Below are 40,400 nucleotides of genomic sequence, written 5' to 3' on the forward strand. Positions count from 1 at the left end.
CCGGGCGCGGCGGAGGCGTCAGCGGAGCCGTCGGCAGGGGTGCCGGCGGAGGCGGCCGGGCTGTCCGCGACCAAGCGCGCCCTGCTCGCCCAGCGCCTGCGGGCCGCCTCGGCCGCCGCCTCCCCGGACGCCTCCGCCGGCACCCCTGCCGACGGCTCCGCTGACGCCTCCGCCGCGCCCGGACCCGCCGCCGCGCCCGCCCGGACCGGGACGGTCCGGCCGCCCGGCACCCTGCCACCGCTCTCCAGCGGCCAGGAACGGCTCTGGTTCATGGACCAGTTCGCGCCCGGCTCCACCGCGTACACCCTCGCGCCGGCCCGCCGGCTGCGCGGGCCGCTGGACCGCCCCGCGCTGGACGCCGCCCTCACCGACCTGGTCGCCCGGCACGAGGCGCTGCGGATGACCTTCCCGGGCACGCCCGAGGGCACCGCGGAGCTCAGGATCGCCGAACCCGCCCCGGTGACGGCCGAGTTCATCGACGCGGGCGCCGAGCCGGACCCGGCCGCCCGGGCCGCCCGCGAACTCGCCGACCTGGTGGCGCGGCCGTTCGACCTCGCCGCCGGACCGCTGCTGCGCGCCCTGTTGGTCCGCACCGCGCCCGACGAGCACGTGCTCGCCCTGGTCATGCACCACATCGTCAGCGACGGCTGGTCGCTGGACATCCTGCACCGCGAACTGGACGCGCTCTACGCCCGGCACGCCCACGACGCACCGGACCGACTCGCCCCGCTCCCGGTCCAGTTCGGCGACTACGCGCACTGGCAGCGCGAGCGGTTGGCCGGCCCGGCGCTGGCCGCCTCGCGGGCGTACTGGCGGGAGGCGCTGCGCGAGGTGCCGGCCCTGGAGCTGCCCACCGACCGTCCGCGCCCCCCGGTGCTGACCTTCGACGGGGCCGCCCTGGAGTTCCACTGGAGCCCCGAACTCGGGCGCGGAGTCAACGAGTTGGCGCGCTCGGCGAACGCCTCCGGGTACATGGTGCTGATGGCCGCGCTGCAGACCCTGCTCGGCCGGCACGCCGGCCGGCGGGACTTCGCGATCGGCTCGGCGGTGGCCGGCCGACTGCACCGCGAACTCGAAGGCGTGGTCGGCCTGTTCGTCAACATGCTGCCGATCCGGGCCCGGCTGGAGGGCGATCCGACCTTCGCCGAACTGCTCGGCCGGGTCCGCGAGACCACGCTCGACGCCTACACCCACCAGGAGGTGCCGTTCGAGCAGATGGTGGCCGATCTGGAGATCGAGCGCGACGTCAGTCGCTCGGCCGTCTTCCAGGTCAGCTTCGCCTTCCAGAACTACGGCGACCGCACCGCCGCCGCCACCGGCTCTCCCGACGCCCCGACCGCCGAGAGCTTCGGCCACGAGGCCGCCACCACCCGCACCGACCTCGCCTTCTACCTGCGGGAGAAGTCCGACGGCGGCCTGTACGGGCTGCTCACCTACCGCACCGACCTGTTCGACGCGGCCACCGTCCGGCGCCTGGTCGAGCGCTTCGAACTGCTCGTCGCGGCCGCGGTGGCCGATCCGGCGCGCCCGGTTGCCCGGCTGCCGCTGCTCACCCCCGGCGAGCGGCGGGACGTCCTGGAGCGGTGGGCCGCCGGGCCGGAACTGCCCGACCCGGCCGGCCGCCCGGACACCCTGACCGCCCTGCTCGCCGACACCGCGCGGGCCCACCCGGACCGCCCGGCCCTGGTGTTCGAGGACCGCACGGTCGACTACCGCGACCTGGAGGAACGGGCCACCGGCCTGGCCCGCCGGCTGCGGGCGCTCGGCGTGCGGCCCGACGACCGGGTGGCGGTCTGCCTGGAGCAGTCGCCCGAACTGGCGACGGCGCTGGTCGGCGTGCTGAAGTCCGGCGGCGCCTACCTGCCGTTGGACCCGGAGCAGCCGCCCGCCCGGCTCGCCCACCTGGTCGCCGACGCCGGGGTGCGGGTGCTGGTCACCGACTCCGCGCTGCGCGAGCGCTTCCCCGGTTACACCGGCACCGAACTCCTGCTGGACCTCGACCCGGTGGAGCGGGACCCCGAGCCGCTGGACGAGGTCTCCGGCCCGGACCACCTGGCGTACGTGATCTACACCTCCGGCTCGACCGGCACCCCCAAGGGCGTCGCCGTCCAGCACCGGCAGATCCTCAACTACCTGGCCGGGGTGCGGGATCGGCTGCGGATCGAGCCGGGCGCCGGCTACGGGCTGCTGCAGTCGCTCTCCTTCGACTTCAGCATCACCATGCTCTACCTCGCACTGAGCACCGGTGGCCGGGCCCACCTGCTGCCGCGCCGCATCGCCGGTGCCGAACTCGCCGACCTGGTCGAGGAGTTGCGGCTCGACTACCTCAAGATGACGCCCTCGCACCTGGCCGCGCTCGGCGCCGACGCCCCGCTGGAGCGGCTGCTGCCGCGCCGGGCGCTGGTGCTCGGCGGCGAGGCCTCGGCCTGGCCGTGGGCCGCCGAACTGGCCGCGCTCGGCCGGTGCGCCGTCTTCAACCACTACGGGCCGACCGAGGCGACCGTCGGCGTGACCGTGCACGAGGTCACCGCGGACTCCTCCGGCCCCGACGGCACCCCGACCGGCAGCACCCCGATCGGCACCCCGCTCGCCGGGGCCCGCTGCCACGTCCTCGACGAGGCGCTCCAGCCGGTGCCGCCGGGGGTGACCGGCGAGCTCTACCTGGGCGGCGACCGGCTGGCCCGCGGCTACCTGGGCCGCCCCGACCTGACCGCCGAGCGCTTCCTCGACGACCCGTTCGGCGCGCCCGGCGACCGGCTCTACCGCACCGGCGACCTGGCCCGCTGGCGCGCCGACGGGACGCTCGACTACCTGGGCCGCGCCGACGACCAGATCAAGGTCCGCGGCTACCGGGTGGAGCCCGGCGAGATCGAGGCCGCCCTGACCGCCCTGCCCGGCGTCACCCAGGCCGTCGTGCTGGCCCGCGGCGAGGGGCTGCGCCAGGCCCTGGTGGCCTACCTGGAGCACCCGGGCGAGGCTCCCGCGCCGACCACCGCCGAGCTGCGCGACGCCCTGGCCGGGGTGCTGCCCGACTACATGGTCCCGGCCCGCTTCGTCGTCCTCGACCGGCTGCCGCTGCTCGCCCACGGCAAGGTCGACCGGCGCTCCCTGCCAGAGCCCGAAGAGCCCACCGCCACCGGCGAGTTCGTCGCGCCCGAGGGCGAGGCGGAGGAGTTCCTGGCCGCCCTGTGGGCCGAACTCCTCGGCGTTCCCCGGGTCGGCGCCCTGGACGACTTCTTCGAACTCGGCGGCCACTCGCTGCTCGCCACCCAGGTGGTCGCCCGGCTGCGCCGCGCCTTCCCCGAACTCCCGACCCCGGTCGGGGTGATGGACCTCTTCAAGTACCCGACCGTGCGCCGGCTGGCCGCCCTGGTCAGCGACCCGCACGCCGACCGCGGACCGCGCCGGCTGCTGCACAAGCTCACCCCGGAGGGCCGCCGCACCACCGCCAGCCTGGTCTGCACCCCGTACGGCGGCGGCAGCGCGCTGATCTACAAGCCGCTCGCCGACGCCCTGCCCGCCGACTGGGCCCTGCACTCGCTCGCCGTCCCCGGCCACGAGCTGGGCGAGGAGGCGATGGACATCGACGAGGTCGCGGCCGGCTGCGCCCAGGAGATCCTGGACACCGTGGAGGGCCGGATCGTCCTGTACGGCCACTGCGGCGTCGGCGTCCGGCTGGCCGTCGAGATCGCCCGGCGGGTCGAGGCGGCCGGGCGGGAGATCGAGGCCGTCCACCTCGGCGGCATCTTCCCGTTCGCCCGGCCGCACGGGCGCGGCGCCGCCGTCGGCGAGTGGTGGGCCCGCACCGCCGACCGGCTGCGCAGCGACCAGGGCATGATCAACGCCCTGGCGGCGGCCGGTCTGGACACCGACGAGGTCGGCGTCGAGCAGCTGCGCCTGATGGTGCGCAACCGGCGGACCGGCACCCGGGAGGCCGAGCAGTACTTCACCCGGCTGTTCGAGAGCGCGGACGGCCGGATCGCCGCACCGGTGTACGCGGTGTGCGGCGACCGCGACCCGGCCACCGAGTTCTACCAGGAGCGGTACCGCGAGTGGCACCGGCTCAGCGACACCACCGGCGTGGTGGTGCTCGACGAGGCCGGCCACTTCTACCTCAAGTACCGGGCCGCCGAGCTGGCCGAGATCCTCACCACCGTGCACCGCTCGGTGGCGGCCGGCGAGGAGGAGCGGCACGAGCGCACCGAGGGCGCCACCTGGTGGCTGGCCGGGCTCTCCCGGGACGGCGATTCCGCCGTCCCCAGTGCCACCTCGTCGGTGCGTCCGACCATGCGCCGCTTCCTCGGTGTCGCGGCCGGCCAGCAGATTTCGATGATCGGCTCGGCGCTCACCGAGTTCGCGCTGCCGGTCTGGATCTACCTGACCACCGGCTCGCTCGCCCAGTTCGGCCTGCTGGCCGCCTGCGGCCTGGTGCCCGGCATCCTCACCGCGCCGGTGGCCGGCGCCCTCGTGGACCGGGGCGACCGGCGCCGGATCATGCTCTACGGCGACCTCGCGGCCGGCCTCACCCAGGCGGTGATGCTGCTGCTGTTCCTGACCGACGGCCTACGGGTCTGGCACGCGTACGTGCTGATCGCCGTGCTCTCCACGGCGCTCACCTTCCAGCGGCTGGCCTGGAACTCGGCCGTCCCGCAGCTCGTCCCGAAACGTTTCCTCGGGCGGGCCAACGGCGTCGTCCAGATGGCGTTCGGACTGGCCCAGTTCCTGGTGCCGCTGTTCGCGGTCGGCCTGCTGGCGGCGCTCGGCCTCGGCGGCATCCTCGCCCTCGACGTCGCGAGCTACGTGGTCGCCACCGCGGTCACCCTGGCCGTGCGCTTCCCGGACGTGATGGCCGCCCGACGGCGGGAGAGCGTCACCGCGGAGATCCGGGCCGGGTTCCGGCGAGCGCTCGGCAGCCGGCACTTCCGGGCCATGCTGCTGTTCTTCGCCGTCCTCAACATCTTCCTCTCCCCGTTGTTCCTGCTCACCACCCCGCTGGTGCTGTCCTTCGCCCCGCTCGCGGCGGCCGGCTGGGTGTCGGTCGCGGCCGGACTCGGCGCCGTCCTGGGCGGTCTGACCCTGCTGGTCTGGGGCGGACCCCGGCGGCTGCGGCTGCGCGGCGTCCTGCTCGCCACCCTCGGCCTGGCCGCCGCCTGCCTGGTGACCGGCCTGCGGCCCGCCGTCCTCCCGGTCGCGCTCGGCGCCTTCGGCATGGCGTACGGACTGGCCCTGGTCAACGGCGTCTACGCGACGATCGTGCAGACCAAGGTGCCGCTGCGCTTCCACGGCCGGGTGATCGCCGTCAACACCATGGTCGCCTGGTCCACCCTGCCGGTGGGTTTCGCCCTCGTGGCACCGCTCGGACCGCGGCTGGTCCAGCCCTGGATCGAGGCGGACGGCCCGCTCGCCGACACCGTCGGACGCCTGATCGGCACCGGCGAGGGGCGCGGCATCGGCCTGCTCTACCTGCTGTTCGGCCTGGCCATGGCGCTGCTGGTGCTGGCCTGCCTGGCCGTCCCGGCGCTGCGCCACTTCGACCGCGACGTCCCCGACGCCGAGCCGGACGACCTGGTCGGGCTCGCCACCCTCTCGGCCCGCGCCGAGGATGCCACCCCGGCCGCCGCCGCCCTTCCGCTCCCCGCCCGTGCCCCTGAGCCCCGCACCGAAACCGAGGCCGCGACCCGATGACCACCACCCAGCACACCGGCGCCGCCCGCCCCACCGAGGCCGTCCACCCGCTCACCGAGGAGCAGCGGCGGCTCTGGTTCCTCCAGCAGCTCCACCCCGCCGACGCGGGCTTCAACATGTACCTCTGCCGGAGGTGGAGCGGCCCGCTGGACCGGTCCGCCCTGCGCACCGCGCTCGACCGGCTGACCGCCCGGCACGAGACCCTGCGCACCCGCTTCGCCCTGCACGGCGAGTCCCCCGTCCAGCTGGTCGAACCGCCCGCCGCCGTCCCGCTCGACCTGGTCGAGCTGCCGCCCGGCGCCGGTGAGCGCGACTTCACCGAGGCCTGCCGCCCGGCCGTCAACGCGCCCTTCGACCTGGCCGACCGCCCGCCGCTGCGCGCCGTCCTGGTCTCGGCCGGGCCGGACGAGCACGCGCTGGCCCTGGTGGTACACCACATCGTCTCGGACGGCTGGTCGTTCCGGATCCTCTGGCGCGAACTGCTCGCCCTCTACCGGGAGGCGCTCGGCGAGGCGCCCGCCGAGCTGGCCCCGCTCGCCGTGCGGTACGGCGAACTCGCCCGCGCCGAACAGGAACGGGCGGCCGCCGGCGGCGCCGAGACGGCGTTCCGCTACTGGGCCGAGAAGCTGGCCGGCACCGGCCGGCTGCGGCTGCCGCTGGACCACCCCCGCCCGGCCGACCCGGCCCACCCGGCGGGCTTCGCCACCACCGTCCTGGACCCGGACCTCACGGCGGCCCTGGACGGCCTGGCCCGCCGCGAGCGCTGCACCCCGTTCATGGTGCTGCTCGCCGCCTACCAGTGCGTGCTGGCCCGGTGGACCGGCACCACCGACTTCCTGGTCGGCACCCCGCTGGCGGGCCGGACCGAGGCCGCGCAGGAGGCGCTGGTCGGCTACTTCGCCCGCACCGGCGTGATCCGCGCCGACCTCACCGGCGAACCCGACTTCCGCGCCGTGCTGCACCGGGTCCGGACCGCCACCCTGGGCGCGCTGAGCCACCAGGACGTCCCGGTGGAGCGGCTCGCCGCCCACCTGGGCCTGCCCGCCGAGGCCGGCGCGGCGCCGCTCTACCAGGCGGTGTTCGTCCACCAGAGCCAGTACGACCTGGCCGGCGAGGACGGCGGCGCACCGCTGCCCGCCGGGGTCCGCACGGCGTCCATGGACTCCGGCTTCGAGCGCGCCAAGACCGATCTGCTGCTGGACAGTTGGCGCACCCCGGACGGCGGGCTGACGCTCTCCTTCTGCTTCGACCGGGAGGTCTTCGAGGAGTCCACGGTGGCCGCGCTCGGCGCCCGCTGCCGGGCGCTGCTCACCCTCGTGGTCGACGACCCGACGCTGCCGCTGCACGGGGACTGGCTGATCGGCCCGGACGAGCGGGCCGCGCTGCTCGCCCTCGGCACCGGACCGGAGCCGGGCGCCGTCCGCCCGCTGCTGTCCCGCTTCGCCGAACGGGTCGCCGCCACGCCCGCGGCGCCGGCCCTGGAGTGTGCCGGACGGACCCTCTCCTACGCCGAACTCGACCGGCGTGCGGATGAGTTGGCCGCCGAGCTCGGCCCGGCGGCCGGCCGGCTGGTGGGCGTACGGGTCGCGCCGTCCTTCGAGCTGGTGGTGGCGCTGCTCGCGGTCTGGAAGGCCGGGGCCGGCTACCTGCCGCTCGACCCCGCCCACCCCGAGGAGCGGCGGCGGCTGATGCTCCGCGAGTCGGGCGCGGCGCTGCTGGTGACGGACGAGGGCGGGGCCGGGCTGCGCGTCGAGCCCCCGGCCGCCCCGTCGGCTCCCGCCGAGGACCACACCGGCCTCGCCTACGCGCTCTACACCTCCGGTTCCACCGGCACCCCCAAGGCGGTGGCCGTCGACCACGCGGCCCTCGCCGCCCGGGTCGACTGGATGGCCGGGCCGGACGGCTACCGGCTCACCCCCGACGACCGGATCGTGCAGTTCGCCTCGATCGGCTTCGACACCCACGCCGAGGAGCTGTGGCCCGCGCTCGTCTCCGGCGCCTGCGTGGTCCTGCTCCCCGACGGCGGCCGCACCCTGCCCGAACTGCTGCGCGGCCCGCACGGCCCGTCCGTCACCGTGCTCGACCTGCCGACCGCCTACTGGGAGGAGCTGGTCTCGCTCGACGAGCAGACGCCGTGGCCGGCCGCGCTGCGGCTGGTGGTGCTCGGCGGCTCCGAGGCGCGCGCCGGCTCCGTCGCCCGCTGGCGGGAGCGGCACGGCGACACCGTCCGGCTGGTCAACACCTACGGGCCGACCGAGGCCACCGTCATCGTCACCGCCGGCGACCTCGGCGCCCCCGACGCCACCCACCGCCCGCCGCTCGGGCGGCCGCTGCCGGGGGTGCGGCTGTACGTGCTGGACGAGCGCGGCGACCTCCTGCCGCGCGGCTCGGAGGGCGAGCTGCACATCGGCGGCGACGGGCTGGCCCGCGGGTACCTGGGCCGGCCGGACCTGACCGAGGCCGCGTTCCGGCCCGACCCGTTCGTGGCTTACCCGTTCGTGGCTGACCCGCTCGCAGCCGATCGGTTCGCGGCCGATCGGTTCGCGGCTGCCGGCGGTGGGCGGCTGTACCGCACCGGCGACCGGGCCCGCTGGCGCTCGGACGGTCTGCTGGAGTACCTCGGCCGCACCGACGAGCAGGTGAAGCTGCGCGGCTACCGGATCGAGCCGGCCGAGATCGAGGCCGCGCTCACCGCCCACCCGGGGGTGGCCCGGGCGGCCGCCGTGGTGCTCGGCGGCCGCCGGCTGGTCGGCTACGCCGTCCCCGCGCCCGGCGCCTCCGCACCCGCTCCGGCCACCCTGCGCGAGCACCTGTCCCAGCGGCTGCCGGCCTACCTGGTCCCCGACGCCGTCGTGCTGCTCGACGCACTCCCGCTCACCGTGAACGGGAAGCTGGACACGGCCGCGCTGCCGGAGCCCGCGCCCGCCGCGTCGAGCGCCTACCTCGCCCCGCGCACCGACGCCGAGCAGCTCGTCACCGAGCTGTGGCAGGAGGTCCTGGGCCTGCCCCGGGTCGGCGCGCTCGACGACTTCTTCGAACTCGGCGGGGACTCGCTGCTGGTGACCCGCGTGGTCGCCCGGATCCGGGCCGGCGTCGGCCTCGACGTCCCGATCCGGGACGCCTTCGAGCTGTCCACCGCCGCCGCCTTGGCCGCCCGGATCGAGGAGTTGCTGATCGCCGAGATCGACGCGCTGAGCGAGGACGAGGCCGCCGACCGCCTCCACGGCTGACCCCCACCCGCCGCCGGGGCGCGGGCGCGTCCAGCGCCTCCGTCCATGCGCCTGCCAGTGCGCCCGTCAGTGCGCCTGCGCCTCGGCGGCGGCCTTGAGGTCGGCCAGCCATCCCTCCAGTCCCGCCCGGAGGATCCCGGTCGCCGTCGGGACGTCGGCGTCCACCTGCGGCCCGGTGTGGGTCTCCTCGGTGCTCACCCGGACGCCGCCCCGGACTTCGGTGAACCTCCACACGTGCACGCCGTCGATGTGGAGCCCCTCGCCGACCGCCGGACCGGTCCAGCGGATGCAGGCGCCGCGTTCCACCTGGCGGACCGTCGAGGTGATGTCCAGTTCGGTGGCCGGGATCCCGGGCACCGGCGGCACCGGGACCGTCCAGCGGAACGCCGAGCCCGCCCGGAAGCGGCCGTGGTCGAGCCGCTCCGCGCTCGTCACGGGGCCCTGCCAGGACGGCCAGCGCTCGACGTCGGTCTGCAGCCTCCACACCACGGGCAGCGGCGCGTCGATCACCGCCTCGGTCCGGTAGCGCACCTTCGCGGCCGGGTCGACGCCCTCCCCTCGGCAGCTGAGCGGCTTGGCGGGCCGGGCGGTGGCGGGCGCGGCGGGCGCGGCGGCGCCGCCCAGCAGGCCGACGACCAGCGGAACCGCGATGACAGCGGCACGGATACCCAACATGGCATTCCCTTCTCTATAGCCAGTAACTCCTGTTAGAGGTTCTAGCGCCTCACCGCACCGATGGTCAATAGCTTCCGTGATACCTTCTAACCAACCCATGACCATGTAACGCGACGACGGACAGCGAAGGCGGCACGCCATGGCCCAGACGGACGACACCCCTCGCGAGCGCTACCGCGCCCAGGTACGCGCCGAGGTCATGGCGCACGCCTGGGAGCAGATCGCCACCGCGGGGGCCTCCGCGCTCTCCCTCAACGCGATCGCCAAGCAGATGGGCATGAGCGGTCCCGCCCTCTACCGCTACTTCGCCAACCGCGACGAGCTGATCACCGAACTCGTCCGCGAGGCCTACCGCAGCCTCGCCGACACCCTCCGCGCGGCCGCCGACGACGGCGCCAACCTGACCGGCCTCGCCCGCGCCCTGCGCACCTGGGCCCTCGCCGACCCCCAGCGCTACCTGCTGATCTACGGCACCCCCGTCCCCGGCTACCAGGCCCCCGAGGACACCACCGCCATCTCCGGCGAGATCATGGCCACCCTGCTGACCGCCTGCACGGCGGCCCTCCCCGCGGACGCCCGGGACACCCCGCCGACCCCGTTCACCGCCCACCTCGCCGACCACCGCAGCTGGGCCGGCGACCACCCCGCCCCGCCCGCGGCCCTCCGACTCGCCCTGGCCTTCTGGACCCGCCTGCACGGCGTCCTGTCCCTCGAACTCGCCGGCCACTTCACCGGCATGGGCTTCTACCCCGCCACCCTCTTCGAAGCCGAACTCACCGACCTGCTCGCCCAGCCCGGGCACGGCTGACGGCTCACCCCGGGCCAGGCCACCGGACCGGCCTCAGCAGGGAACGTCGCCGCGGCAGCGCCACAGGGTCTCGCGCTCCGGGTAGACGTGGGCGTTCGGGGAGAGCGTGTGGCCGACCCAACCCTGGCCGTTCCCGGCGGCGACGAAGGCCTCCGCCTGGTAGGCGAGCGGGGTGCTGCGGCGAGGTGTGACGCACTCCGCCGGGTCGCTGGTGAAGGTGGCCCCCGGGGCCACGGTGGTGTGCACGACGGAGCGTCCGGGGTCGCAGGAGTGCAGGACGCCCGCCCAGAAGCCGGCCACCTTCGCGGTCACCTCGACCGGCGCGTCCGTCGGATTGTCGACGCGCACCGCGAACAGCACCTGCCCGGGCTGCACCATCGCACAGGCGCGCAGCAGGGTGCCGGACGGCCCCTCCTTCGGCGCCGAGCAGCGGCTGTCCCCGCCGAGCGCGCCGACCTCCACCCCGTCGGCGAAGCCCGCGATCGGTCTGGGGGTCACCGGCGCCGACCCGCGCCGCTCCGCGCTCGCCGACGGCGCCGTCACCGACGCGGTGTCAACGGGCCCGCCGTACCCCGCCCACAACACCGCTCCACCGGCCACGGCCGCGAGCGCCAGGCCCCCGAACGCCAGCCCCCCGAACGCCGCGCCCCGCCGGCGCGGCCACCACCACAACGCCCACCACGCCGTCCACCACGCCGCCCGCCGAACAGCCGGCGACTCCTCGGCGGGCGCCGGGCCCACCGGGGCGGCAGCCTCGGGGACCGGGTCGGCGGTAGCGGCGGTAGCGGCGATAGCGGCGGTGGCAGCGGGTGCCTCGGCGGCAGCGGCGGTACGGCGCGCCGCGCGGCGGTCGCGCAGCTCGTGGTCCGCCGCCAGCTTCGCCTGGGCGTGCCAGCGTTGCCAGCGGGCCAGTTCCGCCGGGTCGGCGCGGAAGATCCGGGCGAGTTCGGCGAGCACGGCGAGGTCCGGCAGTTCGGTGCGGCCGGGGTCGAGGTAGCGGCTGATCGAGGAGGTGCTCAACCCCCGGACGTCGGAGCCACCGAGCCGGTCCCGCAGCCGGGCCACCACCCGGTCCAGGGACAGGTGCGACGCCCCGAGTCGGTCGTTCAGTGCCCGGACGAGCAGCGTCCTGGGGTGGTCCGGCTCCTCCTTCGCGGCGTCCGTGCTGCCGTCCGACGGTCCGTCATGCATGCGCTGTTGTCCCACTCGCTGTCCCAGTGTCCATCGTTTCCGCAGGTCGGAGCGGTGGGATGGGACGTGGGAGAGCGCCGGGACGCCGCACCGGCCGGAGGGCCTGGTGCCGGCCCGCGGACGTCCGCAGGATGGGTCCCACGACGTCACACCGACTCGCAGATCTCGCGGATCCCGCAGATCCGCCGACTCGCCCACTCCCGCCGTGCCACCGCCTCCCGGTCCCCGCATGCCCCCGGGCATGTTCGCCCGACTGTAGGCGGCGATCGGGAGGCAGGCAGGGCCGGTTCACCCCAATGGAGGAGCTCTCATGAAGCTGTCCCGGCGCACCCCGACCGCCGCCGCGCTGGCCGTCCTCACCGTCCTGCCCGCGCTCGGCGTGGCGGCCACCGCCCCGGCCGCGTCCGCCGCCACCGTCCGCGACCGCGTCGTCTCGGTGGCCCGGGCGGAGATCACCCCCGAGGGCGGGTCGCCCGAGGAGTCCGGTTCCTGCGACAAGTACTTCGCCTACCACAAGAACGGCGGATCCTGCGCGCAGACGCCGTGGTGCGCGGCCTTCGCCGAGTGGACGTGGCACCGGGCCGGGATCGAGGAGACCCCGGACGTCCTCGCCGCGCGCGGCATCGGCAAGTGGGGCAAGCAGCACGGGCTGTTCCACCAGCGCGGCGGCTACACCCCGAAGCCGGGCGACCTGGTCATCTACGGCGAGCCGGACGGCGGCACGCCCGGCCACGTCGGCGTGGTCGTCGCCGTCCGCCCCGACGGAACCCTCGACACCGTCGACGGCAACCTCGGCGACGCGGTCGCCCACCGCACCCGGCTCGACCCGTCGAGCGTGCGCACCAACCACCAGCCCGTCTCCGGCTACGTCAGCCCGCCCGGCGCCTGAACCCCCGCACGACTCCCACACCCCTCACTCGGAAGGACCGATCACCATGGAACGCACCCGTCGACGCCTGGGCCTCGTCGCCGCGCTCGCCGCGGCCGGCGCCGCCCTGATCACCGCCCAGCAGCCCGCCCACGCCGCCCTCGACCCGTGGTCCTGCGTGGACGGACGGGTCTGCGCCTACAGCGGCCCCAACGGGACGGGCCAGGTGTGCGCCTGGCCCTACGACGACCCGGACTGGCAGGCCGGCGACACCTGCAGCTGGTCCGCCACGACCAAGGTCCGCTCGGTGTTCAACAACGGCAAGTCCGGCCGACCCGTCGCCTTCTTCACCGGCGCGAACTACACCGGTCAGCGCGTGGTGTGCACGGCGGCCGGCGCGAGGGGCAACTTCTCCCAGAACGGCGGCACCGGCGTCCACCTCCGCTCCCACCGCTGGGAGTGCTAGACCCCGCGGAGCACAGCGCCGCCCCCGCACCGAGTCGAACGGTGCGGGGGCGGCGCCCGTCCGCGTGCCCGGTCGTTCAGGTGAAATTCCCGCGCGGCGACCGGCGGCACCGGACGCCCCGGGAAGCCTCCTGCGTGACGGCCGCTCGGTCGGAGCGGCCGCACCGGATCCCGGAGACCTCCCCCATGCGCCTCCTCCCCCGCTCCGCCGCGCTCGTCGGAGCCGCCGCGGCCGTCGCCGCCCTGGTCGGCCCGGTCCCGGCCGCCACCGCCATCACCGTTCCCCCGCGCCCCCCGGCCGGCCGGTACCTGAACCTGCACCAGTGCGTCTTCGACTCCTTCCGCCCGGCGAGCTTCGACCTGATGACCACCGTGGTCCCGAGCGGCGACGGGCGCTTCACGGCCGGCACCAACGTCTCCGACACCGTGGACCCCGACCCCGTCTGCGGCGCCGGGGACGGCACCTACGTGCCCAACGTCTACCGCGCCTCCCAGGCCTACGACCTCACCGCCGGGCGCTATCTGAACCTGCACCAGTGCGTGTTCTTCAGCCCCTACAGCCAGACCCACCTCACCACGGTGGTGGCGACCACCGACCGCAAGTTCGTCGCCGGCACCAACGTCTCCGACACCCGTGACACCGCCCCGTGGTGCAGCGACGGCGGCCTCGTCGACCCCCCGATCCCGTTGCTGTCCAGCGCCTTGCCCCTGGACCTGACCGCCGGGCGGTACCTGAACCTGCACCAGTGCATGTACTACTTCCTCGGCCGCCAGGACCACTTCACGACCGTCGCGCCGAGCGGCGACGGGCGCTTCCGGGCCGGGACGAACGTCTCCGACACCCCCGACACCAAGCCCGCCTGCGCCCCCGGGGACGGGCAGTACAACCTCATCCCCCTGCTGTCGGGCGTCAAGGCCCTGCCCATCCGCTAGGAGTCCAGGGGTCGTCGACGGCCGGCTCGCCGGGCGCGTCAGCCGACCGGGGCCGGCTCGGACACCACGTGCGGGGCGAGCGCGCGCAGGAAGTCCGGCGCGTCGAACAGTTCCCCGGCCGCGACGACGCCGAGCGCCCCGGTCCGCCCGGCGAGGATCCGTTCCACGGCCTCGACCACCAGCGGCGCCGTCACCGCGTAGATGTCCCGGCCGCTCGCCGCGGCCCGCCGCTCCTCACCGCCCCGGCGGACCACGACGTCGACCAGGAAGGTCTGCGCCGACCGTCCGCTCTCGTCGACCGCCGCCGGGGCCCGGGTGTCCGGGTCCGCGACGTCCCGGGCCGCCTCCACCGTCATGTAGGTGCGGACCTCGGGGACGGCCAGGTGGCTGCCGACGGTGACCACGTCCACCATGGTGAACTCCCCGATCACCGCCCGCGCGCCCAGCGGCTCGGGGAACCGCCACTCCAGCACGGGCAGTTCGTCCTCGTGATGTTCCAGCCGGCCGTTCGCGTACCGGACCCGCCGCTCGCCGCGCCGCTCCCGGGAGACCGCGCCCGCCACCCGCGTCCCCGCCGTCGGGTGCCAGCTGCTGAGGCCGTAGGCGATGTGCACCTCGTCGGCCGCCGTCCAGTCCCCCATCGCCGCGGTGGCCAGCAGGTCGCCGAGCCCGCCGAAGAACGCCATCGAGGGGACGACCACCGTCCCGGCGGCCTCCGCCCGCTCGCGGTAGCGGGCGAACGCGTCCGCGCTCGCCTCGATCTCCCCCGCCACGTCGAGGTACGGGATCCCGGCCCGCAGCGCCGCCTCGATCAGCGGCCCCGCCGTCACGGCGAACGGCCCGGCGCAGTTGACCACGGCCACCGTCCCGGCGAGCGCCCGGTCCAGCGCGGCCGGATCGTCCGCCGCGGCCGGACGCGCCTCCAGCCCGGTCTCCTCGGCCAGCGCCTCCAGCTTCCCTCCGTCCCGCCCCGACAGCACCGGGACGAACCCGCGCTCCCGCAGTTCCGCCACCACGAACCGCCCGGTGTGCCCGTTCGCCCCGTACACCGCGACCGCCTGCCCGGCTCCCATGCCGCTCCCCTTCCATCCCGTCCGACCTCTCCGGTCCGACACGACCATCCTCAGCTCCCAGGCCACCCCGCCACGAGTGTCCGGAACGACAGCACCCATACAATTCCGGACATGGACACCGCCGGCACCATCGCCCTGGCCGTCACCGACGGCATGCTGCCCTTCGAACTGTCCCTGGCCTGCGAGGTCTTCGGCTCCGCCCCGGCCACCCTGCCCGGCCCCTGGTACGACCTCACCCTCTGCGGCCCCGGCCCCGTCCGGGCCGGCCGGTTCCTGCTCCACCCCGACCACGGCCTCGACCGCCTCGCCCGGGCCGCCACCGTGATCGTCCCCGGCTGGGCCGACGTCGACGTGGACCCGCCCGCCGAACTGGTCGACGCCGTCCGCGCGGCCCACGCCGCGGGCGCCCGGGTGGCCTCGCTCTGCACCGGCGCCTTCGTCCTGGCCGCCGCCGGCCTGCTCGACGGCCGCCGCGCCACCACCCACTGGGCCCACACCGACGCCCTGGCCGCCCGCCACCCCCGCGTCCGCGTCGACCCGGACGTCCTCTACGTCGACGGCGGCAGCGTCCTCACCTCGGCCGGGAAGGCCGCCGCCCTGGACCTCTGCCTGCACCTCGTCCGGCTCGACCGGGGCTCCGCGGTCGCCAACACCGTCGCCCGCCGCCTGGTCGTCCCGCCCCACCGCGACGGCGGCCAGGCCCAGTTCGTCACCACCCCGGTCCCCGCCCCCGACCACCACCCGCTCGCCGACGTCCTCCCCTGGGCCCTGGCCCGCCTCGACCAACCCCTCACCGTCGAGGACCTCGCCCGCCGCGCCCGGATGAGCTCCCGCCACCTCGGCCGCCACTTCCGCGCCGCCACCGGCACCACCCCGCTCCAGTGGCTGCTCACCCAACGCATCCGCCGCGCCCAGGAGTTGCTGGAGACCACCGGCGGCACCATCGACACCATCGCCACCGCCACCGGCCTGGGCACCGCGACCACCCTCCGCCGCCACTTCACCCGCTCCGTCGGCGTCCCCCCGGACACCTACCGCCGCACCTTCCGCTCCCGCCCCACGCGCTGACCCCACCGGCCACCCGGCGCCTCAGTCCCCGATGAACCAGAGGCAGCTCCCGGGCGTGCTCGCGCAGGCCTTCAGCAACGCCGCGAGGTCGTTCACGGCAGCCGTCTCCGATGCGTCGGCGCACCGCCGCAACAGACCCGGAATCTCGCCGAGCGCGACTTCCGCCTCCTGCTCGTCGAACTGTGTATCGCCATAGGGATCCACCCACGAGAGCCTGCCGGAACCGTTCGCCTCAAGCTTCTCCAGCACCTGCGCCAACGCTTCGCCATGCTCGTACGAGCCCCGCAGAAGTGAGGCCCTGGATTTGGCCGAGTTGTTTCGTCCGTCATCCGGGCCATGGGGCGGTCGGCGCCTCATACCTGAGAGCCAGGCCGAGAACGGCTCCGCAGCGGGAGGCTGGGCGGTGGGTCGGCTCCGTAACGTGGTGACCGGATGTGCCCCGGCCGGGGCGGGACGGTGAACGAGTCGGACGATCGGGCTGGAGAATACTGACGGTATGAACGGGTATGGGAGGCGGTCGGTGCGCGGAGTGCTGCACACCGTGCGGAAGGATCTGTTCACCACGGCCCCGCAGCCCATGCCGCCCATGGGCGCGCCGGGACCGCTGAGGTGGCTGCCGCACGGTGCGGTCGGCGCGGTGGCGGTCTTCGCGGCCGTCTCCGCCACCGAGGACATCCCGCTGCGCCCCGTCGGGATGTTCCACGCCGCGCTCCTGGTAGCGGCCCTGCGCCGCCCGCTGCCGGCCTGGTGGCTGTCGCTGGTGATGCTGCCGGTGTTCTCGCTGTACCCGCCCTTCGCCCCGTACACGGGCTGGGCTTGGGCCGTGCAGGCCGGGCTGTCGTTCCTGGTCGCGCTGCGCAACCCGCCGCGGGTGACGGCCGAGACGGTGGCACTGGGCACCGGGCTGCTGCTGGGGCTGCAAGTGGTCGGCGGACGGATCGGGCCCTGGTACTTCACCGCGATCGTGCTCGCGCTGTTCGCCCTCGTCGTGGCCGCCGCGACCGCGGTGCGCCGGACGCGGGAGGTCCGCGCCCGGCTGGCGGAGCAGGAGCGGGCCCTCTCCCAGGAGCGGGCGCAGCGCACCGTCCTGGAGGAACGTGCCCGCATTGCGCGCGAGTTGCACGACGTGGTCGCCCACCACATGTCGGTGATCTCGATCCAGGCCGAGGCCGCCCCGTACCGGGTCGCGGACCCGCCCCCGGAACTGGTCGCGGCGCTCGCCGACATCCGCGCGGGCGCCCTGGAGGGACTGACCGAGCTGCGCCGCCTCCTCGGCGTGCTGCGCTCCGAGGACCGTCCCGGCGGGCGTGGTCCCGAGGCTCCGCAGCCCACCCTGGAACGGCTCGACGACCTGCTCGCCGGGGTGCGCGCGGCCGGGCTCGACGTGCGGGCGGCGGTCTCCGGGCCGCGCCGTCCGCTCCCCGAGGGCGTGGAGCTGTCGGCCTACCGCATCGTGCAGGAGTCGCTCAGCAACACGCTGCGCCACGCCCCGGGTGCCGCGGCCCGCGTCGAGCTGACGTACACCGACGCCACCCTCCGGCTGCGGATCCGCAACGGGCCCGGCGCCGCGGCCGCCGCGCCCTCGCCGGGAGCCGGGCACGGCCTCCTGGGCATGCGCGAACGTACCGCGATGCTCGGCGGGGAGTTCTCCGCCGGCACCACCCCCGACGGTGGCTACGAGGTCACCGCGCTACTGCCGGTGCCCGCCGCCCCGGCCGTCCGAACAGGCAGGGAACAGACCGCATGACGATCCGAGTGATGATCGCCGACGACCAGGCGATGGTCCGCGAGGCCTTCTCGGTGCTGCTCGGCGCCCAGCCCGGCATCGAGGTGATCGCGACCGCCGTGGACGGCTTGGACGCGGTGGCGAAGGCCGAGGAGCTCCGCCCCGACGTGATCGTGATGGACATCCGGATGCCCGGGTTGAACGGCATCGAGGCCACCCGCCGGATCACCGACCAGGCCGACCTGCCGACCAGGGTCCTCGTCCTGACCACCTTCGACCTCGACGAGTACGTGTACGAGGCGCTGCGGGCCGGCGCCGGCGGATTCCTCCTCAAGGACGCCTCCGGGGTCCAACTGGCCGAGGCGGTGCGCGTCGTGGCCGCCGGGGACGCGCTGCTGTCGCCCGGGCTCACCAAGCGGCTGATCGCGGAGTTCGCCCGGCTGGGCGGCTCAGCGAAGCCGCCGGCCCGGGTGCGGATCGACGTCCTCACCAACCGCGAGACCGAGGTGCTCGTGCTGGTCGCCCGGGGGCTTTCCAACGCGGAGATCGCCGCCGAACTCGTCGTCGCCGAGCAGACCGTCAAGACGCACATGGGCGGCATCCTGCAGAAGCTGCACCTGCGGGACCGCACCCAGGCCGCCGTCCTGGCCTACGAGACGGGACTGGTCGTTCCCGGCCGCACCGGTCTGTGATCCCGCGCCGGTGCGGCGGCACGGGCCGGGGCCGCTCCCGCCGACCCCCTACCCGAGAGCTGCTCCGGAGAACGGCTCCGCGGAGTGAGGACCGCGCGGGCGCCGGCTTCCTAGCGTTGATGTCCGAGCCGGTCCTCGCCGCCGCCGTGTGCGATCGCGAGGACCTCGCGGCTCCCGACACGTTCCGCGGGCGGCGGCGACCGCCCCGCGCACCATCGCAGGAGTAGAGCCATGACCGCCGTGACCACCCCCCGAAGCTCCGCCGCGTCACCCGTCCAGCCCGTCGAGCCCGTCCAGCCCGGACGTCCCGTCCGGATCCTGCGGGCCGCCTCCGCCGTCCTGGCGTCGTTCCTCGCGTTCCTCGCCGTCGCCATCGTGCTCGGCGCGTACGTCCCCGCGATACCCAAGGCGGGCGTGATCGGCCCGGTCCTGGGCGGGCAGTACCCCTTCCACCTGGCCCTGCTGGCCCTCGTCGCCGCCGGCCTCGCCCTGTCGGCCCGGCGGGCCGGCCTGGTGCGCTGGGGAGGTGTGGTCGCCGTCGTCTCGACGCTGTGCGCCATGGGCGCGCTGATCATCGGCGGCGTCCAGTTCCAGGCCGCCCGGGAGGCCGGCGTCCACCTCTCGGCGGGCCAGGTGTTCACCGAACTCGGCTACCCGGCGGCGGAGCCGGACACGACCGAGACCTTCGCGAGCCCCGAGGGCGAGCCCCTGCGGGTGGACGCGTACCTGCCCGCGAAGGCGCCGGACCGGCGGGTTCCGGCCGTCGTGCTCGCCCACGCCGGCGGCTTCCACACCTTCGACAAGAGCGACCTGCGCGGCACCGGCCGCTGGCTCGCCGACCACGGCGTCGCCGTCTTCGCCGTCGACTACCGCCTCGCCGGCCCCGACCGCCCCACCTGGGACAAGGCCCCGCAGGACCTCCTCTCCGCCCTGGGCTGGGTGCAGCGCAACGCCGACGCCTACGGCATCGACCGGGCACGGATCTCGCTCGGCGGCATGTCGGCGGGCGGCACCCTGGCGATGAACACCGGCTACCGCCTCCAGAACGGCACCATCCGGGCCGCCGAGGGCGCCACCCCCGCACCCCCGGCCTCCGTGATCGGCTTCTACCCCGGGACCGACGTCGCGCAGATGTGGCGGGACGACGTGGCCGGGACCCGCGAGGCGGCGCAGATGTACACCGGCGGCACCCCGCAGCAGTACCCGGACCGCTACCGCGAGGTGTCCCCGGTGTCCGACGTCCGCCCCGGCCTGCCCCGCACCCTGCTCGTCGTCGGGGACCGCGACCGCAGCGCCCGACCGGCGACCGTCACCGGCCTCGGCGACGCGCTGCGGAGGCAGGGCGTCCCCGTCGAGGTGAGGGAACTGCCCTTCGCCGACCACGCGTTCGACGACGTGTACGGCAGCCTCACCTCCCAGACGAGCCGGCAGATCCTGCTCGACTTCCTCCTCGCCGACGCACGCTGACGGCACCGACGCGCACAGACGCGCACACGCCCTCTACTGCGTCAGGTGCCCCCAGGTCTGCGGCCCGACGACGCCGTCGACCGCGATGGCGACGCGCTGCTGGAACTCGCGCACGCGGCCGTCCGTGACCGGGCCGAAGCGGCCGTCGACGGCGAGTTGCAGGTCGGGCAGGTGGTCGTTCAGCAGCCGCTGCAGCTTCCGCACCGCCGGGCCGTGGGCGCCCTGTTGCAGGGTGGGGGTGCCGGCGGAGGCCTCCTGTGCCAGCTCGCCGTCCGTCAGCATGCCCCAGGTCTGGGGGCCGACGACGCCGTCGACGATGATCTCGACGCGCCGCTGGTACTCGCGGACCCGGGCGTCCGTCGCGGGGCCGAAGTCTCCGTCGACGGCCAGCGAGGGCAGATCGGGCACGTGCTCGTTCAGCAGTCGCTGGAGCGCGCGTACCACCTCGCCCTGGGAGCCCTGGCTCACCGTGGGCGGGGTGACGCCGCCCGGCGTGCCCGAGCCGGGCGCCACGGGCCGGACGTCCAGGTAGAAGACGTACTTCCCGATGTCGCCGGCGTCGTCCACGCCGGTGAGGACGATGGTGTCGGTGAACTCCAGCGTCCGCGGGTCGTCGGGTCGGGTGCGGGTCTGGCGGCGGGAGTCCGCGGACAGGAGCTGCGCCTGGGTCAGGGCGATCGCCCCGGGGTTGTACGGGTCGTCCTTGACGCCGAACACGTCGGCGACGAGATTGACGAAGGCCTCGGACAGCAGCCCGATCAAGGGGAGGGCGATGGCGGCCACTCCGCCGCCGGCGAACGCGGCGACGGCGGCGGCCGCCGCCTTGGAGACGGCCTCCGCGATGGCCTTCTTCTCCTCGGTCACGTCGCCGGAGTCGAACTCCACCAAGGTCGCGGACACCGTGAGGTCCTGCGCGGGGCCGGAGTAGAGCGGCTGTTGGACGGCGACCATCCGCTGGCCCGGGGGCCCGAGGAGGTACGTCCCGCCGCCGCCGTCCGGGAACTTGATCACGGGCTGCGGACTCGTGCCCGCGATCAGCTGGATCGTGCCGAAGACCTCGTCCTTTTTCTCCTGACGGATCTGGCACTCCAACCCGGTCCACATGACCTTGACGTCCGACATGATGCCTCGATCCCTGGAGCCGGGGCCGGGCAACGAGACGCCTCCCCCGCCGGCGGTCACTGACCGGCCGCATGGGATGCCGCCCTGCCGAATCGGTCAGGGGGGTTCCGGATCGGCAGAACGCCCTTCCTCTTCCAATCTATCCCCGCCCCCGGTGCCGTGTCCTGCGCGGTATCGGCGATCCGCTGCCGGGCCGGCGCCCGGATCGATCGCCGGGGCACAACTGCGTTTGCTCTCACAGCAGTTGCACGGCGGACTCGGCCGTCCTTTACTTGTACATGTAGAGGAGGTTGCCGGCGCCGGACCCGGGCACCGGTCAACCGAGCGACCCGCACAGCAGGCGCGTCCGACGGTTCGATCCCGAGTGTGATCGGCTCCGTCGACGGCCTGGTCCCGGCTGCGCCGGCTCCGTCTCCAGCGACCACCGGACGGCTCAGCTCACGCACTGCCGCGAGCGGCTCGCCAGCGCGGCCGCTGAAGGAGGAGTTATGCCCAAGCGCCGGACATGGGCCACCGCCGGAGGCGTGATCCTGGCGATGGCGATCACCTTGCCGCTCGGTTCAGGCCCAGCGCTGGCCGCTTCGGACGGCCTGCTGTCCACCGCGGTCTACCTGTCCGACGGCTCCCGCTTCCCGGGGTGGACGCAGTGGAGCGACCGCGACGGTGGCTGGATCGACGCCGCCAAGTGGGTCTCCGGGGACTTCAACGGCGACGGCAAAGCCGACATCGCGGCCATCTGGAACAACGGCGGCACCAATACGTTGACGGTGAGCCTGTCCAACGGTCACGGCTTCACCCGTAGTCACTGGGCCACCAACGCCGGCGGCTGGAGCGACTCCACGCAGTGGCTCGCCGGGGACTACAACGGCGACGGCAAGAGCGACATCGCCGCGTCCTGGAACAACGGCGGCCAACTCTCCACCGCCGTCTACCTCTCCGACGGCTCCCGCTTCCCCGGCTGGACCCAATGGTCCGACCGCGACGGCGGCTGGATCGACGCCGCCAAATGGGTCTCCGGCGACTTCAACGGCGACGGCAAAGCCGACATCGCCGCCATCTGGAACAACGGCGGCACCAACACGTTGACGGTGAGCCAGTCCACGGGCAACCGCTTCACCCGCAGCCACTGGGCGACCAACGCCGGCGGCTGGCTCGACTCCACCCAGTGGCTCGCCGGGGACTACAACGGCGACCGCAAGGCCGACATCGCCGCCTCCTGGAACAACGGCACCCCGCTCGGAACCGCCGGGGACTGCCAGAAGGCGGAAGAGCCGTACGCCGGCTATGTCGACAAGGTTCCACAGACGGACGCCGATGTCGTCAACGCCGAGCACGCGCTGGTCTACCTGGTGAACGTGGAACGCACCCAGCGCGGCCTCCCGGCACTCTGCTTCAACGGCCAACTCGCCGCCCAGGCGCGGGCCCACTCGGAGAACTGGGCGACCAACCCGGATCGGGCCTGCCCGTCGCACAACCCGCCGCTGGTGTGCTCCCACTGGGACTCCCGAGCGGGATACGCCTGGCCTGAGGACCGCCTCGCCAAGTCGGGCTACGCCGCCACCGCGTCCGGGGAGAACACCCAGAACGGCGGCGGGCGGAGCGACGGCGCGAGTGTCGTGCCCGCCGGCTGGACCTGGGGCACCCCCAAGGCCGCCGTCTACTGGTGGATGAACCACAACCCCGAGAACAACTTCGCCAACAACGGGCACCGCGCCGCCATCCTCAACCCCGCCTTCAAGGACGCGGGCCCGGGCGCCGGCCGCTACACCGATCGCTTCGGCAACCACGCCGCGACCTTCACCCTGATGTTCGGAGCGCGCTGATGTTCGGAACCCGCTGATGTTCGGAGCGCGCTGACCCCAGGAGACGGAACCGGATCGACCATGGCGGCCCCGGAGGTCGCCATGGTCGGTTTCCGTTCCGGCCCGGCTACCGCCCTCGCAGCCACCCCCGGCCCTGGGACCGTCCCTGCCAGTGCGCGAGTGCCTGCCGGGTGGCCGCCGGGCCGGGGTGGTCGGGGTGGACGACCCGCAGCTGGTCGGCGAGCAGGTGGGTCAGGACGGTCACGGCCCCTCGTACGTCGCCCGACTCGCCCAGCCAGTGGGCGAAGCCGAAGCGGGTGCCGAAGGTACCCGAGTCCGCCGGCCCGTGCGTGCGGAACTGCTCATCGACGAGCCCGCGGTAGGCGACCGCCGCCCCGGCCGCGTCGCCCGCCCGCCCCTGCCACTCGGCGGCGTCGCGGCGCAGGGTGAAGTCGGGCGGGTCCGTCCGGCCGTCGACGGCCGCGAGGTAGCCGTGATCGGCGAGCAGGTCGCGGTAGACGCCGGCGACGCCCGGCAGGTCGCCGGCCTGTTCGAGCCGGCGGGCGAGGCGGTGGCGCAGCTCGACGACCTCTTCGACCAGCCGCTTCCGATCGGCGGGGTACAGCCGGTACTCCGGTGCCAGCAGGGCCAGTTGGTCGTCGATCATCCGACGGTACCCGGTGATCGCGGCGGCGAGGTCGCCGGATTCCGCCCGCAGCCGCGCGATCCGGCCGCGCAGCTTCGTCACGGACTCGTGCCGGGCGCCCAGCCGGTCGGCCGTCGTCGGCAGCAGCGCCGCGAAGTAGTCCAGCGCGGCCTGCGGCCGGCCGTCGTCCGCAAGCGTGTCGCCCACCCGGAACACGAGGGCGTGCAGCTCCCGGCCGGTGCTCCACCCGTACCGGAGGCCGGGCTCGCCGGAGCCCAGCATCAGGGCCGGGGCCTTGCGGGTCAGGGCCTCGACGTTGGAGCGCAGCACCTCCGGCGGGAAGTCGAGGGCGCGCGAGATCAGCCGCGGATCCCGATCCCTCGCGGGGGGCAGGAAGGACCAGTTCGCCTCGTCCGCCGACCTCCGGGAGGTGACGAAGAGCAGGTTGGCGGCCGCGTCGGCCCGCTCCGCGGCCCGGCTCGCGGGCATGCCCTCGCGGACGGCCCGCTGCACCAGCGGGTGGACCCGTACCGACCGGTCCCGGTCCGCCGGGTCGTAGTCGATCAGGTTCCAGCGGTGCAGCAGCGCGAGTGCCTCGCCGGCGCGCGCCTCCGACTCGGCGTCCGCTGTCGGGTGGCCGGTCGGCGGCGGGTGGTCGGTCGGCGGGTGGCTGGTCGTCGGGTGGTCCGTCGGCTGCGGGTCGAGGTACTTGACGGCGGCGGTCGGCACGGCGGCCGGGATGCCGTCGGACGCCAGCGCCGCCGCCAGTTCCAGCAGCATCCGCGCCGTCCCGCCCGGCGCCTCGGCGGTGGCGCGCTCCAGGGCGAGGTCCCAGGCGTGCGGCAGCGGCAGGCTCTGCTCGTCGGGCAGCCCGCCCGGGTCCGGTACGAGGTCGGCCAGCCGCCGGCCGTCGTCGGCGAGCAGGCGCAGGTAGTCGGCGCAGCTCAGACCGGTGTCGGCCAGCTGGGCGGCCGCCTGCGCGAGCGCGAGCGGCAGGTGTCCCAGCTCGCGGGCGAGCGCCTCCAGGTGCTCGGGCGGCTCGAACCGGCCGGACGCGGCGAGCACCGCCGTGAGGTAGCCGAAGGCCTCGGCGGAGCCGAACGGCGGCACGGTGACCACCCGTCGGCCGGGCCCCTCGCGGACCAGGTCCCGTCGCCAGGTGGTGACCAGGGTCCGCCCTGCGGGATGGTCGGGCGGCCAGAGTCCGCGCAGGTCGTCGGGGTCGACCGGACCGTCCAGGACGATCAGCCGGCGAACCGCCTCCCCGGTCCCGCCCGGCCGGAGCCAGGCCAGGAACTCCCGCGCGTCCTGCTCGGGATCGGCCGGGTCGCGACCGGTGATCTCGGTGATGGCCCGGGCGTAGGCGGTCAGGACCGCCGCCCGGCTGTCGGCGGCGACCCAGACCAGCAGGTCGAGCTGCCCGGCCTGCCAGGCGGTGCGGGCCTCGTCGGCGGCCAACTGGGTCTTGCCGGTCCCGACGGCGCCGACCAGGATCAGGCTGCGCGCGGGGGCGTCGGCGGGATCGGGAACGGCCCGGCGCTGAAAGCAGTGCGCCGCGCTCGGGACCGCGCCGACCTGGTGCGGCCAGCCGGCCGCGGCCTGCCGGCCGGCGTAGTAGGCCACGTGGTCGGCGTGGCCTACGGCGAAGCTGTGGTCGCTCGCCCGCACCTCGGTGAGGGGCGGTGGCGAGGTCTGTGACGGGCTTGGCGTGCCCGGTCCGTTCAGCCCTGGGACGGATCCGGCGCCTGAGGGTGGCCGATCCGCACGCCGCCGTGGATCACACCGGCGGCGACCGAACCTTCCTGGGCACTGATCCGCACGTCCCCGCCGGCCGCCAGCCCGCCGTCCCCGGCCGACACCTGGGCCCGCGCCCGGGTCGCGTGCTCGGCCAGCAGCTCGCGCAGCGCCTCGCCGGCGCGCTCGCGCTCGTCCTCCGGCAGGTCCTCCAGGAACGCCTCGAACCGGGCCTGCCAGGAGGCCTCCTGCCGGATCCGGACCCGCTCCAGCTGCCCGCCCTCGGCCGCCGCGAGCTCGGCGGCGGTGCGCCCCAGCCGCTCCAGCTCCGCACCCTCACGCCGGGCGTCCCCCCGCCCGAACCAGGCGGCCACCCGCCCCCGGAACCCCTCCCACGCCTCGGTCCCCACGGCGGTCATCACCGCCGTCCCCCCGGACATGGCCAACGCGATCAGCGCCTCGGGCAGCATGCGCGGTCCCCCCTGTCGACAGCCGTGCCCCCGACCGTACCGCGCGCCGGGCACCGCGCCTAGGCGATTTTCTCGCGGCCAGGCGGGCGGGAGAAGGCAAGTGACGAGCCCTCAGCACCATCCAGTGGATCGCCACCCCGGGGCATCGAACTCACGGGAGGCGTCGTCACGCTCCCGGCGGCACCGCGAACGGGTCGTACTCCTCGGGCATGAAGCAGCCGTAGTCCTGCAGCGGTTGCGGATCGTTGAGGACGATGCACGTGCGTTCGCCCGCGGGTGAGAGTCCGTCCGGGCGGTCCGGTATCCGTTGACCGGGGAGTCCGGCGGATCCCGGCGCGTCGGGCGTGAGCCGGCCGAAGCGCTCCAGCAGGGCCCACACGGCGTCGTAGACGTCGCGGATGTCCTCGGCGGCTCGCTCTTCCGTGATTTCGGGGAAGGCTTCGCGGTAGGCCGCGCGGGCCGAGGCGACGAAGCGCTCCGGATCCACGATCACCACGTCCCGGCGCGTTCGAACGCTGATCGTCATCCCCGCCGTCGGGGCCGGCATCCCATCCACCGGCCCACCGTACTGCGGCAGAAGGGTGCGGATGGGCCGTGCCGTCCCGGGACGGCGCGGATGTCACGGACGGCGGTGGCGCGGAGCACGGGTGCCGGAGCATCCCACCGACCGGGGGGGTGCTCGCCCGTCCCGGCAAACGGCCCGGCCCGACCCGACTCGGGCCGGGCCGGGCCAGGCCGGGTGATCGACGATCGCACCGCCCCCGGGCGGGTCAGGTGCCGGCGGCCTCCGCCAGGCGGGCCTCCAGGGCGGCAGCGAGGGACTCGATGGTGGCCGGGGTGAAGGCGTGTTCGTTGTAGCGGAGCCAGCAGGTGAGGGAGCCGTCGGGCTGTTCGACGGCGGCGAGTTCGGGGACGTGGCGGTCGCCGCCGGGGAGGGGGTAGGGGACGGTGGCGCTGCGGGGGACCTCCCAGGCGGTGCAGGCGAGGCCGGGGAGCTGGGCCGGGGCGTTCCAGCTCTCGTAGCGGAGCCAGGCGGCGAACGGGACCTGCGGGCTGAACTCGGCGAAGGGGTAGAGCTGGTGGTCGAGGGCCGCGGTGGAGGCGGCGCGGACGCGGGCGAGGAGTTCGGCGAAGCCGGGGGCGCCGGAGGCGTCGATCCGCAGCAGGAGGGACTGGACGAAGCAGCCGACAGCGCGTTCGGCGTCCGGGCGGGTGCGGCCGGGGACGGGGGTCATCAGGACGAGGTCGGGTTGGCCGCTGTGGTCGGCGAGCAGGCCCAGCCAGACGGCGGCCAGGGCCTGGAACGGGGTGGCGCCGGCCGCGGCGGCGCGGACGCGCAGGGCTTCCGCGCGGGCGGCCGGGACGGTGAGCCGGTGGGCGGCGCTGAGGACCGTCTCGGTGTCGGCGCGGCCGGGGAAGGGGTGGACGGCTTCGGGCGCGTCGGCGAGGGCGCGGGCGAAGTGGGCGCGGGAGTCCGGCCAGTGGGCGTTGGACCAGGCGACGAGCTCGGCGTGGTCCGCTCCGGGCAGCGGCGGGGGCGCGGGGCGGCCGCGGCGCAACGCCGAGTACAGCACGCCGAGTTCGCGCAGCAGCACGCCGACCGACCAGCCGTCGCTGACGATGTGGTGGACGGCGAGCAGCACGGCGTGGTCGGCCGCGCCCCGGCTGACCACGGCGAGCCGGGTCATCGGGCCCTCGGCGACGTCGGTGAGCCGGTCCCGGACGGCGACCAGGCGGGCGGAGACCTCGTCGTCGCTCTCGCCGGGGGCGTCGGCCAGCACCACCTCGGCGTGCGGCTCCGGGTCGACGACGGCGCGCCGCACGCCGGGCAGGGCGCCGGGGACCGGGACGAACCGGGTGCGCAGCGCCGGGTGGCGGCGGACGGCCTCGCGCAGGGCGTCGGCGAGCAGGTCGGTGCGCAGCGGTTCGGTGACCCGGAACATCACGGCGACGGAGCCGACGTTGCGGCCCTCGGCCTCGGCCATCCAGCGCAGGAAGTTCTCCTGCTGGGAGGTGAGCGGGGTGTCGTGGGGCTGGGCGCGCAGTTCCCGGAGGAAGGGGGAGATCGCGGCGGGAGCCGCCGGGGCCGGGGTGTCGTCGGCGGCCTTCGGGGCGTCCGCGAGCCAGGCGGCCTGGGCACGGAGGGCGGGCCGTTCGAAGACGAGGGCGGTGGTCGCGGTGACGCCGAACTCGGTGGAGATGGCGGCGGCCAGCTGGACGGCGCGGAAGGAGTCGCCGCCGAGGGCGAAGAACTCGTCGGCGACGGTGTCGACGGGGCGGCCGAGGACACGGCGCCAGAGGGCGGCGAGGGCGCGCTCGTCGTCGGTGGTCGGCGGGGCGGCCACCGTGGGGGCCTCAACCGGTTCGGTGAAGTGGGCCCGCAGCTCGTGCTTGAGGACCTTGCCGCTGGGGTTGCGCGGCAGCCGGTCGGCGAGCAGGACGCGCACCGGCAGTTCGGCGCGGCCGAGCCGGGCGGCGAGGAAGACCCGCAGCTCGTCGAGATCGAGGTCGGGGCCGCCGGCGGCCGGGACGACGACGGCGACCGGGACGGCGCCCATCACCGGGTGCGGGAGGCCGAGCGCCGCCGCGTCGGCGACCCGCGGGTGGGCGTGCAGCACGTCCTCGATCCGCAGGGTGGAGACCTTGAGCGCGCCGGACTTGATGACGTCGCTCTCACGGTCGACCAGGTGGAGGTAGCCGTCGGCGTCAAGCCGGCCGAGGTCGCCCATCCGCACCCAGCCGTCCCGGAAGACGGCCGTGGTGGCGGCGCCCCCGGAACCGGCGCCGGTGACGTAGCCGCGCGGCGGTCCGGGCTGGCGCAGCCAGACCTCGCCGACGGCGCCGGGTGCCACCGGCCGGCCGTCGGCGTCGAGCAGCCGTAGGTCGGCCGGGTTGGCGGGGCGGCCGACCGAGCCGGGGCGGCGGGTGTCGACGACGGCCGAGATCTGGGCGGGCGAGGCCTCGGCGGAGGTGTAGGTGTTGACCAGGGTGGCGGTCGGCAGAGCGGCGAGCAGGGCGGTGGCGACCGGGGCGGGCAGGGCGGCGGCCGAGGAGCTGATCAGCAGGACGCTGCTCAGGTCGCGGCGTCCGGCGACACCGGAGTTGAGCAGTTCGACGGCCATGGACGGGACCAGGAAGACGGTGCCGACCCGGTGTTCCTCGACGGTCCGGCCGAACTCCTCGGCGTCGAAGCGCGGCAGGCAGATCGTCGCGGGCGCGCCCACCAGGGCGTTGACCAGGACGACCTGGGCGGCGTTGGTGCCGATCGGGAAGGCGTGCACCGCGTACGCCGAATGGGCGTACGGACGGGGGCGGGGGTCGAGCCGCAGGCCGGCGGTCAGGCTGGCGTGGGCGGCGTGCACGCCCTTGGGCGCGCCGGTGGTGCCGGAGGTGCCGATCACCTGGGCGAGGTCCTCGGGGCCGGCGCGGTACGGCGGCTCGGCGCCCACCCCATGGGCCGCTTCCAGTTCGGTGAGCCGCAGTCCGGGCAGGCCGACGGCGGCCGCCCGGGGGTCGTCGGCCGTCCCGGCGAGCGCCCAGCGGGCGCCGCTGGACTCCGCGAGCCGCCCGGTGTCGTCCGGGCCGAGGTCCTCGCGGGCGACCACGGCGGCCGCGCCCGCGTAGTGCGCGGCGAGGAAGGCGATCGCGTACTCGTCCCAGGCCCGGTTGGGGAACAGCAGCAGGACGCGGTCCCCGGGCCGGACCCCGGCCAGGGCGAGGCCGTGGGCGGCCCGGACGGCGCGCTCGCGCCAGTGCCGGTAGTCGAGGACGGCCCCGCCGGGGACGAGCAGCGCGGGCCGGTCCGGGTGCCGGGCGGCCCGGTCGTCCAGCAGGTCGGGCAGGGTGAGCAGCGGGAGCGGGGCAGAGGGAGCGGACGGGGAACCGGCGGTGGATCGGGTGCTGATGACGACTCCCGGATGGGCCGAGGGCGAAGTGGCGGCCGATCGGCCGAACGGGTGACAGGTCCAGACCGTAGCGGCTGGGCGGTGCCGCCCGCCAGAGCCGTCCGGCCTTGATCATCGCGGGAGTCGGCGGTATGTCACCACGTCAGTTCCGTTCCGGCGGAAGGTTCGTGTGCGGGACGTGGGGAGGGCGCGGACCGTCCGGGAGGCGAGCGGGATCCACCGCGCCGACCCACCGCGCCGACCCGCGGCCGGACGGTCCGCCGCACCGCCGACGTGCCGGTCCGGGCCGCTCGGGCGAGCATGGGTGGACGCGCCTAGACATCGGTGGACGCGCCTAGAAAGGTGGACTGCGATGTTCCAGCTCCTGTGGATTCTGCTCATCGGCTTCGTGCTGGGCGTGATCGCCAAGCTGATCCTGCGCGGCCCGCAGGCGATCCCGTGGTGGCTCACCATGCTGCTCGGCGCGGCCGGGGCCTGGCTGGGGAACGCGGTGGCCGGCTGGGTCGGGGTCCGGCACACCTCCGGGATCGACTGGATCCGGCATCTGCTCCAGCTCGGCTTCGCGGTGGCCCTGATCGGCATCGTCGCCCCCGCGTGGAGTTCCCGCCGGAGTCGGTAGCGGCGCGGACGGGTACGAACCAGCGAGTGCTGCCCGGGTCCGTCGGTGCCCGCGCGGCCGCTCCCGGACCTCCGGGACGGCGCACGGGATCTCGCGGCTAGACTCACACGGCCGAAGCAGCGGGACACCCGTGAACACCCGTGTACCACCCGAGAGCGCGCGAGGGACAGAACATGGTCGAGGCCTCCCCGAAGGTCGTTGTGGTCGTGCCCACCTACAACGAACGGGAGAACCTGCCGGTCCTCGCCGGCCTGCTGGCCGATCTCGACATCCCGAACCTGCACCTGCTGGTGGTCGACGACAACTCCCCGGACGGCACCGGCAAGGTCGCCGACGAGCTGGCCGAGGAGTCCGAGGGCCGGATCCGGGTGCTGCACCGCACCGAGAAGGACGGCCTCGGCCGCGCCTACGTCGCGGGCATGACCCGGGCCCTGGAGGAGGGCGCGGACGTGGTGGTGCAGATGGACGCCGACCTGTCGCACCCGGCCGCCGTGCTGCCGCTCATGGTGAAGACGCTGCTGGCGGACGACACCGCCGTGGTGCTCGGCTCCCGGTACGTGCCGGGCGGGTCGACCGCCGAGGAGTGGCCGTGGCACCGCAAGGCGCTCTCGGCCTGGGCGAACCTCTACGTGAACACCATCCTCAGCCTCGGCGTGCGGGACGCCACCGCCGGGTTCAAGGCCTGGAAGGCGGAGACGCTGCGGGCGATCGACCTGCCGTCGGTGCACAGCAACGGCTACTCGTTCCAGGTCGAGCTGAACTTCCGGGTGGTGCGGCGGGGGCTCACCATCAAGGAGGTGCCGATCCGCTTCGAGGAGCGGATCAAGGGCGCCTCCAAGATGAGCCTCGGTGTGCAGATCGAGTCGGCGCTGGCGCCGTGGAAGCTGCTGCGGGACGGCCGCCGCCGTCCGTGACACCACGGCGGAGCTACGACGGCATCGACCAGGGGTCCTGCGGGAGCGGGTGGCCGGTCTCCAGGTAGGTCTTCAGGTTGGACAGCACCGCCGACCAGCCCGCCTCGGAGTCGGCCCGTTCGGCCTCGTCGGCGAGGTTGTCGTGGGTGACGGTGAGCCGGGTGAGGTCCCGGTACTCCCGGAGCTCGAAGGTCACCCGGGACGGTCCGGCCGGGCGCTCCTCGCCGGGGCCGGCCCAGGTGGTGACCAGGCGGTGCGGGCGGTCGACGGCCTCGACCGTGCCGACCACGTCGGCGACGCCGGAGCCGTCCGCGCGCTGGTGCTCCCAGTGGGCGCCGGGCAGCCAGGTGGAGACGTTGCGGTGGCCCCAGTAGAGGCCGGACTCGTCGGCGTTGGTGAGCGCGTGCCAGACCCGCTGCGGGGTGGCGTGCAGGTAGGAGATGTGGCGGTAGGCGGGGGCGGTCATCCGATCACCCGTTCGCCGCGTCGAGCAGCGCCTGGATGTCGATCTTGCGCATCTCCAGCATCGCGCCGGTCACCCGCGCGGCCTTGGCCCGGTCCGGGTCGGAGACCAGGTCGATCAGCACCCGCGGGGTGATCTGCCAGGAGAGGCCCCAGCGGTCCTTGAGCCAGCCGCACTGGCTCTCCTGGCCGCCGTCGGCGAGCAGCGCCGTCCAGAGCCGGTCCACCTCCGCCTGGTCGTCGCACTGCACCTGGAGCGAGACGGCCTCGGTGAACGGGAAGATCGGGCCGCCGTTGAGGGCGACGAAGGACCGGCCGTCGAGTTCGAAGGCGACGGTCATCACGGTGCCCGGGGTGCCGGGGCCGACCTCGCCGTAGTGGGTGACCGAGGTGATCCGCGAGTCGGGGAAGACCGAGGTGTAGTACCGCGCGGCCTGCTCGGCCTGGTCGTCGTACCAGAGGCATGGGGTGATCTGCTGCATGGAGCCGACGGTAGCGGCGGGCCCCGGCCGGGCGGCCGCGCCACGGCCGGGGGTCACCGGTTCGGCGCCCCGGGCCGTGGCGGGCGACCCCGGGCCGTGGCGGGCAGGCCACGGCCCGGGGCGTCCGGATCAGTACGCCCGGTCAGTGCACCCGGTCAGTGCACCCGGCCCGCGTAGCGCTGGGTGAAGCGCTGGCCGGTGGCGGCGGTGACGACCACGTCGTAGCGGCCCTGCTTGTCCAGCGGCCAGGCCAGGTTGCTCTGCTTGCCGGGCCGGACCCAGACGGTCTTCGCGCTGCCCGCGAAGTCGTTGGGCGCGGCGGTGAAGCAGACGTCGGTCATACCGTCGTTGACGAGTTGCAGGGTGAGCCGGCCGGAGCCGGAGAGGTCGGCGGTGACGATCGGGACGCCGACGTCGTTCTGCCCGTCCGGCAGACCGCCCGGGAGGCCCTGGCTGTCCGGGAGGCCCTGGCCGTCCTGTCCGCCGACCCCGTCGCGGATCACGGTCCCGGCGAAGCGGCGGACGAAGCCGTCCGGGCCGTGCACCGTGAAGTCGTAGCGGCCGTTGGTCTTCGCGGCCTCCCAGACGTACGTCGCCGAGGCGCCCGGCGCGACCGTGAACGGGGTCCCGGCGAACGGGTGGACGATGTTCGGGTAGACCGCGTACGGGAACGCGACGGCGCCGTCGTTGCTCATCACGCAGGTGACCCGGCCGGTCCGCCGGTCCACCTCCACGTCGGCCCAGGGCTGGTAGGGCAGATGGCGGTGCGGGCGGTCGCCCCGCTCCTGGACCGGCATGGACTGGGCGCCGGTGGCGGGGAGTTGGACGCCGGGGAGCTTGGTGCCCGCGTCCGCCTTGGCCATCAGGGCGACGGTGTCCGGGAGTCGCGGGATCGAGAGGTCGGGCGCCGCGAAGTCGAAGCAGCTGGTGAGGTCGCCGCAGACGGCCCGGCGCCAGGCCGAGATGTTGGGCTCGGCGACACCGGTGACCTGCTCCATGAACCGCAGCACCGAGGTGTGGTCGAAGACCTGGGAGTTCACCCAGCCGCCGCGCGACCAGGGCGAGGCGACCCAGAGCGGGACGCGGTTGCCGAGCCCGATGGCGCGGCCCTGGGTGAACTCCTCGGGGGTGCCCGGCTCCGGGGTGGGCGGGACCATGTGGTCGAAGTAGCCGTCGTTCTCGTCGTACATGACCAGGAAGACGGTGTGCTGCCAGACCGCCGGGTTGGACATCAGCGACTGGAGCGCCTGGTTCACCCAGTGCGCGCCGTACGCCGGTCCGGCCTCCGGGTGCTCGGAGAACAGGTAGGGCGCCACCAGCCAGGAGATGGTGGGGAGGGTGCCGTCCTTGCAGTGCGCGTCGAAGGCCGCCGGGTCGAACTTGGTCATCGCGTTGACGTAACGCGGGTCGTCCTTCGGGAAGTTGTGGAACTGCTTGAAGTAGGAGAGCGCGTTGTCGTCGTAGTCGCCGGTGCGCTCGTCCTTGCTGGGGTTGTGGTAGACCCGCCAGCTGACGCCGGCCTGCTGGAGGCGCTCGGCGTAGGTGGTCCAGTCGGCGACGGGGTTGTCGGTGACCGGGGTGTTGTCGATCCACGGGCCGGTGGTGCCGTCGCGGCCGGGGCCGGCGGTGCCGGTCCACAGGTAGAGCCGGTTGGGGTCGGTCGGCCCGGCCAGCGAGGTGAAGTAGGCGTCGCAGAGGGTGAAGGCGTCGGCCAGCGCGTACTGGTAGGGGATGTCCTCGCGGGTGAAGTAGCCCATGGTGCGCTCGCCCTTGGCGGCGATCCACTTGTTCATCGCGCCGTTGTTGATGGCCTGGTGGCCGGTGGCCCAGTCGTGCGGCAGGCCGCCGGCGTTCTGCGCGTTGTACTTGGCGGTGTCCATCCGGTACGGCAGCATCACGCCGCCGTCGGCCCGGCGGGAGTCGGGCTGGCGGAACACGTCGCCGCCGTCCGGGAACTGGAGCGCCTGCCGGTCGCCGAAGCCGCGGACACCGGCCAGGGTGCCGAAGTAGTGGTCGAAGCTGCGGTTCTCCTGCATCAGGACGACCACGTGCCGGACGTCCTTGACGGTGCCGGTGAGGCGCCCCGGGGCGGCGGCGTTCGGGGCGGCCTGCGCGGGGGTGGCGGGGAGGCCGGTCAGGGCGGCGGCGCCGGCGGCCGCGGTGGCGCCGACGAAGGTGCGGCGGGAAAGCTCGGACATCGTGGACCGGCCTCTCAGAGCTGGAAGGTGGCGACGGCGGCGGCGGTGTCGGACGGCCACTGGTTGGCGGCGAGGGCGGCCGGATCGGCGGCCGTGGCCGGCCAGTCGGCGACCAGGGTGTGGGCCTCCAGCAGCTTCAGCGGGCCGCGGTGGAGCACGTAGTCGATCCGGTCCTGCGGCTCGGGCCGGCCGGCGCCGCCGGCGGTGCCGGCGGTGCGCTGCTTGCGGACCGGCGACCAGGTGTTCCCGGGCGCCTTCGCCGGATCCCGGTTCTCCTCCCGGAAGCCGTCGGTCAGGCCGGCGGCCTGGAGCACGGTGGTGACCGGCCAGGCGACCGGGCCCGCTCCCCCGTGAGCTGCGGCGGTGGCGGCCGTCCAGTCCAGGTGCGAGGGTGAGGAGAGCGCGCCGGCCAGCACCACCGGGACCCCGGTGGCGGCGTCCGCGGCGACGGCGGCGGCCAGCGCCTTCGCCTGCCGCACCCGGGCCGAGGCGTTCTCGGCGGCGACCACCTGCTCGGCGCTGCGGCCGTCCTGGACGGCGTACGGGCCGTAGTCGGCCTCGTCGAGGTGCGCGGCCCAGAACCGGACGGCGCGGCCCCCGGGCAGTCGGACGGTCGCCCCGGCGGCGGGCAGCTCGGCGGTGGCGGGGGTGACGGCGGTGAGCGGGTACCGGCTGAGGATGCCCACGCTGCCCGCGCTCTGGTGGGCGTACCAGCCGAGCGCGTCGGCGAGCTCCTGGGCGGCGCGGCCGGCCGTCTCCTGGAGCGCCAGCACGTCCAGGCCCTGGGCGAGGACGACCCGCAGCTGCTTCTCCGTCGCGTCGGTGAAGCCGGCGCCCGCCTGGGCGAGGTTCCAGCTCGCCGTCTTGAGCCGGAGCGGACCGGCCGCGTCGGCGACCGGGAGCAGCACGGTGACGGTGTCGGTGGCGCCCGCGCCGTCCTTGACGCCGACGACCAGCACCTCCGGGTCGCGCGGCGGCTTCCCGGCCGGCGCGGTGCCGGTGACGGTGCCGTCGGCGGCGACGGAGAGCCAGCCGGGGCCGCTGAGCTTGCGGAAGGTGGCGCCGCCGGGCGGGTTCCCGGCGGGGCGGGACCAGAGGCCGCCGAGCCGGACGGTGACGGCCTCGCCGGGGGCGGCGGGGGTCGCGGTGAAGGCGTCGACGGCGGCGTGCGGGCGGACCACGGCGGGCTTGGGGCGGAACGAGAACGGCTCGGTCCGGGCCAGGACGCCGTAGCCGTCCTTGGCGAGCAGGTAGGCGGTGTAGGGACCGCCGGTGAGCGCGGAGGTGTCGAGCTGGACGTCGCCGGAGCCGCCCGGGGTGTACTTCCAGAGCAGCGAACTGCCGTTGCCGGGTTGGCGGTCGCCGTCGTAGACGCCGACCCAGTTCTTGGCGTCGGGCGCGTCGGTGGTCCAGTGGAAGGTGAGCCGGTCGCCCTCGACGGGGCCGGTCGACGAGGTGCGGGTCAGGGTGCTGCCGGAGGCCACGGTGGTCCTGTCCGCCGTTCGGGCACCGGGCCGTCGGGGGGTGCCGGACCGGTGCCGTCCGCGGCTGGTGACGGAGGCTGGGGAGGAGTGACCCGCCGCCGACTGGCCATGCCAGTTGGCTGTACAACTGCGGGGTCGGGCCCATTCATCCGAAGGTCAGCGACCGGGACGTGAACGAAGCGTGACGGAACATCGGGCGGTGCGGGAACTCCAGAGCTCGGGGCGTGGAACCCCCGAGCTCAGTCCAGGTCGCGGGCGTGCCGCAGGCGGGCGGAGAGCGCCGTCGGGTCGACGATCGGGTCCGGGTAGCCCGCCGGGCGGTCGGCCAGCAGCCACGGGCGGTGGACCGCCCGCCCGGGGACGTGGGCCAGTTCCGGCACCCAGCGCCGGACGTAGTCGCCCGCCGGGTCGAGCCGGTCGGCCTGGGCCAGCGGGTTGAGCACCCGGTTGGGCCGGGTGTCCGTCCCGGTGCCGGCCACCCACTGCCAGTTGAGCTGGTTGTTCGCCAGATCCCCGTCCACCAGCAGGCGCAGGAAGTGGCGGGCGCCGATCCGCCAGTCCCGGTAGAGCGTCTTGGCGAGGAAGGAGGCGGTCACCAGCCGGGCCCGGTTGTGCATCCACCCCTCGTGGGCGAGCTGGCGCATGCCCGCGTCGACCAGCGGGAATCCGGTGCGGCCCTGCCGCCAGGCCGCGCACTCCTCGTCGTCCTCCGGCAGCCACCGGTCGCCCCGGTCGCGGTAGTCGTGCCGGGCGGCCGCCGGACGGGCGGCGAGCACCTGGTGGTGGAAGTCCCGCCAGGCCAGCTGCCGGACGAACGCCTCCGCGCCCTCGCCGCCGTGCCGGGACGCGGCGGCGGCCAGTTCGTTGGCGGAGAGGCAGCCGAAGTGCAGGTACGGCGAGAGCCGCGAGGTGCCGTCGGCGGCCAGGTCGTCGTGCAGCTCCGCGTAACGGTCCAGCGGGTAGCGCTGCCAGCGGCGGCGGGCGGCCCGTTCGCCGCCGGGCGGCAGACCGGGCGACTCCGGCCCGCCGGCCGGGACGGGCACCGGCTCGCTCGGCACGCCGTCCGGGGTGCGCAGCGCCTTCGGCGGGCGGTGGACGGACCGGCGGGGCGCCTGGGACCAGGCACGGAAGTACGGGGTGAAGACGGCGTAGTGGTCCTTGCCCGCCGGGGTCACGGCGCCGGGGACGACGACGGTGAGCGCGCCGTCGTGGACGTGCAGGCGGTCGCCGAGCAGGGCGCGCAGCGCGCGCTCACGGCGCTGGGCGAAGGCGCTCACGCCGGCGGCCAGGTGCACCGAGGCGGCGCCCAGTTCGTCGGCGAGCCGGGCGGTCGCGGGGGCGGTGGGCCCGTGGCGCAGGATCAGCCGGCCGCCGAGCGGGCGCAGCGAGGCGTCCAGGTCGGTGAGGCAGTCGGCGAGGAAGGCGGCCCGGTTGGGCACGGCGAAGCCGGCGGCGGCGATGTCCGGGTCCAGGACGAAGAGCGGCACCACCTCGTCGGCGGCGGCGACGGCGGCGCGCAGCACGGGGTTGTCGTGCAGGCGGAGGTCCTGGGTGAACAGGGCGATGGCGATGGTCATGATTGGCGGCCCGGGCGTGGTTCGACGGCGACGGCGGGGCCGGTGCGCCCCCGCCCTGGACGGGCGAGCCTGCCACGGCCCGGGGGCCGGGTGGGGGGCGGCGCGCCGGAGGTGGGGGCGCGCCACGGGCGGGGCGCGCCGGGACGCGCGCCCCCTGTTGCCGCTCCGGCCCTGCGCCCCGCGTCAGGCGAGGGTGAGGAAGAGCTTCTCCAGCTCGGCCTCGCTCATCGGGGGCGTGTCCGCGTCGGCGCCCGCCATGCACTGGCGCATGCCGCTCGCCACGATCTTGAAGCCCGCCCGGTCCAGCGCCCGGGAGACGGCGGCCAGCTGGGTCACCACGTCCTTGCAGTCCCGGCCGGCCTCGATCATGGCGATCACGCCGGCCAGCTGTCCCTGCGCACGCCGGAGCCGGTTCAGGACCGCACCCACGGCTTCCTCGTCCACCTGCATCCCAGGCCTGCCTTCCGCTGTCGACGACCGGCCTCCCAGTGTACCCCGTGGGGTATCGCGACCTCGGCGGACGGACGATGGAACGGGCGCGGGGCGGATGCGGGGCGGGTGCGGGCGGGGTCAGCGGCGGGCGAGCCGGCGTTCCCCGCCGGCCCCGGTGGCATAGGCGAGCTCGTAGTGCGCGAACACCGCCGGCTCCTCCTCGGCGGGCAGCACGTCGTCGACGCCGATCGACGGCGCCTGCTTGACCAGCGCCTTCGGGAACGCCACCCGGAGGTACCCCGGGCCGACCACCGCGCCGTCCAGCGGGACGAAGACCAGTCGCGGCCGCAGCGTACCGACCGTGACGGTCGCGAAGAACGGCCGGTCACTGGCGGTTTCCACGTAGACGGACTCCAGGGTGCCGATCCGGTGGTCCTTCTCGTCCACGACGGGCTGGCCCCGCCACTCCCGGATGTCGGCCATGGCGATCTCCGCGGTCATCGCGACCTCCCGGTGCCGCCCGCTGCGGCGGCCTCTCGCTTGGGCAGTGCCCCGGACCCTCCCATCCTGCGCCGGGCGACCCCGGGGTGCCCACCGGAGAGCGCTGCCCAGCGTTGGTGCCACCCCAACCGGGACCAAGGAACCCATTCCACACAACCGAGGGTGAATCGACCAACGGTCCCCGGGAAGCCATTCGAACACCTACGCTGTGCGCCGACGGATCGTCAGGTCGTCAGGTCGTCGGGTTCATCGAGGCACGGAGGCGCGGAGACAGTGGTGGGCTACAGCAGCATGTGGGAGCCGGGCGAGCCCGGGGTCCCCGCCGACCTCCGTCCGGAGATCCCGCACCCCGCCCGCATGTACGACTACTACCTGGGCGGGAAGGACAACTTCCCCGCCGACCGGGCCGCCGCCGAGCGGGCCCTGGCGGCCAACCCCGAGTTCAGATCCACCGCCCGGGCCAACCGGGCCTTCCTCACCCGGGCCGTGCGCTGCGTGGCCGACCTGGGCATCGACCAGTTCCTGGACATCGGGACCGGCATCCCGACGGCCGGCAACACCCATGAGATCGCCCAGGCGGTCGACCCCGGCGCGCGGGTCGTCTACGTCGACAACGACCCGATCGTGCTCGCCCACGCCCGCGCCCTGATGGGTGGCACGGCCGTCGGCCGCACCACGGTGATCCAGTCCGACCTGCGCCGGCCGGACGAGCTGCTCGCCGCCACCGAGGCCGAGAAGCTGCTCGACTTCGACCGCCCGATGGCCCTCGTCCTCGCCGCCGTCCTGCACTTCGTGCCGGACCGGGAGGGCCCGTACGAGATCGTCCGCACGCTGCTGGACACCCTGGCGCCCGGCAGCCACCTGATCCTGTCGCACGGCACCGCCGACTTCATCCCCGCCGAGGTCCGGGACCGGGTGACGGGGGTCTACGACAAGGCCACCGCGCCCCTGGTCGGGCGCTCCCGGGAGCAGGTGCGCGACTTCCTCGACGGCCTGGAGGTGCTCGACCCGGGCGTCGTCACCGTCCCGCTCTGGCGGCCCGGGAACACGCCGGCCCCGGGCTCGGACCGGGTCAGCATGTACGGGGCGGTGGCCCGCAAGCCGTGACGGCGGCGCGCCCGGCCGGTCAGCACGCCGGTCGGGGCGCTACGCGGGCCTGCTCGCGCGGATCGAGTACATCAGCGGGGCGGCCGGGTGCCCGGGCGGGAAGCGGTAGCCGCCGTCCTGCTCCAGCACCGGGAACCGGGCGAACAGCGTGAAGTCGTGCTCGTGCAGGAACTCGATCCGCAGCCCCTGGGACGCCAGCGCGCTGACGACGTCCCCGATCCCGTGCTGCCACTCGACGGTGACGGTCGCCCCGGTGACCTGCTCGCCGTCGGTGTAGGTGTAGGTCTCGTCCCAGACCGTCGGCCCGCGCTCGAAGTAGTCCGTCTCGACCGTCCGCCCGTCCTCCGCGAGGGTGTCCGCGAAGGGGTGGAACTCGGCCAGGTAGAGGAAGCCGCCGGGGGCGACGAGGGCCGCCGCCGTCCGGGCCCAGCGGTCGATGTCCGGCAGCCAGCACAGGGCGCCCAGCCCGGTGTAGACGACGTCGAAGGTCTGCCCGCCGAGGGCGCCGACCGCGTCGTAGACGTCGGAGGCCACGAACCGGGCGGTGGTCGCGCCGATCCGCTCGGCGACCTCGGTGGCGGCGGCCACGGCCGGCTCGGAGAAGTCCAGCCCGGTGACGGTGGCCCCGCGCCGCGCCCAGGACAGCGTGTCCAGCCCGATGTGGCACTGGAGGTGGAGCAGGGTCTTCCCGTCGACGTCCCCGACCTCGGCGAGCTCGAACGGCCGCAGCACGTCCTTGCCCGCGACGAACCCGGGGATGTCGTAGAAGTCGCTGGCCGTGTGGATCGGCACGCGCTCGTCCCAGTTGGCTCGGTTGGCGGCGCGCCAGTCGGCGGGGACGGGAGGCTTGGTCATACCGACCACGCTAGTCAGCCCCGCGGGGGCCCTCAACTGAAATTCCGCAGGCGCACGGCCGCCGTCACCCGGGTTCGGACGGCACCCGGCGGAGGTCCAGCAGCGGCGGGTCGAGGGGCCAGGGCAGGGCGCCGGTGGCGTGCAGGGCGTACAGGACGCCGGCCGCGCCGTACGAGAGCGAGAGCGCGTCCACGTCGAACTGGGCGACG

The 40,400-nt window shown here is 74.9% G+C and carries 31 protein-coding genes; 14 read left to right on the plus strand and 17 right to left on the minus strand.

Annotation, left to right across the window (positions count from 1 at the left end; genetic code table 11):
• Positions 1 to 39 precede the first annotated feature (39 nt).
• Together AB0N76_RS28625 and AB0N76_RS28630 are read left to right on the plus strand one after the other, a co-directional pair.
• Positions 40 to 5,685, plus strand: a complete 5,646-nt coding sequence (locus AB0N76_RS28625) for an amino acid adenylation domain-containing protein (protein WP_363561878.1) — start codon at positions 40 to 42, stop codon at positions 5,683 to 5,685.
• A complete protein-coding gene (locus tag AB0N76_RS28630; protein ID WP_363561880.1) occupies positions 5,682 to 8,915 on the plus strand; it encodes an amino acid adenylation domain-containing protein in 3,234 nt (1,077 codons plus the stop codon). Before AB0N76_RS28625 ends, AB0N76_RS28630 begins: the two co-directional genes overlap by 4 nt.
• 66 nt (positions 8,916 to 8,981) lie before the next feature.
• Here AB0N76_RS28630 and AB0N76_RS28635 read toward each other — a convergent pair whose 3' ends face one another.
• On the minus strand, positions 8,982 to 9,590 hold the full coding sequence (locus AB0N76_RS28635) for an SRPBCC family protein (protein ID WP_363561882.1): 609 nt from the start codon (positions 9,588 to 9,590) through the stop codon (positions 8,982 to 8,984).
• 139 nt (positions 9,591 to 9,729) lie between these two features.
• Between AB0N76_RS28635 and AB0N76_RS28640 the strand changes: the two genes are divergently transcribed.
• A complete protein-coding gene (locus AB0N76_RS28640) occupies positions 9,730 to 10,398 on the plus strand; it encodes a TetR/AcrR family transcriptional regulator (protein ID WP_363561884.1) in 669 nt (222 codons plus the stop codon).
• Positions 10,399 to 10,431: 33 nt separating this feature from the next.
• On the opposite strand, the gene AB0N76_RS28645 is transcribed toward AB0N76_RS28640, so the two are convergent.
• The gene (locus AB0N76_RS28645; RefSeq protein WP_363561886.1) at positions 10,432 to 11,589 is read right to left on the minus strand and encodes a helix-turn-helix transcriptional regulator; all 1,158 of its coding nucleotides are present in this window, start codon (positions 11,587 to 11,589) and stop codon (positions 10,432 to 10,434) included.
• 310 nt (positions 11,590 to 11,899) lie between these two features.
• Here AB0N76_RS28645 and AB0N76_RS28650 point away from each other — a divergent pair, with 310 nt between their 5' ends.
• From AB0N76_RS28650 to AB0N76_RS28660, 3 genes are all read left to right on the plus strand, one after another.
• Positions 11,900 to 12,478: a CHAP domain-containing protein gene (locus AB0N76_RS28650; protein WP_363561888.1), complete on the plus strand. Its 579-nt coding sequence runs from the start codon at positions 11,900 to 11,902 to the stop codon at positions 12,476 to 12,478.
• A 46-nt stretch (positions 12,479 to 12,524) separates the two neighbouring features.
• Positions 12,525 to 12,923: a peptidase inhibitor family I36 protein gene (locus AB0N76_RS28655; protein WP_363561890.1), complete on the plus strand. Its 399-nt coding sequence runs from the start codon at positions 12,525 to 12,527 to the stop codon at positions 12,921 to 12,923.
• 185 nt (positions 12,924 to 13,108) lie between these two features.
• Entirely contained in the window at positions 13,109 to 13,855 is a 747-nt protein-coding gene (locus tag AB0N76_RS28660) for a hypothetical protein (protein ID WP_363561892.1), read from the plus strand.
• Between the two features lie 38 nt (positions 13,856 to 13,893).
• On the opposite strand, the gene AB0N76_RS28665 is transcribed toward AB0N76_RS28660, so the two are convergent.
• Entirely contained in the window at positions 13,894 to 14,928 is a 1,035-nt protein-coding gene (locus tag AB0N76_RS28665) for a saccharopine dehydrogenase NADP-binding domain-containing protein (RefSeq protein ID WP_363561894.1), read from the minus strand.
• A 111-nt stretch (positions 14,929 to 15,039) separates the two neighbouring features.
• Between AB0N76_RS28665 and AB0N76_RS28670 the strand changes: the two genes are divergently transcribed.
• Positions 15,040 to 15,996, plus strand: a complete 957-nt coding sequence (locus AB0N76_RS28670) for a helix-turn-helix domain-containing protein (RefSeq protein ID WP_363561896.1) — start codon at positions 15,040 to 15,042, stop codon at positions 15,994 to 15,996.
• A 21-nt stretch (positions 15,997 to 16,017) separates the two neighbouring features.
• Here AB0N76_RS28670 and AB0N76_RS28675 read toward each other — a convergent pair whose 3' ends face one another.
• The gene (locus tag AB0N76_RS28675; RefSeq protein WP_363561898.1) at positions 16,018 to 16,254 is read right to left on the minus strand and encodes a hypothetical protein; all 237 of its coding nucleotides are present in this window, start codon (positions 16,252 to 16,254) and stop codon (positions 16,018 to 16,020) included.
• Positions 16,255 to 16,537: 283 nt separating this feature from the next.
• Between AB0N76_RS28675 and AB0N76_RS28680 the strand changes: the two genes are divergently transcribed.
• The 3 genes from AB0N76_RS28680 to AB0N76_RS28690 all read left to right on the plus strand — a co-directional run bounded on the left by AB0N76_RS28680 (position 16,538) and on the right by AB0N76_RS28690 (position 19,881).
• Positions 16,538 to 17,743 (plus strand): histidine kinase, encoded by a 1,206-nt coding sequence (locus AB0N76_RS28680; RefSeq protein ID WP_363561900.1) that lies wholly within the window; start codon positions 16,538 to 16,540, stop codon positions 17,741 to 17,743.
• On the plus strand, positions 17,740 to 18,414 hold the full coding sequence (locus AB0N76_RS28685; protein ID WP_363561902.1) for a response regulator transcription factor: 675 nt from the start codon (positions 17,740 to 17,742) through the stop codon (positions 18,412 to 18,414). Before AB0N76_RS28680 ends, AB0N76_RS28685 begins: the two co-directional genes overlap by 4 nt.
• Positions 18,415 to 18,645: 231 nt before the next feature.
• Positions 18,646 to 19,881: an alpha/beta hydrolase gene (locus AB0N76_RS28690; protein WP_363561904.1), complete on the plus strand. Its 1,236-nt coding sequence runs from the start codon at positions 18,646 to 18,648 to the stop codon at positions 19,879 to 19,881.
• A gap of 33 nt (positions 19,882 to 19,914) precedes the next feature.
• Here the strand turns inward: AB0N76_RS28690 and AB0N76_RS28695 are convergent, their stop codons facing one another.
• The gene (locus AB0N76_RS28695) at positions 19,915 to 21,003 is read right to left on the minus strand and encodes a peptidoglycan-binding protein (RefSeq protein ID WP_363561906.1); all 1,089 of its coding nucleotides are present in this window, start codon (positions 21,001 to 21,003) and stop codon (positions 19,915 to 19,917) included.
• 488 nt (positions 21,004 to 21,491) lie between these two features.
• Here AB0N76_RS28695 and AB0N76_RS28700 point away from each other — a divergent pair, with 488 nt between their 5' ends.
• On the plus strand, positions 21,492 to 22,826 hold the full coding sequence (locus AB0N76_RS28700; RefSeq protein ID WP_363561908.1) for an FG-GAP-like repeat-containing protein: 1,335 nt from the start codon (positions 21,492 to 21,494) through the stop codon (positions 22,824 to 22,826).
• Positions 22,827 to 22,932: 106 nt separating this feature from the next.
• On the opposite strand, the gene AB0N76_RS28705 is transcribed toward AB0N76_RS28700, so the two are convergent.
• From AB0N76_RS28705 to AB0N76_RS28720, 4 genes are all read right to left on the minus strand, one after another.
• The gene (locus AB0N76_RS28705) at positions 22,933 to 25,119 is read right to left on the minus strand and encodes a tetratricopeptide repeat protein (RefSeq protein ID WP_363561909.1); all 2,187 of its coding nucleotides are present in this window, start codon (positions 25,117 to 25,119) and stop codon (positions 22,933 to 22,935) included.
• Between the two features lie 53 nt (positions 25,120 to 25,172).
• Entirely contained in the window at positions 25,173 to 25,655 is a 483-nt protein-coding gene (locus AB0N76_RS28710) for a hypothetical protein (RefSeq protein ID WP_363561911.1), read from the minus strand.
• A 166-nt stretch (positions 25,656 to 25,821) separates the two neighbouring features.
• Positions 25,822 to 26,211: a hypothetical protein gene (locus AB0N76_RS28715; RefSeq protein ID WP_363561913.1), complete on the minus strand. Its 390-nt coding sequence runs from the start codon at positions 26,209 to 26,211 to the stop codon at positions 25,822 to 25,824.
• A gap of 214 nt (positions 26,212 to 26,425) precedes the next feature.
• Positions 26,426 to 29,560, minus strand: a complete 3,135-nt coding sequence (locus AB0N76_RS28720) for an AMP-binding protein (protein ID WP_363561937.1) — start codon at positions 29,558 to 29,560, stop codon at positions 26,426 to 26,428.
• Between the two features lie 352 nt (positions 29,561 to 29,912).
• Between AB0N76_RS28720 and AB0N76_RS28725 the strand changes: the two genes are divergently transcribed.
• Both AB0N76_RS28725 and AB0N76_RS28730 read left to right on the plus strand, forming a co-directional pair.
• On the plus strand, positions 29,913 to 30,179 hold the full coding sequence (locus tag AB0N76_RS28725; protein ID WP_363561915.1) for a GlsB/YeaQ/YmgE family stress response membrane protein: 267 nt from the start codon (positions 29,913 to 29,915) through the stop codon (positions 30,177 to 30,179).
• Positions 30,180 to 30,352: 173 nt separating this feature from the next.
• Positions 30,353 to 31,093, plus strand: coding sequence for a polyprenol monophosphomannose synthase (locus AB0N76_RS28730; protein ID WP_363561917.1), 741 nt, complete (start codon positions 30,353 to 30,355; stop codon positions 31,091 to 31,093).
• Positions 31,094 to 31,106: 13 nt separating this feature from the next.
• Here AB0N76_RS28730 and AB0N76_RS28735 read toward each other — a convergent pair whose 3' ends face one another.
• From AB0N76_RS28735 to AB0N76_RS28765, 7 genes are all read right to left on the minus strand, one after another.
• A complete protein-coding gene (locus AB0N76_RS28735; RefSeq protein ID WP_363561919.1) occupies positions 31,107 to 31,559 on the minus strand; it encodes an SRPBCC family protein in 453 nt (150 codons plus the stop codon).
• A gap of 4 nt (positions 31,560 to 31,563) precedes the next feature.
• The gene (locus AB0N76_RS28740) at positions 31,564 to 32,037 is read right to left on the minus strand and encodes a VOC family protein (protein WP_363561921.1); all 474 of its coding nucleotides are present in this window, start codon (positions 32,035 to 32,037) and stop codon (positions 31,564 to 31,566) included.
• A 155-nt stretch (positions 32,038 to 32,192) separates the two neighbouring features.
• Positions 32,193 to 34,235, minus strand: a complete 2,043-nt coding sequence (locus AB0N76_RS28745) for a phosphocholine-specific phospholipase C (protein WP_363561923.1) — start codon at positions 34,233 to 34,235, stop codon at positions 32,193 to 32,195.
• A 14-nt stretch (positions 34,236 to 34,249) separates the two neighbouring features.
• Positions 34,250 to 35,719, minus strand: a complete 1,470-nt coding sequence (locus AB0N76_RS28750) for an endonuclease/exonuclease/phosphatase family protein (RefSeq protein WP_363561925.1) — start codon at positions 35,717 to 35,719, stop codon at positions 34,250 to 34,252.
• Between the two features lie 239 nt (positions 35,720 to 35,958).
• Complete coding sequence (locus tag AB0N76_RS28755; protein ID WP_363561927.1) at positions 35,959 to 37,296, minus strand: deoxyribodipyrimidine photo-lyase; 1,338 nt, start codon at positions 37,294 to 37,296, stop codon at positions 35,959 to 35,961.
• Positions 37,297 to 37,479: 183 nt separating this feature from the next.
• On the minus strand, positions 37,480 to 37,746 hold the full coding sequence (locus tag AB0N76_RS28760) for a metal-sensitive transcriptional regulator (protein ID WP_363561929.1): 267 nt from the start codon (positions 37,744 to 37,746) through the stop codon (positions 37,480 to 37,482).
• Positions 37,747 to 37,866: 120 nt separating this feature from the next.
• Complete coding sequence (locus AB0N76_RS28765; protein ID WP_363561931.1) at positions 37,867 to 38,229, minus strand: PRC-barrel domain-containing protein; 363 nt, start codon at positions 38,227 to 38,229, stop codon at positions 37,867 to 37,869.
• A gap of 276 nt (positions 38,230 to 38,505) precedes the next feature.
• Between AB0N76_RS28765 and AB0N76_RS28770 the strand changes: the two genes are divergently transcribed.
• A complete protein-coding gene (locus AB0N76_RS28770) occupies positions 38,506 to 39,336 on the plus strand; it encodes an SAM-dependent methyltransferase (protein ID WP_363561933.1) in 831 nt (276 codons plus the stop codon).
• Between the two features lie 39 nt (positions 39,337 to 39,375).
• Here AB0N76_RS28770 and AB0N76_RS28775 read toward each other — a convergent pair whose 3' ends face one another.
• Positions 39,376 to 40,191: a class I SAM-dependent methyltransferase gene (locus tag AB0N76_RS28775; protein ID WP_363561935.1), complete on the minus strand. Its 816-nt coding sequence runs from the start codon at positions 40,189 to 40,191 to the stop codon at positions 39,376 to 39,378.
• Between the last annotated feature and the right edge of the window lie 209 nt (positions 40,192 to 40,400).

This window comes from Kitasatospora sp. NPDC093806, assembly GCF_040683335.1.
GTDB lineage: Bacteria > Actinomycetota > Actinomycetes > Streptomycetales > Streptomycetaceae > Kitasatospora.

Bases quoted from the DNA above. Each gene is read 5' to 3' on its own strand.
- AB0N76_RS28765 (WP_363561931.1), bottom strand. From the start codon at position 38,229: ATGACCGCGGAGATCGCCATGGCCGACATCCGGGAGTGGCGGGGCCAG.
- AB0N76_RS28730 (WP_363561917.1), top strand. From the start codon at position 30,353: ATGGTCGAGGCCTCCCCGAAGGTCGTTGTGGTCGTGCCCACCTACAAC.
- AB0N76_RS28655 (WP_363561890.1), top strand. From the start codon at position 12,525: ATGGAACGCACCCGTCGACGCCTGGGCCTCGTCGCCGCGCTCGCCGCG.
- AB0N76_RS28740 (WP_363561921.1), bottom strand. From the start codon at position 32,037: ATGCAGCAGATCACCCCATGCCTCTGGTACGACGACCAGGCCGAGCAG.
- AB0N76_RS28660 (WP_363561892.1), top strand. From the start codon at position 13,109: ATGCGCCTCCTCCCCCGCTCCGCCGCGCTCGTCGGAGCCGCCGCGGCC.
- AB0N76_RS28690 (WP_363561904.1), top strand. From the start codon at position 18,646: ATGACCGCCGTGACCACCCCCCGAAGCTCCGCCGCGTCACCCGTCCAG.
- AB0N76_RS28670 (WP_363561896.1), top strand. From the start codon at position 15,040: ATGGACACCGCCGGCACCATCGCCCTGGCCGTCACCGACGGCATGCTG.
- AB0N76_RS28755 (WP_363561927.1), bottom strand. From the start codon at position 37,296: ATGACCATCGCCATCGCCCTGTTCACCCAGGACCTCCGCCTGCACGAC.
- AB0N76_RS28710 (WP_363561911.1), bottom strand. From the start codon at position 25,655: ATGCTGCCCGAGGCGCTGATCGCGTTGGCCATGTCCGGGGGGACGGCG.
- AB0N76_RS28665 (WP_363561894.1), bottom strand. From the start codon at position 14,928: ATGGGAGCCGGGCAGGCGGTCGCGGTGTACGGGGCGAACGGGCACACC.
- AB0N76_RS28775 (WP_363561935.1), bottom strand. From the start codon at position 40,191: ATGACCAAGCCTCCCGTCCCCGCCGACTGGCGCGCCGCCAACCGAGCC.
- AB0N76_RS28685 (WP_363561902.1), top strand. From the start codon at position 17,740: ATGACGATCCGAGTGATGATCGCCGACGACCAGGCGATGGTCCGCGAG.
- AB0N76_RS28650 (WP_363561888.1), top strand. From the start codon at position 11,900: ATGAAGCTGTCCCGGCGCACCCCGACCGCCGCCGCGCTGGCCGTCCTC.
- AB0N76_RS28725 (WP_363561915.1), top strand. From the start codon at position 29,913: ATGTTCCAGCTCCTGTGGATTCTGCTCATCGGCTTCGTGCTGGGCGTG.
- AB0N76_RS28745 (WP_363561923.1), bottom strand. From the start codon at position 34,235: ATGTCCGAGCTTTCCCGCCGCACCTTCGTCGGCGCCACCGCGGCCGCC.
- AB0N76_RS28735 (WP_363561919.1), bottom strand. From the start codon at position 31,559: ATGACCGCCCCCGCCTACCGCCACATCTCCTACCTGCACGCCACCCCG.
- AB0N76_RS28700 (WP_363561908.1), top strand. From the start codon at position 21,492: ATGCCCAAGCGCCGGACATGGGCCACCGCCGGAGGCGTGATCCTGGCG.
- AB0N76_RS28635 (WP_363561882.1), bottom strand. From the start codon at position 9,590: ATGTTGGGTATCCGTGCCGCTGTCATCGCGGTTCCGCTGGTCGTCGGC.
- AB0N76_RS28630 (WP_363561880.1), top strand. From the start codon at position 5,682: ATGACCACCACCCAGCACACCGGCGCCGCCCGCCCCACCGAGGCCGTC.
- AB0N76_RS28640 (WP_363561884.1), top strand. From the start codon at position 9,730: ATGGCCCAGACGGACGACACCCCTCGCGAGCGCTACCGCGCCCAGGTA.
- AB0N76_RS28695 (WP_363561906.1), bottom strand. From the start codon at position 21,003: ATGTCGGACGTCAAGGTCATGTGGACCGGGTTGGAGTGCCAGATCCGT.
- AB0N76_RS28645 (WP_363561886.1), bottom strand. From the start codon at position 11,589: ATGCATGACGGACCGTCGGACGGCAGCACGGACGCCGCGAAGGAGGAG.
- AB0N76_RS28760 (WP_363561929.1), bottom strand. From the start codon at position 37,746: ATGCAGGTGGACGAGGAAGCCGTGGGTGCGGTCCTGAACCGGCTCCGG.